This is a genomic window from Burkholderia sp. HI4860 (assembly GCF_002223045.2).
GTDB lineage: Bacteria > Pseudomonadota > Gammaproteobacteria > Burkholderiales > Burkholderiaceae > Burkholderia.
Window position 1 is genome coordinate 3,031,841 of the sequence record NZ_NKFO02000001.1, and the last position, 56,899, is coordinate 3,088,739.

The 56,899-nt window shown below is 66.8% G+C and carries 51 protein-coding genes (2 of these 51 cut by a window edge); 21 read left to right on the plus strand and 30 right to left on the minus strand.

All coding sequences use genetic code 11. The features are described from left to right. From CFB34_RS13460 to tssH, 9 genes are all read right to left on the minus strand, one after another. Nucleotides 1–611: the 5' end (the start) of a T6SS effector BTH_I2691 family protein gene (locus CFB34_RS13460; RefSeq protein ID WP_242808609.1), read on the minus strand. 1,387 nt of this gene lie to the left of the window's left edge; the window shows 611 of its 1,998 coding nt (coding positions 1–611); its start codon is at nt 609–611; its stop codon lies off the left edge, out of view. Then, complete coding sequence (locus tag CFB34_RS13465; RefSeq protein ID WP_089442064.1) at nt 608–1,459, minus strand: DUF4123 domain-containing protein; 852 nt, start codon at nt 1,457–1,459, stop codon at nt 608–610. The genes CFB34_RS13460 and CFB34_RS13465 overlap by 4 nt, the downstream gene beginning before the upstream one ends. A gap of 7 nt (nt 1,460–1,466) precedes the next feature. Beyond that, on the minus strand, nt 1,467–4,004 hold the full coding sequence (tssI, locus tag CFB34_RS13470) for a type VI secretion system Vgr family protein (protein WP_089442063.1): 2,538 nt from the start codon (nt 4,002–4,004) through the stop codon (nt 1,467–1,469). A 181-nt stretch (nt 4,005–4,185) separates the two neighbouring features. Then, the gene (gene tssK, locus CFB34_RS13475; protein WP_089442062.1) at nt 4,186–5,532 is read right to left on the minus strand and encodes a type VI secretion system baseplate subunit TssK; all 1,347 of its coding nucleotides are present in this window, start codon (nt 5,530–5,532) and stop codon (nt 4,186–4,188) included. A gap of 31 nt (nt 5,533–5,563) precedes the next feature. Next, nucleotides 5,564–6,067 carry a type VI secretion system lipoprotein TssJ gene (gene tssJ, locus CFB34_RS13480; protein WP_089442061.1) on the minus strand — a complete coding sequence of 168 codons (504 nt, stop codon included), beginning with the start codon at nt 6,065–6,067 and terminating at the stop codon, nt 5,564–5,566. Nucleotides 6,068–6,146: 79 nt separating this feature from the next. After that, nucleotides 6,147–6,632 carry an Hcp family type VI secretion system effector gene (locus CFB34_RS13485; RefSeq protein ID WP_089442060.1) on the minus strand — a complete coding sequence of 162 codons (486 nt, stop codon included), beginning with the start codon at nt 6,630–6,632 and terminating at the stop codon, nt 6,147–6,149. 92 nt (nt 6,633–6,724) lie between these two features. Then, nucleotides 6,725–8,218: a type VI secretion system contractile sheath large subunit gene (tssC, locus tag CFB34_RS13490; RefSeq protein ID WP_089442059.1), complete on the minus strand. Its 1,494-nt coding sequence runs from the start codon at nt 8,216–8,218 to the stop codon at nt 6,725–6,727. A gap of 27 nt (nt 8,219–8,245) precedes the next feature. Then, complete coding sequence (tssB, locus tag CFB34_RS13495) at nt 8,246–8,785, minus strand: type VI secretion system contractile sheath small subunit (RefSeq protein WP_089442058.1); 540 nt, start codon at nt 8,783–8,785, stop codon at nt 8,246–8,248. A 36-nt stretch (nt 8,786–8,821) separates the two neighbouring features. Next, nucleotides 8,822–11,503: a type VI secretion system ATPase TssH gene (tssH, locus tag CFB34_RS13500; protein WP_089442057.1), complete on the minus strand. Its 2,682-nt coding sequence runs from the start codon at nt 11,501–11,503 to the stop codon at nt 8,822–8,824. Nucleotides 11,504–12,042: 539 nt separating this feature from the next. On the opposite strand from tssH, the gene CFB34_RS13505 reads away from it, so the two are divergent. From CFB34_RS13505 to CFB34_RS13530, 6 genes are read left to right on the plus strand one after another with little or no spacing between them, the layout of a single operon-like run. Further along, nucleotides 12,043–12,693, plus strand: a complete 651-nt coding sequence (locus tag CFB34_RS13505) for a TagK domain-containing protein (protein WP_089442056.1) — start codon at nt 12,043–12,045, stop codon at nt 12,691–12,693. Then, nucleotides 12,690–13,544 carry a type VI secretion system accessory protein TagJ gene (locus CFB34_RS13510; RefSeq protein WP_089442055.1) on the plus strand — a complete coding sequence of 285 codons (855 nt, stop codon included), beginning with the start codon at nt 12,690–12,692 and terminating at the stop codon, nt 13,542–13,544. Before CFB34_RS13505 ends, CFB34_RS13510 begins: the two co-directional genes overlap by 4 nt. Then, nucleotides 13,537–14,103 carry a type VI secretion system baseplate subunit TssE gene (gene tssE / locus CFB34_RS13515; protein WP_089442054.1) on the plus strand — a complete coding sequence of 189 codons (567 nt, stop codon included), beginning with the start codon at nt 13,537–13,539 and terminating at the stop codon, nt 14,101–14,103. The genes CFB34_RS13510 and tssE overlap by 8 nt, the downstream gene beginning before the upstream one ends. A 37-nt stretch (nt 14,104–14,140) precedes the next feature. Continuing rightward, entirely contained in the window at nt 14,141–16,030 is a 1,890-nt protein-coding gene (gene tssF / locus CFB34_RS13520) for a type VI secretion system baseplate subunit TssF (protein ID WP_089442053.1), read from the plus strand. Continuing rightward, nucleotides 16,030–17,085 carry a type VI secretion system baseplate subunit TssG gene (tssG, locus tag CFB34_RS13525; protein ID WP_089442231.1) on the plus strand — a complete coding sequence of 352 codons (1,056 nt, stop codon included), beginning with the start codon at nt 16,030–16,032 and terminating at the stop codon, nt 17,083–17,085. The genes tssF and tssG overlap by 1 nt, the downstream gene beginning before the upstream one ends. Further along, on the plus strand, nt 17,082–18,200 hold the full coding sequence (locus CFB34_RS13530) for a type VI secretion system ImpA family N-terminal domain-containing protein (protein WP_089442052.1): 1,119 nt from the start codon (nt 17,082–17,084) through the stop codon (nt 18,198–18,200). The genes tssG and CFB34_RS13530 overlap by 4 nt, the downstream gene beginning before the upstream one ends. Before the next feature lie 47 nt (nt 18,201–18,247). Here the strand turns inward: CFB34_RS13530 and CFB34_RS13535 are convergent, their stop codons facing one another. From CFB34_RS13535 to CFB34_RS13545, 3 genes are all read right to left on the minus strand, one after another. Then, nucleotides 18,248–19,594 carry a nitrate/sulfonate/bicarbonate ABC transporter ATP-binding protein gene (locus CFB34_RS13535; protein ID WP_089442051.1) on the minus strand — a complete coding sequence of 449 codons (1,347 nt, stop codon included), beginning with the start codon at nt 19,592–19,594 and terminating at the stop codon, nt 18,248–18,250. Between the two features lie 11 nt (nt 19,595–19,605). Continuing rightward, nucleotides 19,606–21,360 carry an ABC transporter permease subunit gene (locus tag CFB34_RS13540; protein WP_089442050.1) on the minus strand — a complete coding sequence of 585 codons (1,755 nt, stop codon included), beginning with the start codon at nt 21,358–21,360 and terminating at the stop codon, nt 19,606–19,608. Between the two features lie 81 nt (nt 21,361–21,441). Next, nucleotides 21,442–23,031, minus strand: coding sequence for an inorganic phosphate transporter (locus CFB34_RS13545; protein ID WP_089442049.1), 1,590 nt, complete (start codon nt 23,029–23,031; stop codon nt 21,442–21,444). A 255-nt stretch (nt 23,032–23,286) separates the two neighbouring features. On the opposite strand from CFB34_RS13545, the gene CFB34_RS13550 reads away from it, so the two are divergent. The 3 genes from CFB34_RS13550 (at nt 23,287) to CFB34_RS13560 (ending at nt 25,886) form a co-directional block, all read left to right on the plus strand. After that, nucleotides 23,287–24,231 (plus strand): metallophosphoesterase, encoded by a 945-nt coding sequence (locus CFB34_RS13550; protein WP_089442048.1) that lies wholly within the window; start codon nt 23,287–23,289, stop codon nt 24,229–24,231. A gap of 25 nt (nt 24,232–24,256) precedes the next feature. Next, complete coding sequence (locus CFB34_RS13555) at nt 24,257–24,589, plus strand: cupredoxin family copper-binding protein (RefSeq protein ID WP_039343940.1); 333 nt, start codon at nt 24,257–24,259, stop codon at nt 24,587–24,589. Nucleotides 24,590–24,746: 157 nt separating this feature from the next. Then, complete coding sequence (locus CFB34_RS13560; RefSeq protein ID WP_089442047.1) at nt 24,747–25,886, plus strand: patatin-like phospholipase family protein; 1,140 nt, start codon at nt 24,747–24,749, stop codon at nt 25,884–25,886. Between the two features lie 278 nt (nt 25,887–26,164). Here the strand turns inward: CFB34_RS13560 and CFB34_RS13565 are convergent, their stop codons facing one another. Further along, nucleotides 26,165–27,331: an alpha/beta fold hydrolase gene (locus CFB34_RS13565; protein ID WP_089442046.1), complete on the minus strand. Its 1,167-nt coding sequence runs from the start codon at nt 27,329–27,331 to the stop codon at nt 26,165–26,167. 247 nt (nt 27,332–27,578) lie between these two features. On the opposite strand from CFB34_RS13565, the gene CFB34_RS13570 reads away from it, so the two are divergent. After that, complete coding sequence (locus tag CFB34_RS13570) at nt 27,579–27,887, plus strand: helix-turn-helix transcriptional regulator (protein ID WP_089427115.1); 309 nt, start codon at nt 27,579–27,581, stop codon at nt 27,885–27,887. A gap of 83 nt (nt 27,888–27,970) precedes the next feature. Continuing rightward, nucleotides 27,971–29,032: an alkene reductase gene (locus tag CFB34_RS13575; protein WP_089427114.1), complete on the plus strand. Its 1,062-nt coding sequence runs from the start codon at nt 27,971–27,973 to the stop codon at nt 29,030–29,032. 18 nt (nt 29,033–29,050) lie between these two features. Here the strand turns inward: CFB34_RS13575 and CFB34_RS13580 are convergent, their stop codons facing one another. Continuing rightward, a complete protein-coding gene (locus CFB34_RS13580) occupies nt 29,051–29,578 on the minus strand; it encodes a GNAT family N-acetyltransferase (protein ID WP_089442045.1) in 528 nt (175 codons plus the stop codon). A gap of 88 nt (nt 29,579–29,666) precedes the next feature. Here CFB34_RS13580 and CFB34_RS13585 point away from each other — a divergent pair, with 88 nt between their 5' ends. Together CFB34_RS13585 and CFB34_RS13590 are read left to right on the plus strand one after the other, a co-directional pair. Beyond that, a complete protein-coding gene (locus CFB34_RS13585; RefSeq protein WP_089442044.1) occupies nt 29,667–30,278 on the plus strand; it encodes a LysE family translocator in 612 nt (203 codons plus the stop codon). A gap of 57 nt (nt 30,279–30,335) precedes the next feature. Next, the gene (locus tag CFB34_RS13590) at nt 30,336–31,292 is read left to right on the plus strand and encodes an alpha/beta hydrolase (protein WP_089442043.1); all 957 of its coding nucleotides are present in this window, start codon (nt 30,336–30,338) and stop codon (nt 31,290–31,292) included. Here CFB34_RS13590 and CFB34_RS13595 read toward each other — a convergent pair. Beyond that, nucleotides 31,289–32,209: a phosphatidylinositol-specific phospholipase C gene (locus CFB34_RS13595; RefSeq protein ID WP_179243745.1), complete on the minus strand. Its 921-nt coding sequence runs from the start codon at nt 32,207–32,209 to the stop codon at nt 31,289–31,291. The genes CFB34_RS13590 and CFB34_RS13595 overlap by 4 nt on opposite strands. Nucleotides 32,210–32,215: 6 nt before the next feature. On the opposite strand from CFB34_RS13595, the gene CFB34_RS13600 reads away from it, so the two are divergent. Beyond that, complete coding sequence (locus tag CFB34_RS13600; protein ID WP_089442041.1) at nt 32,216–33,238, plus strand: LacI family DNA-binding transcriptional regulator; 1,023 nt, start codon at nt 32,216–32,218, stop codon at nt 33,236–33,238. Nucleotides 33,239–33,270: 32 nt separating this feature from the next. Here the strand turns inward: CFB34_RS13600 and CFB34_RS13605 are convergent, their stop codons facing one another. From CFB34_RS13605 to CFB34_RS13655, 11 genes are all read right to left on the minus strand, one after another. Then, the gene (locus CFB34_RS13605) at nt 33,271–34,131 is read right to left on the minus strand and encodes a carbohydrate ABC transporter permease (protein ID WP_089442230.1); all 861 of its coding nucleotides are present in this window, start codon (nt 34,129–34,131) and stop codon (nt 33,271–33,273) included. Further along, nucleotides 34,128–34,997 carry a sugar ABC transporter permease gene (locus CFB34_RS13610; protein WP_089442040.1) on the minus strand — a complete coding sequence of 290 codons (870 nt, stop codon included), beginning with the start codon at nt 34,995–34,997 and terminating at the stop codon, nt 34,128–34,130. Before CFB34_RS13610 ends, CFB34_RS13605 begins: the two co-directional genes overlap by 4 nt. A 34-nt stretch (nt 34,998–35,031) precedes the next feature. Beyond that, nucleotides 35,032–36,270 (minus strand): ABC transporter substrate-binding protein, encoded by a 1,239-nt coding sequence (locus CFB34_RS13615; RefSeq protein WP_046548265.1) that lies wholly within the window; start codon nt 36,268–36,270, stop codon nt 35,032–35,034. A 275-nt stretch (nt 36,271–36,545) separates the two neighbouring features. Beyond that, a complete protein-coding gene (locus CFB34_RS13620; RefSeq protein WP_089442039.1) occupies nt 36,546–37,754 on the minus strand; it encodes a porin in 1,209 nt (402 codons plus the stop codon). A 167-nt stretch (nt 37,755–37,921) separates the two neighbouring features. Beyond that, nucleotides 37,922–38,860, minus strand: a complete 939-nt coding sequence (locus tag CFB34_RS13625) for a helix-turn-helix domain-containing protein (RefSeq protein WP_089442229.1) — start codon at nt 38,858–38,860, stop codon at nt 37,922–37,924. A 61-nt stretch (nt 38,861–38,921) separates the two neighbouring features. Next, nucleotides 38,922–39,482: a DUF3156 family protein gene (locus tag CFB34_RS13630; RefSeq protein ID WP_179243769.1), complete on the minus strand. Its 561-nt coding sequence runs from the start codon at nt 39,480–39,482 to the stop codon at nt 38,922–38,924. Between the two features lie 23 nt (nt 39,483–39,505). Beyond that, nucleotides 39,506–41,008, minus strand: a complete 1,503-nt coding sequence (locus CFB34_RS13635) for an APC family permease (RefSeq protein ID WP_089427102.1) — start codon at nt 41,006–41,008, stop codon at nt 39,506–39,508. A 236-nt stretch (nt 41,009–41,244) separates the two neighbouring features. Then, a complete protein-coding gene (locus tag CFB34_RS13640) occupies nt 41,245–42,585 on the minus strand; it encodes an aspartate aminotransferase family protein (RefSeq protein ID WP_089442037.1) in 1,341 nt (446 codons plus the stop codon). Between the two features lie 42 nt (nt 42,586–42,627). Next, a complete protein-coding gene (locus tag CFB34_RS13645; protein ID WP_089442036.1) occupies nt 42,628–44,130 on the minus strand; it encodes an aldehyde dehydrogenase family protein in 1,503 nt (500 codons plus the stop codon). 197 nt (nt 44,131–44,327) lie between these two features. Further along, nucleotides 44,328–45,068 carry a LuxR C-terminal-related transcriptional regulator gene (locus CFB34_RS13650; protein ID WP_089442035.1) on the minus strand — a complete coding sequence of 247 codons (741 nt, stop codon included), beginning with the start codon at nt 45,066–45,068 and terminating at the stop codon, nt 44,328–44,330. 161 nt (nt 45,069–45,229) lie between these two features. Continuing rightward, nucleotides 45,230–46,111 (minus strand): neutral zinc metallopeptidase, encoded by an 882-nt coding sequence (locus CFB34_RS13655; protein ID WP_089442034.1) that lies wholly within the window; start codon nt 46,109–46,111, stop codon nt 45,230–45,232. A gap of 400 nt (nt 46,112–46,511) precedes the next feature. Between CFB34_RS13655 and CFB34_RS13660 the strand changes: the two genes are divergently transcribed. The 5 genes from CFB34_RS13660 (at nt 46,512) to CFB34_RS13680 (ending at nt 51,466) form a co-directional block, all read left to right on the plus strand. Then, nucleotides 46,512–47,303, plus strand: coding sequence for an SDR family oxidoreductase (locus tag CFB34_RS13660; RefSeq protein WP_089442033.1), 792 nt, complete (start codon nt 46,512–46,514; stop codon nt 47,301–47,303). Between the two features lie 192 nt (nt 47,304–47,495). Then, nucleotides 47,496–48,524: a LysR family transcriptional regulator gene (locus CFB34_RS13665; protein ID WP_089442032.1), complete on the plus strand. Its 1,029-nt coding sequence runs from the start codon at nt 47,496–47,498 to the stop codon at nt 48,522–48,524. Nucleotides 48,525–48,625: 101 nt separating this feature from the next. After that, nucleotides 48,626–49,312 carry a DUF4286 family protein gene (locus CFB34_RS13670; RefSeq protein ID WP_089442031.1) on the plus strand — a complete coding sequence of 229 codons (687 nt, stop codon included), beginning with the start codon at nt 48,626–48,628 and terminating at the stop codon, nt 49,310–49,312. Between the two features lie 79 nt (nt 49,313–49,391). Continuing rightward, complete coding sequence (locus CFB34_RS13675; protein ID WP_089442228.1) at nt 49,392–50,711, plus strand: MFS transporter; 1,320 nt, start codon at nt 49,392–49,394, stop codon at nt 50,709–50,711. 53 nt (nt 50,712–50,764) lie between these two features. Further along, a complete protein-coding gene (locus tag CFB34_RS13680) occupies nt 50,765–51,466 on the plus strand; it encodes a DUF2848 domain-containing protein (RefSeq protein ID WP_089442030.1) in 702 nt (233 codons plus the stop codon). A gap of 347 nt (nt 51,467–51,813) precedes the next feature. On the opposite strand, the gene CFB34_RS13685 is transcribed toward CFB34_RS13680, so the two are convergent. Beyond that, the gene (locus CFB34_RS13685; protein WP_089442029.1) at nt 51,814–52,797 is read right to left on the minus strand and encodes an NAD-dependent epimerase/dehydratase family protein; all 984 of its coding nucleotides are present in this window, start codon (nt 52,795–52,797) and stop codon (nt 51,814–51,816) included. A gap of 98 nt (nt 52,798–52,895) precedes the next feature. Between CFB34_RS13685 and CFB34_RS13690 the strand changes: the two genes are divergently transcribed. Further along, nucleotides 52,896–53,798 (plus strand): LysR family transcriptional regulator, encoded by a 903-nt coding sequence (locus CFB34_RS13690; protein ID WP_089442028.1) that lies wholly within the window; start codon nt 52,896–52,898, stop codon nt 53,796–53,798. 50 nt (nt 53,799–53,848) lie between these two features. On the opposite strand, the gene CFB34_RS13695 is transcribed toward CFB34_RS13690, so the two are convergent. After that, entirely contained in the window at nt 53,849–54,169 is a 321-nt protein-coding gene (locus CFB34_RS13695; protein WP_089442027.1) for a hypothetical protein, read from the minus strand. Nucleotides 54,170–54,226: 57 nt separating this feature from the next. After that, a complete protein-coding gene (locus CFB34_RS13700) occupies nt 54,227–55,099 on the minus strand; it encodes a LysR family transcriptional regulator (protein ID WP_089429065.1) in 873 nt (290 codons plus the stop codon). 170 nt (nt 55,100–55,269) lie between these two features. Here CFB34_RS13700 and CFB34_RS13705 point away from each other — a divergent pair, with 170 nt between their 5' ends. Further along, nucleotides 55,270–56,730: an MFS transporter gene (locus CFB34_RS13705; RefSeq protein ID WP_089442026.1), complete on the plus strand. Its 1,461-nt coding sequence runs from the start codon at nt 55,270–55,272 to the stop codon at nt 56,728–56,730. A gap of 81 nt (nt 56,731–56,811) precedes the next feature. Here the strand turns inward: CFB34_RS13705 and CFB34_RS13710 are convergent, their stop codons facing one another. After that, nucleotides 56,812–56,899, minus strand: the final stretch of a protein-coding gene (locus CFB34_RS13710) for an oxidoreductase-like domain-containing protein (RefSeq protein ID WP_089442227.1). Its footprint extends 110 nt past the window's final position; the window shows 88 of its 198 coding nt (coding positions 111–198); the start codon falls outside the window, past its right edge; the stop codon is at nt 56,812–56,814.

Consider the following 56,899-nt stretch of genomic DNA (forward strand, 5'->3'; position numbering starts at 1 on the left):
GGCGAATACTCCGCCACAACGGATGCCACATCGTTCAGGGTTTCGGCATGAGATGCCTTACGGCCTCCCATCCACTTTTTCACATCGAACACGCGCATGTGGCGACTACGATACCCCTCGTCCTGATGGAGTTGAAGCACGCGCATCGTCCACTCCGCATCGGAATAGCCAACCCAGATTCGCCTCGCGCTAGTCGGGTTTTTTACCGTAATGCAGGCCGCAATTTCCCGATGCCCTGCCTTGTCGCAAGGTTGACGGCCCACGGCATAAGCACCATTCAACGGCACCCCTACCGGCACCTTCATCAGATAGCCATGCTTGGTAATCCAGTACTTCTCCCACACCCCGCGTTCGTCGTACACATATAGGAAGCCACTGCGCAATGTCCGGCCCGTATAGGCGGCCGCTCCTTTCAACGGAATACTCTTTCCCCCACCACTATCGACGGGATGCATATTGTCACGCAGCTTTGGTGCGCCAGAGCCGGGATGCATGACTGCTGCGCGAATCGGGAGAATTGCAAGGCCTGATTTTCGGCAAAACTCGCAGTCATCCAATGCAGTCTCTTTTGCCTTAGCCAATGATGTCGATGAAGAGCTTGCGTTGGTCACGCTTCCTCCTGTTTCTTGTTAAGCCGTTCAATGTCCGAGACTAAGTTGTTCCATTCTTTCTCCGAGAACAATGCCGTGGCTTGCGCGTAGAGTCCGGGCGTTGCGACCGCATCTCGGAGATGAGCCACGAGCTTCGGGTGGTTGCTGAAATCGCCGCCGAGAAGGCATCCGTGCCGTGCAAAAGCCACGCAGTCGTGCCCATTCACCAGACCGAACTCGCTCTGAGCTACGCCCAGCCATTGATTTATCTCCTGACTACGGCGCCACGTTTGCTTTATGTCGAGCGGCTTCGGCATTGTCGCGAGCACGTCATTGACCAGTCCCACGTTGGTCAACGCAATCGATTGGAATTCGTCGAGCTTATCCCACCGGGCTTCCGGTCGGCCCCCGAACTCAAGTTCATACCAGAATCCCTGGAAGGGCACCCACCAGCGACTCACACCGTCGCAAAGCGAGGCAAGATGTGGAAGTGGCAACACCCACAGCAGATGAACGAATACAGCAGGGTCCGCAAAGCGCAGCAGCGCACGCGAGTCATCGTCCAATGTGATGACGACGTGGCGAGCCAATTGACGCACTTGGGCCTCGGTACTCAATTCGCTACAGATCAACATCGCCGCCCCGATCTCTGTAGAGTCACTGATCAGATACTGCTCGACCCGTTCACGCTGGGTATCATCAAGTTCCTTGAGGGGAAGCACTACCGGGAGCAAATGGCGTTCATTTGCAAGCCAGTCAGGCACGACATCATGCCAAGGCAAATCTTCCGCCCAATCCTGAATTAGGAGACGATCAGCGAGCAGATGCGTACTGACCGACATCGCATCGGAAAGTGAGTAGCTTTGCATGCGTCCCTCACGAAAGCGGTACGATCGCCGCATGCTGAGCCGCCGCTTTGACCGTACTCAACTCACAGACCTTTAGTTCGGCGGCCGGCACATCTCCCGGAGAACTTTTCGGCCCCGGCATCTGGTGAGTGGCGGCATAGGACTGCCACTGCCCCGGCGTTCCGTTGGTAATACCAGAATGATTGAGCGTGATGAAGCTCGTCCCGCCACGTAGCGATAGTTCCTCTTCGGCCCAGATTTCAATCCGCGTCGCGGTCTGCCGGATCCTGATTTTCGCCATCAGATTAATGGCGTCCTTGAGGGCTTCGATGTTGATTGAGCCAGCGCCGGCAATAAGCTTGATCCCCGCCTCGTAGACAAATATCCGCAATTTTTCTTTGACGGTTGCAAACAGCGAACGTCCAGTCGCAATGCCAAGATGTTCGCCCGTCGTCAACGCCAAGTGCTCACCGCTTGCGACGTGCGTGCTCCCCGCTGTCGTTGTCTGGATACCGACCGGACTGGCAAGCGTCAGGTGTGGCTCGCCAAACTCCGGAAACGGGGCATCGTCTGACGTTGCCCCACCTCGTATCGCATCGTTCTGGACCCTCAACGCGACCGTGACCTCACTTTGATCGCCGTTTGTGTCCTGCGCCAAGTTTTGCTGAGCCAGTTCGGCTAAACGTTCGTGGGTGTCGCGCGCGTCCGTGAGTCGCTGGACCGTCTCACCCATATCCTTGACATGTCCCTGAGTATCCGGCCGCGCCTCGGTCGTAATCAGCATTCCCATCGCCGAGCGCACCACGCCCCACAGACTCGTGACCAACTCGAAGCCACGACCACGCTCGTCCTGCCGCCCGGCGTTACCCGCAATACGCGTGATATAGCCCAGATTCAACTGCGAACTGCCTTCGTCGCTCGACAGATGCGTCTGAATCTTCCCGTTCGTATCGTCGAAGGCGAGCGTGTTCGCGCGACGATCGCCGATTTCCCTGCTGCGATAGCCCGCCAGCGCCTGGTTCTCCGGCAACGCAAACGGCGGCATGTTGAAAGCGTTGGTCGCACTACCCACGATGATCGGCAAATCCGGATCGCCGTTGACGAAAGCGACTTCGACCTCATGCCCTCGGCGCGGCAGAAAGATTCCACCGAACTGGTCGCCGCGCCACGCACCCGCCACGCGCACCCAGCAACTTGAACGCTCGTCGTTATTTCCCAGCCGATCCCATAGAAACTGCAGCTTCACCCGGCCATAGGCATCGGTCCAGATTTCCTGATTCTCGGGGCACGTCACAACGGCATACTCGACGCCGTTCATCCGCGGCTTCGCGATCGTACGCAACAGCCGGAATGGCTCGTTGGTCGGCTGCAGCGTGAAATCCGCTTCGCAGCGGTAACGCTGCCCGGAACCTGACGCTTCGCCGATATCCTCGATCACCAGCATGCTGCCAATGACGGCGTACTCGCGGTTGGCCGCGCCCTGCGGATAGTGCGACAACACGAACGTCCGACCTGCGACCATGCCGCGTAGGTTGCCTTTGCCGCGAGCCCTCAAGCCTTGGCAGCGCCACGCCTGCATCTGCACCAGCGTCAGATACTCCGCCTCCGTGCGCGGCTCGTTATGGTCGCCTGAGAGGCCGACCGCGCCAGCTTGAGGCTGCGCGTAATCCCCCCACGAGTACTGCTCCTGATGGGCGAGCCCGGTGTCGCGCGGGTCTTCGCGCATCACTTTGAGGTTCGCGCGCGGCAACGTGTAGTCGTAGTCGACACTCGTCACTGCGCCTGTGGTCAACGCATGCGAAACCGATAGCTCGTGAATGTGTTCCTCGTCGATCCGACGACTGGTCGGCGGTTCATAGCGCAGCGCGGCGTAAGCATCACTCAGCGGTTTGAGAGCCCCCATCGAGTCGCAAAGCACGAGCCGATGCTTACCTTCGTCATGCTCGAAGAAATAATAAATACCCCATTCTTCCCACAGGCGCTGCAGGAACGTCCAATCGCTTTCGAGGTGCTGGCGTTGAATATCCCGTTTCGGCCATACCTTGTTCGGCCGCGGAGTCGTGATTCGTTTTTCGACCGGAAACGGGTATACCGAGAGCACCGCATCGGTGATCTCTACGACGGACATATCCTGAAAGATGCGGCAATCGCAATTCTTGGTCGCATGCCACAGCCACGGTCGGAGCGTGAGCTCATAGACAATCGACCGTCCGTCTTCACGCACGATCGTCGCGTGGCTGACAACACCAGTGATCTCGCGCATGCCAGCACCGACGTTCGCCATTCCGGCGGCACCGGCTAGACCCGGAATGAAACGCCCTTTTCCCTCGAGCTGGATCGATACGGTCACTTCCGTGCCAATCAGCGCATCAAGATTGACGTTCGCAGCGATGCTCTGCGAAAACCCGAGCGAATCCGGCGTTTTCAGTTCGAGCGTGTACTCGAACAATTCTCCGATGATTTCGCCGCCGGTCAGCTTCATCGGAGTGAGGATCGACTGTCCGCCGTACATCGGCAGCGCAGCGCCGGAAACCGACAACGTCCGTGGTACATCAAGCAAAGCCATTCCGGTATCTCCGTTGAATCGATCGGATCACTGATCGTCTTTCATGTATTCGAGATGTGACGGATGTCCTACCTTACTTCCAACCATTTACGCGAAAGCAACCCGACAATATCGCCAGGAAAATCAAATAGGTGATCGTTACCGCAGCCTTCTTGAACATATATCCTCACTTAAGTCGCGCTTATGCGCGTACGCCCCACAATTCGAGCTTGAGAGACGGAAACTCCCCCGCGACGTGCAGCGCAACACCGCCATGCCGCACCACCTCCTCCCACAGCGCCCCGCCCTGCATCAACTCGTAATAGATATATCCGGCGTTGAACGGAATCTGCCGCGGCGGCACCGGCAGGAGTTGCATGCCGATACCCGGCAAATGACTGCGCACCAGGCTCGGCAGTTTCTCCGACGGCCCCGCCTTCGCCTGCGCGAGAAACTGCTGACGCAGCGCATCGGGCGGCATCGCCGCATGCACGGCCAGCACCAGCGATGCAAAGCCCTGCATATCCACCGGATCGACCACAGCATTGCGCATGCCATGCCCCTGATCCTCGAGCACGATGCTCTGCGCGCTTCGCACCAGTACGGCGTTGAGCAGCCGATGCGTGTCGTCGACTACCGGCTTCAGACAGAGATGCGGCGTCGTATGCTGATAAGGCGGATGCGTATCGAGCGGGCGACGCGTGTCTGTACGCAGATGGGTCGACAACTCACCGGCCATCGCGATCAGCAACGTGTACACATCGGCAGGCGACGTGGTCGGCACGCGCAGCATGTGCTGCAGCAACGGCTCGTATCGATTCAGGATCTGCAACAACAGATAATCCGTGACCGTCGCCGCACTCGCGGTGGTGTCATCGGTACCCGCCAGCCGTTGCGACAACGCATTCGCGCGCAGGTGGGCGAGATCGTGGATTTTCGTGACCCAGCTCGTCAGCAGATTGCTCACCCCGTAGCCGGACACGGGCGGCACGATCGTGTCGTCCAGTTCGATGCTGCCGTCCGCGCGGATGGTCTTCACACACGTCAGCGCAAGGCCGATCCACGCGTCGCCCAGCTCCTTCTCGGGAACAAGGCGCAGCCGCAGGTTCGACAACTGCACGGATTCGGGTGCCAGCCCGACTGAATTCGAATCGCGCAGCTCGGTATCGAACACCTGATAGCGCGCCATCGAATCCGCCGTGTTGGCGAACGTCGTTTCCTCGCAGTTCGGCAAGCGCACCGGCACCGCCAGATAGATCACCTGGTCGAGGTGTTCGGGACGGATCGTCAACGGCGGCGGCAGCGGCGTATTGCCCGGCGCATCGAACGGCGTGCCGTCGGCGAACACGCCGGCGGCCGACTTGACAATCACCTTCCCGAGCGCGAGCGACTCCAGATCGAGCCCGTAATGCGCGAAGCCGAAGAAAAACGGCGACAGCGGCGCCGCACGCATGTGTGCGTACTTCTCGAAGTAGCGTTCCTGTTGCTGGAACAGTTGCGGTCTGAAGAACAACCCTTCCTGCCAGGCGACCTTGGCATACCAGCTCATACGTATCGTCCGTTGTGTTGCGCGACGTGTATCATTTCTTCTTCACTTCGTCGATCCTGACGGCCTTGGCCTCGAGATCGACAGTCAGTTTCAGCTTCGGTGTCAAGCGGTACCACGCCTTGTCGGGCGCGGCCGGCATCGTGTAGACGGACCGCCACACCGCGTTCGGCAAGTCGCGGTAGGCCGCGATCACACCGATGGCGGTCGTTTCCGGATCGGGCCGCCGGACGACCTTTCGTTGCTCGCCGGGCCGCAGCTGGAACTCGTCGCGCTTGACGACGTCGTCGGCCAGCACCGTCTTCTCCTGTTTCTCAAGCGTGAAGAAATCCGCCGCCTCGAATGCGTTGTCGTTCTTCAGCTCGTAGATGCGCACCACGATCGGCGCTGCGCGTCCGCGATCGTCCGGATTGACGTCGGATGCCGCCTTGACGGCCAGTTCGAGCCGAACCGGCTCCTTCGGCTTCGGTTCACCGCTCGCGCAGGCCGAGAGCAGCACGACACCGGCGAGCGACGCGGCAGTCAGAATCGAACGCATGCAGAATTCACCTCGATGAAGCGCGAAACGCGCCGCGCGCGGCGAGCACGAATGCTCGGCCGCGCGCGGCGCTTCGCACTTACGCTTCCTTGTTGCCCTTGATGTCGAAGCTCGCCGTGACGGCACCGCCGCTGCCGCCCTGTGCGTTCTGCACGACGTACTCCTGCTTGACCTTCGAGAACGACAGCGACACCGTCTCGCGGCTCTTCTCTTCACCGGCCTTGCTGCCGGACGGCTTCACGCGCGTGACGATCACGTCGCTCATCGTGAGCTTCAGGTACTCGAGCGGGTTGCCGCCGGCCTTGCGCATCACCAGCACGGCCTGGTCGATGTGCTTGCCCGTCAGCGCGTACTTCATCAGGTTCGGGCTCGCACGGTCGATGTTGTGTTCGAACGTGAGATCCTTGACCGTTGCCTTCCCGGCACCGCCGCCGCTGCCCGAGTGCATCGACGACTCCTGCTGGATATCCCATTCCCAGTTCAGGATCTCGATTTCGTCCTTGTGCTTGTCGTCGAGCGATTCACCGTTGATGCCGTCGATCTTCAGAAAAATATCCTGCGCCATGTGTAGTACTCCTTTTATTTAACGATTTGAAACTGGCCGGGCGTCGATCGCCAAAGCAAGCCGATGTCCGGCCCTGCGGACCTACCGGGTGGTCAAGCGGCTTCCTTGATCGACGGCAGCTTCGTCACGAGCCGCAGCGAAACGGTCAGCCCTTCGAGCTGGAAGTGCGGGCGCAGGAAGAACTTCGCCTGGTAATAGCCGGGATTGCCTTCCACGTCCTCGACGAGCACCTCGGCCGCCGCGAGCGGCCGGCGCGCCTTCGTGTCCTGCGACGAGTTCGCCGGGTCGGCGTCGACGTAATGCATGATCCATTCGTTGAGCCAGCGCTGCATGTCCTCGCGCTCCTTGAACGCGCCGATCTTGTCGCGCACGATGCACTTCAGGTAATGCGCGAAGCGCGAGCACGCGAACAGATACGGCAGGCGCGCCGACAGGTTCGCATTGGCCGTTGCGTCGGGATCGTGATACTCGGCCGGCTTCTGCAGCGACTGGGCGCCGATGAAGGTCGCGTGATCGGTGTTCTTGCGATGCACGAGCGGGATGAAGCCGTTCTTCGACAGCTCGGCCTCGCGACGATCCGAGATCGCGATCTCGGTCGGGCACTTCATGTCGATCCCGCCGTCGTCCGTCGGGAACGTGTGGCACGGCAGGTTCTCGACCGTGCCGCCGGATTCGACGCCGCGGATCAGCGAGCACCAGCCGTACTGCTTGAACGAGCGGTTGATGTTGACGCCCATCGCGTAGGCCGCGTTGGCCCAGCCGTAGCGGCTGTGGTTCGAGCCGTTGGTGTCTTCCTCGAAATCGAACTGGTCGACCGGATTGGTCTTCGCGCCATACGGCAGGCGCGCCAGGAAGCGCGGCATCGCGAGCCCGACGTAGCGCGCATCCTCGGTATTGCGCAGCGAATTCCACGCCGTGTATTCGAGGTTCTGCGTGAAGATCTTCGTCAGGTCGCGCGGGTTGGCCAGTTCCTGCCAGGACTCCATCTGCAGCACCGACGGAGCCGCACCGGTCACGAACGGCGTGTGCGACGCCGCCGCCACCTTCGCGATCGAGCCCAGCAGGTCGACGTCCGGTGGCGTATGGTCGAAGTAGTAGTCGGCCACGATGCAGCCGTACGGCTCACCGCCGAGCTGACCGTATTCCTGCTCGTAGATCTGCTTGAAGAGCGGGCTCTGGTCCCATGCCAGTCCCTTGTAGCGACGCATCGAGCGATGCAGCTCGGCTTTCGAGACGTCCATCACGCGGATCTTCAGGTGTTCGTCCGTCTCGGTGTTCGACACGAGGTGGTTCAGGCCGCGCCACGCGGATTCGAGCGCCTGGTAGTCGTCGTGATGCAGGATCAGGTTGATCTGCTCGGAAAGCTTGTGATCGATCTGCGCGATGATGGCCGCGATGCTCTTGTAGGCATCGTCGCTGATCGTGATCGATTGCGTGAGCGCCTGCTCCGCGAGCGTCTGCACCGCATGTTCGACCGCCGCGCGGGCCTGGTCCGTCTTCGGCCGGAATTCCCGCTCGAGCAACTGCGTAAAGTCGGACTGGGTGGTCGCCTGAGCCTCGACGGCCTGTGCTTGTTGTTTTGCCATGATGGTCATCCTCGATCGGTTGGTCGGTCAGCTCGCGTCGCCCGAATCGGCCGCGCCTGCTTCGTGCCGCTCGGGCCGCGGTGCCGCGGCCAGCGACTTCAGCAGGGCCGGATCCTGCAGCAACTGGGTGACGAGCGCCTCCGCCCCCGACTTGCCGTCCATGTACGTCTGCAGGTTCGCGAGTTGCGTACGCGCCTGAAGCAGGCGGCGCAGCGGCTCGACCTTGTCGGCGATCGCGGCCGGCGAGAAGTCCTCCATGCTTTCGAAGGTCATGTCGACCATCATCTGGCCTTCGCCCGTCAGCGTATTCGGCACGGCGAACGCAACGCGCGGACGGATCGCCTTCATGCGCTCGTCGAAGTTGTCGATATCGATTTCCAGGAACTGACGATCCGACACCGCGGGCAGCGGTTCGACCGGATGCTTGCCGGACAGGTCGGCGAGCACGCCCATCACGAACGGAAGCTCGATTTTCTTCTCCGAGCCATACACTTCGACGTCGTATTCGATCTGCACGCGCGGCGCACGATTGCGCGCGATGAATTTCTGCGAACTGCTAGCGGACATGAACAGTCTCCTGACAGTGGTTGACGGATGTCGAGCTCAACGGCACGGCTCGACAAGATGAGAAGGGGTCGCCTCGAACGTCAGCGCCCGGGCTGGCGGTGCGGAGGCATCGGTCATGCCGATCGCGATGTGTGTGAGCGGCGCGCGTGATGCGAACGCGTCGAGCCAGAGCGCGGAAAGGCGCGGCAGCACGTGTTGTTCGATGAAGCCGATGAGCACGCGCGCGCCGGTTTCCTGAACCAGGCAACGGCCGACGATGTAGTTCACGACCGAGTCGTCGTAGACAAGCGCGATGTCGTGACCGTCCGCCATGCGTTTCACGACGCGGTCCAGATGCAGGCGCACGATGCTGGCAAGCGCGTCGTCGGCAAGCGGCCGATACGGCACGACCGTCACACGCCCGATGAACGCCGCCGGAAATGCCTTCAGCAATTCCGGGGCAAGCGCGGCCCGCAGGCCGTCGAGATCGGGTGACAGTGCCGGATCCGCGCAAAGGCTCGCGCTCAGGTCGGCGCCGACGTTGCTCGTCAGCAGGATGGTGGTATTACGGAAATCGATATGACGGCCGTCGCCGTCTTCCATGTATCCCTTGTCGAACACCTGGAAGAACATTTCGTGCACGTCGGGATGCGCCTTCTCGATCTCGTCGAGCAGCACGACCGCGTAGGGGCGACGGCGCACCGCTTCGGTCAGCACACCGCCCTCGCCGTAGCCGACATAACCGGGCGGCGCGCCTTTCAGGCCCGACACGGTGTGCGACTCCTGATACTCGCTCATGTTGATCGTGATCAGGTTTTGTTCGCCCCCGTACAGCGCTTCGGCAAGCGCCAGCGCGGTTTCTGTCTTGCCGACACCGGACGGGCCGGCCAGCAGAAACACGCCCAGCGGCTTCTTCGGGTCGGTCAGGCCCGAGCGCGCGGTCTGCACGCGCTCGCCGATCAGGTGCAGCGCGTCGCGCTGCCCGATCACGCGGGTGCCCAGCGTTTCCGGCAAGCGGCGAACGGCGGCGATCTCGTCGGTGACCATGCGGCCGACCGGAATGCCCGTCCAGTCCGAGACGATTTCGGCGACGATGGATTCGTCGACCTCGGGGAAAACGAGCGGCACGTCGCCCTGAAGCGCGGCCAGCGTTCGTTCGAGTTCGCGCAGCCGGTCGACCGATACCGGCGAATCTTCTGCGTTCGCGATCGCGGCTTCCCGTCCGGCGAGCAACGCCTGAGCGGCCGATACCTGTTCGCGCCAGCGATCCGCGATCACCGCCTCCTCCGTCGCCAGCACGTCAATGCGCATACGCACGCGATTCAACGCCTTTTCCGCGTCGAGACCGATACGGGCCTCCTGCACCAGCAGCGTTTCTTCGGCACGCGCGGCCGCCAGGCGTTGGCGCACGTCGTCGAGTTCGCGAGGCGTCGCGTGCTGCGACAGTGCGACGCGCGCACACGCAGTGTCGAGCAGGCTGATCGCCTTGTCGGGCAACTGACGGGACGGAATATAGCGATGCGACAGCGTCACTGCGGCACGGATCGATTCGTCCCGTACGACGACGCCGTGATGCGACGAGAATGTCGGCACGAGCCCGCGCACCATGTCGGTCGCGGCCGCCTCGGACGGCTCCGCGACCTGCAATACCTGGAAGCGCCGGGTCAGCGCCGGATCCTTCTCGATATGCCGCTTGTATTCGGCCCAGGTCGTCGCACCGATCGTACGGATCGTGCCGCGTGCAAGGGCCGGCTTCAGGAGGTTGGCCGCATCGCCGGTGCCGGCCTGCCCGCCCGCGCCGATCAGCGTATGGATCTCGTCGACGAACAGGATGACGGGCGCCACCGATCGTGCCGCAGCCTCGAGCACGCCCTTCAGGCGAGCCTCGAACTCCCCCTTCATGCTCGCTCCGGCCAGCAACGCGCCGACATCGAGGCTCAGCAACCGTACGTCCGCAAGATTCGGCGGCACGTTGCCCGATGCGATCGCACGCGCCAGTCCCTCCACCACGGCCGTCTTGCCGACCCCGGCCTCGCCGGTGACCAGCGGATTGTTCTGTCGCCGACGCAGCAGCACGTCGATCATGGTGCGGATTTCAAGCTCGCGGCCGATAACGGGATCGATTTCGCCGGCGCGGGCCCGCGCGGTGAGGTCCAGGCAATACTGCTCGAGGGAGTTGCCCTTCGACGCGACCGAAAGCGCACCGGAGGTCTCACCCGGCAGCGCCGGCGCGAGTTCACTGTGATCGTACGGCCCGTCGGCGGCTTCCGGTGATCCGTCGATCCAGGCCGGAAGCACGTCGCCCAGACCTTCGACCGGAATCTTGCCGAACCCCGGTGAGATCGCGAGGAGCACGCGCCGCAGCTCGGGTGTCGAGACAAGCGCCGCAATCAGCCACGCACCGCGCACGCGGCGGTCACCATGACCGAGCGTTGCCAGCACCCAGCCGCGCTCGATGGCCGCTTCGATATGCCAGGAAAAATCGCTGATCGAACTCGCGCCGGCCGGCAACGCAGCCAGCGCCCGCGCAAGATCACGTTCGAGCGCGTCGCGATCGATCTCCGCATGGCGCACGATCCGCTGCAGGTCGCCGTCCGGCTGCTGGAGCAGCTGGTGCAGCCAATGGACGAGCTCGACGAACGGGTTCCCACGCAGTTTGCAGAAACTCGTTGCCGACTCGATTCCCCGGTAAAGCTCGACCCCGAGCTTACCGAACAAGGTCTGGCGTGAAATGTTCATGGTGGTCTTGTTTTGTTTGTTAGCGTGTCGCGAACGAATCCGTCTGCACAATAAGGAATCCTCTATTGATTCCATGCCAGACGAGACATCAAACGCTCGATACACACTTCTCTCTCCGGTTCGAAAAAGACGGCCACTCGAATCAGGAGCCGCATTATCGACACGAAACAACAATTACGTCAACGCATTAATTTCAGCATCGATATCGAATAAAGAATTAGGACAAGTCTTATATTTATTCACGTCGAAATTCGCGCAAACACGCCCGACACCCCGCACAAAATCCGCGAACACCCCATCAAGCACCCACACGCAAGCCATTGTTATTTCGAGATAAATACAGGCATACCATGACCATCAATGCAAACAAACAACCCTATCTTTTTGATTGAAATGAGATTTCAATTTAACCGTTGCAATTTTTGACAATCAATTCCCAAACTCATCTCCCTACATTTATTGTCCGAGCGCTTTTTTGAGATGAAAGATTCATCGATACTCGCGTTTCATTTCCGGATCTTTCGCTATCGACCCTGTTCATGCGCCTCCTTCGCCTGCCCTGGCCTCGTCGGTCGGACACGTCGCTCGCCGTGCCCGCACCGGCGATCGCACGCTCGCAGCCCGTTGCCGACACATCGCCGCTGCACAACGCTCTCGGCCCCGCTCGCATCGATGACGACTTGCTCGGCCTCCTCGGTATCGGCACCCGTGACGGTGCTGCAGCCTATCCGCATACCGCAGCGGACACGGCGCGCGTCGACGCCGATCACACCGACGCACTGATCGATACGCTTCATGCGCAGTACTGGCGCGCGCTGACGGACCCAGGCGCGCCGATCGCGCCAGCATGGGCCCCGTCGGTAGACGACACGCTCCAGCACGCGATCACGCCGGATCACCCGCACGACGCGCATACCGACGATGACGCCGGGCACCCGGATTCGATCGAGACGCTGCTGTCCGGCAATCGCACGATCGAGGATGCCTTCGGTCATCTGGACGGGCACATGGAACCGGTGACCGACGGCGAATCCGTTCCGGAGATCCTGCAACTGTTTGCGCCGCCCGAATTTCACGCCGCGTCCGCGCGCCGCGCCCCCGTACCGCCTCCGCCGCTTACCCGGCGCGAGCACCATGCGCTGTCCGTGGACAGTCCGCTGACCGCGCCCATGCGCAAGGACCAACCATGACCAGGCTCAACACCACCGATACACCCTCCGCGCAGCGCGCGGACGACCTCCCGCTCGTCGACCAGATCGCTCGCATCGAAGCACGCATCCGCTCGCAACCGACGACCGCCCCCCATCGCTGGGCGCTGTTCCAGCTGCTGTGCATCGTCGGCGAGTGGTCACGCGCGATCCAGCAACTGCAGGTCTGGGCAAAGCTCGAGCCGAGTCAGGCCCGAACCGCGCAGATGTATCGCGACCTGATCCGTGCCGAACGGTGGCGGGCAAAGGTGGTCGCGGGCCGGGAACACCCGGGTTTCGTCCTTGCCTCACCGCCCTGGATCGATGCGCTGCTGGACGCGATCCGCCACGCGGCCGACGGGCAGGTCGAACAGGCCGACACCCTCCGCGAGGCGGCCTTCCAGGCTGCGTCGGACGTTCCGCTCGTCGCAGCAGCGCAGGGCCATGCCGCATGGATCGCGGACAGCGACACCCGTTTCGGCCCGGTCTGTGAAGTCATCACGGCCGGACACTATCGCTGGGTGCCGTTCGCCGACCTGGCGGCATGGCGCGTGTCGCAGCCGGCGCAACCGGTGGATCTGATCTGGGCGCCCTGCACCCTCACCCTCGTCGACGGCAGCCTCGTCCACGGCTTCATGCCGGCCCGTTATCCCGGTTCGGAAACCGGCAGCGACGCCGTGCGCCTTGGACGCGAAACCGTCTGGCGCGACATCGGCCGCACGGGTGTCGTCGCGCTCGGACAGAAAACCTGGACAACGGACCTAGGCGACTTCAGCCTGTTCGAGCTGGCTCACGCCGAGTTCGGCTCGCGCGCCGCACCTGACGCGATCGACGCGGATCAAGCCCATGACTGAGCGCCGGAAACCGCAGTCGGGCGCCGACGCGCCGACCACACGGACGCCGCGACGCGCCAGCTCGCATCTGCTGCCGACGCTGCTCGATCGCCTGCGCGACGATGCACCGCATCGGCAGACCGAGGCCCCGGAGGAATACACGGTCACGCGCAAACAGATGCGCGACATCGTGCAGCGCGATCTCGCCTATCTGCTCAACACGACGAGTATGGAAGACCGGATCGATCGCGATCGCCATCCGCGAGCGGCTGCGTCGACCGTGAATTTCGGCGTACCGCCGCTCGCCGGCACGTTTATCGCCTCGCGTCAGTGGAACGACGTCGAAAAGATGATCAGCCGGGCCATCGGCGATTTCGAGCCGCGCCTGATTCCGAATTCGCTGGTGGTCGCGCCCCGTACCCACGCCGATGCCGATTCCGCGGGCGAACATCACAATGTGCTCGCCTTCGAAGTGCGCGGCCTGATTCACATGGATCCGTATCCGCTCGAATTCATGGTGCAAAGCTCGCTGGATCTCGAAACGAGCGAAATCCGGATCACGGGCATGCGCGCCGGCTGAGCGCGGCGCACACAACGACCACAACGAGGCCTCTCCGATGGACCCGCGATTGCTCGACTACTACAACCAGGAACTCATCTACATGCGCGAGCTCGCCGCCGAGTTCGCCCATGCACATCCGAAGATCGCGCGCCGGCTCGGCATGCAGGCCGGCGAAGTGGCGGATCCTTACGTCGAGCGGCTGATCGAATCGTTCAGCTTCATGGCTGCGCGTACGCAGATCAAGCTCGACGCGGAGTTTCCGCGCTTCACGGAACGGTTGCTCGAGGTCATCTACCCGAACTACGTCGCGCCGACCCCGTCGATCTCGATCGCCCGCCTGTATCCCGGGAAGTCCGAAGGCAGTCTGGCCGGCGGCTATTGCCTTGAGCGCGGGACCGCGTTCACCGCGAAGGTTCCCGATGGAGAGCGCACGGCATGCCAGTTCACGAGCGGGCAGGACGTCACGCTGTGGCCGCTCACGATCACCGATGCGCGGCTGACCGGCATTCCACCGGACATCCCGGCGCTGGAGCGTTATGGCCCGCCCGACAGGCAAGTGCGCGGCGCGCTGCGGATCCGGCTCGCGACCACGGGGAACATGCGGATCGCCGACCTGAAAGGACTCGAGCGGCTTCCGGTGTATCTGGCAGGCGACGAGCAGGTCGCCTCGCACCTGTTCGAATTGCTGCATGCGGGCGGCATGGCCTCCGTTATCGGCGCGCCCGGGGAATTCGGCACGCCGGGCCGCCCGCCCGCGGCCGTCATCGAAAACGCGGTCGAACACGAAGGATTGGGCATCGATCAAAGCCTGTTGCCGCTCAACTGGGCCAAATTCCACGGGCACAACCTGCTGCATGAGTACTTCGCGTGCCCCGCGCGGTTCTGGTTTTTTGCGTTGAACGGCCTTGCCGAGGGTTTTTCGCGGGTCAATGGCCGCGAGGTCGAGATCGTCGTGCTGCTCGACCGGGCGCCCGGCCCCCTCGCCAATCTCGTCGATGCATCGCGCTTCGCACTTTTCTGCACGCCCGTCATCAATCTGTTCGGCAAACATACGGACCGGGTCGAGATCTCGCCGCGCGACACCGAATTCCATCTGGTGCCGGCGAGACTCACACCGCTCGACTACGAGGTGTTCTCGGTCCGCACCGTCTACGGGCAAGTCGCCACGACGTCTTCCGAACTCGAGTTCCGGCCGCTCTATCAGACGCTGAACAATGACGAAGGCAATCACGGTCGTTACTTTTCGGTGCGGCGCGAGCGGCGCCTGCTGTCCGATTCGGCACGCCGCTACGGCACGCGCACGCCTTACGTCGGGACGGAGGTGTTTCTCTCGCTCGTCGACCAGGCAGAGGCGCCGTACGGCGAAAACATTCGCTTCCTGTCGGTCGAGGCACTGTTGACGAACCGCGATCTCGCCTCGCTCGTGCCGCGCAACGGCGTGCATGACCTGGAAACGACGCAGTCCGCGCCGGTCGACAGCATCGGCCTGATTCGGCCGCCGAGCGCACCGCTGCCGCCCTATGCCGAGCGGGAAATGGCGTGGCGCCTGATCCGCCAGCTGAACTTCAACTATCTGCCGCTCGAAGCACTCGATCACCGGGAGGGCGGTCAAGGCCTGCGCGACCTGCTACGCCTGTACCTCGTGGATGGCGACTCCGGGCAAGGCCGTCAGGTCGAGAGCCTCGTGGGTGCAAAAACGCGCCCCGTCACGCGCAAGCTGCCGGGAACCGGCCCGATGACCTTCGGCCGCGGCATCGAATGTGCGCTGACGGTCGACGAGACAGGCTTCTCGGGCGTCAGCCCCTATCTCTTCGGGGTAATCCTCGAGCATTGGCTCGCGCGACACGTCTCGATCAACAGCTTCACGCAGACGGAGTTGCACTCGATGCAACGCGGCCGGATCGCGCGATGGCCAGCTCGCACGGGCACGCGCGGAGCACTGTGATGAAGCGCGCCACACACCCCACGCTGTCACCCGAACTGCTCGAATCGCTGCAGGCCGAACCCTGGCGCTTCGGATTCCTGTCGTTGCTGCGGCGGATCGGTGCAAACCCGGCGGTCGATCCGATCGGCACCGCTCGCCGGCCACGGGCCGAACCGTTCAGACTCGGCCAACAGCCGAGCCTGGCCTTCCCGCCGCGCGAAATCGCGAGCGCGCACGAGACGGCCGGGCAACTCAAGGTGCGTCTGTTCGGTCTCGGCATGCTGGGGCCCAACGGTCCACTGCCGATCCACGTGACCGAGATCGCGAAGGACCGAGAAAGCAGCCGCCGCGACACGACCACGGTCGACTTCTTCGACATCTTCCATCATCGGTTCTTCACCCTGTTCTATCGAGCGTGGGCTTCCGCGCAGGCGGCTGCGGGCCTCGACCGAAAACACGACGAGCACTTCTCGTTCTATATCGCAAGCCTCGCCGGGCAAGCGGTCGGCGAAATCGACCGACGCCCGCTTCCGTCGCATGCGCGCCTCGCCGCGTCGGCCCATCTCGTTCGCGAATCGCGCAATCCGGACGGGCTGCGCAGCACGCTCGAACACTACTTCGGCGTTCCGGTCTCCGTCGAGGAAAACGTCTTTCACTGGATCGAAATCGATCCGGCCGACTGCGGGCGCATCGGGTACCCGGGCGCTGCCGCCACGATGGGCCGGGGCGCGGTGCTCGGGCGTGTCGCCCCGGATCGCCAGCACCGGTTCCGCATCGTGATCGGCCCCGTCGATCTGGACGCCTACCTGCGCTTCACGCCGCAAGGCGAAGACCTGCCGCGACTCGTCGAGTGGGTTCGGGCCTTCGTCGGCCACGAGCTCGAGTGGGAACTGGAGCTTCGCATCAAGCCCGAGAGCGCGCCGCCAGCCGTCATGGGTGGCCGGCAGCGCATGGGCTGGTCCGGATGGCTGGGGCGCCCTGCATCCGACAAGCCGATCACCGGCATGCGCTTCGAGCCAGAACGCCATGCACGCCATTTCAATCATCGCGCCCCTGCCTCCGAACCTCGACCATGAACAAGCAATCCTCTCCCGCCTCGAACAAGCGCGGCCGTGCGCCCGTCGCCGATACGCCGCATGACGACTGGCTGGCGCCGTTGAACGGGTCGGAACCGTGCGGCCCGGATCTCGAATACGACCATGATTTCGTGGTGCTGTTTGCCGGCACCGCACCCAGACAGGATGTGCAGTACGGCACATTCGTCGGTTCGCCCGAACCGCTGAACTGGAGCGAAACCGAGCGAGACTGCCGGCGGCTAATGACGCGCACGAAGGACATACGCGTTGCCGTGCTGCATACGCGCTGCCGCACGCGCCTGGGCGGCGTGGCAGGCCTGTCGGAAGGCATGCGGTTACTGGCGGCGTGGTTACAGGCGTTTCCGGAGCAGGTCCATCCGCAGGCCGATGCCGACAACGATCGCCATGCCGCGCTCGAGATGCGCATGAACGCGCTGCAGGCGCTGTCGGATCCGGAAGGCTTGCTGGCCGATGTGCGGGAAATCGTATTGACACGATCGACTGCCACCCGGTTGCAGGTTCGTGACGTCGAGCGCGCGTTCGCGCATCCGCGTCCCGCCGATGCGCTCGCGCCCGATTCGGTCACCCTGCAATTGCAGAACCTGCGGGAACAGCAGCCGTCGACGATGAAGGCCTTCGACGATGCGATCTCGAGCCTCTCCGCTATCGATTCGTGGTGCTCGACGCACCTCGAGACGTATCTGCCGGATTTTTCCCCGCTGTTCCGCCTGCTCAAGCTCTTTCAGGCAAGCGAACCGCAGGTCGACAGCCGACCCGGCTCCTTGTGCGCGGTCGAACAGGAGGCACGCGATACGCCGGTGTCGGCGGCACTCGACGAAACGGCTACCACGCCGGCAGGTCCGGATGGCGAGGAGACTGCTGCGCCAACCCCGACGACCGTTGCCTCGCCCGCGCCTCTTGCGCCAACGGACCGGCAGGCCGCGTTGGCGCTGATCCGCACGGCACGCAAGTGGTTCGAAACCAACGAACCGAGCAGCCCCATCCCTGTGCTGCTCGGGCGCGCGGAACAATTCGTCGGCAAGCGCTATGTCGATGTCGTCAGGGCCATTCCGCCGGAGCTTCTCGCTCAGTGGGAAGAGGCAGACGGCTCATGACGGCATCCCGTCACGGTCGTGCATGACGGGATGCCTTTGCTCGACGATCAGCTCTCGACATCCTCGAGGCTGAACACCTCGGTCTTGTCGTTGTACGAGAACACTTCCCCGTAACGCCCCCAGTCGATCACCGCATCGAGCGTTTCCTCAGCCGCTTCGTCGGACAGGAAATCCTCCAGCTCCTGCTCGAAGCGCACGCGCGGCGCCCGATGGCCCGGGCGCTCGTTCAACACCTTCCGAATCCGCGCAGCAAGCGGCACGTGCTTCAGCAGATGATCCGCGAACATCAGCTTGCGCTCCTGCGTGCCGAATTCCGCGAACACGCGGGCAGGCGGCGTGAGGAACACGTCCCCTTCGCGCACGTCCGCGAAGCCGAGGTGCTGCAGCACTTCGGCGATCGGGAACAGTTCGTCGACTTCCAGATGCAGCGTACGCGCGATTTCCGGCATGTCCGCGCGGCCGTGGTACGGCGCCATCGCGAGCGTCTCGATCAGGCCGGCCATCAGGTTGGTCGACACGCGCGGCATCCAGCTGCCGAGCTCCAGCCCCTTCTTCGTCGCCTCGCCGGTCTGGCGGGCCGTCATCTTCGCGTAGATGTCGTCGACGAGCTTGCGGAAATCGGTGTCGAGCCGGTTGCGCGGATGCTTGAAGGGCACCTTGATCTCGGCGATCACACGGCCCGGGTTCGACGACAGCACGAGGATCCGGTCGCACATGAACACGGCTTCCTCGATGTTGTGCGTGACGATCAGCACCGACTTGATCGGCATGCGGCCTTGCGTCCACAGATCGAGCAGGTCGGTACGCAGCGTCTCGGCCGTCAGCACGTCGAGCGCGGAGAACGGCTCGTCCATCAGCAGGATCGTCGGATCGACGACGAGCGCGCGCGCAAAGCCCACGCGCTGGCGCATGCCGCCCGACAGCTCGCGCGGGTATGCGTTCTCGAAGCCGTCGAGACCGATCAGGTCGATCGCGGCCAGCGCGCGCTCGCGCCGCTCGCGTGCGCCGACGCCGAGCGCCTCGAGGCCGGCTTCCACGTTCTGCAGCACGGTGAGCCACGGGAACAGCGCGAAGGTCTGGAACACCATCGCGACGCCTTCGGCCGGCCCGCGCAGCGGCTGGCCGAGATAGGTCACTTCGCCGCCGGTCGGCTCGATCAGGCCGGCGATGATGCGCAGCAGCGTCGACTTGCCCGAGCCGGAACGGCCGAGCAGCCCGACGATCTCGCCTTCGCGCAGCGACAGGTTCGCATCGTCGAGCACGAGCAATTCGCCCTGCGACTTGTTGAAGCCGCGGTTCACGTGCTCGACGCGCAGGATTTCGTCACCGAGGCGCGGCGGCTGCAGCGGCTGGGACGTCTTGGCGGGGGCGTTGATAACGGTCGAATTTTGCATCGCGCTTACTCTCAATCGAGACGGAGCCGGGATTCCGCATAGGCGTACATCGGACGCCACAGCAGACGGTTGAACAAGGTAACGAACAGGGACATCACGGCGATGCCCAGGATGATCTTCGGGAAATCGCCGGCGGCGGTGGTCTGCGCGATGTACGCGCCGAGGCCGTGCGCGACGACCTTCGTGTCGCCCCACTGCACGAACTCGGACACGATGCTCGCGTTCCACGCGCCGCCCGATGCGGTGATGGCGCCGGTCACGTAGTACGGGAAGATGCCGGGCAGGATGGCCTGCCGCCACCACTGCCAGCCACGGATGCGGAAATTCTTCGTCGCTTCCTTGTAGTCGTTCGGATAGGACATCGCGCCGGCGATCACGTTGAAGAGGATGTACCACTGCGTGCCGAGCACGATCAGCGGCGACAGCCAGATGTCCGCGTTCAGGTGGAAGTGGACGATCACGATAACGAACACCGGGAACAGCAGGTTCGCCGGGAACGCCGCGAGGAACTGCGCGAGCGGCTGGATCTTCTCCGCCAGCGCGGGGCGCAGGCCGATCAGCACGCCAAGCGGCACCCAGATCACCGACGCGATCGCGATCAGCACCAGCACGCGCAGCAGCGTGATGAGACCGAGCACGACCACGTGCCCGACTTCGCTCATCGTCACGCCGGTCGCGACGAACGTGACGACGCGCCACACGACGTACGCCGTCAGCAGGATCACGAACGCGCCCCACACGATGTCGCCGATGCGCGACGCGCCGCGCGACGATGCACCGCGTGCACGCGTGCTTTTCAGCGCCGGAAAGCGCAGCGGAATCCGCGCGGCCTGCGACAGCAGCCAGCCGGCCGGCACGAGCAGCTGATGGATCAGGTGCGTACGGCGCATCATGTCGAGCAGCCAGGATTGCGGCGCATCGCCCGACGCGGTGTTTTCCATCCGGAACTTGTCGGCCCACGCGACCAGCGGGCGGAACAGGAACTGGTCATAGGCGAGGATCACGACCGACATCGCGACGATCACCCAGCCCACCGCGCCGAGATTCTTGTCGGAGATCGCCTGCGCGAGATAGGCGCCGATGCCCGGCAGCGTGATGGTCTGGTTGCCGACGGTGATCGCCTCCGATGCGACGACGAAGAACCAGCCGCCCGACATCGACATCATCATGTTCCAGATCAGCCCCGGCATCGAGAACGGCACCTCGAGCTTCCAGAAGCGTTGCCACGGCGTCAGGTGAAAGCCGCGCGACACTTCGCTCAAGTCGCGCGGCACCGTGCGCAGCGACTGGTAGAAGCTGAACGTCATGTTCCACGCCTGGCTCGTGAAGATCGCGAAGATCGCGGCCAGCTCCGCACCGAGCACGCGGCCCGGAAACAGCGCGAGGAAGAACGTGACGGTAAACGAGATGTAGCCGAGCACCGGCACCGACTGCAGGATGTCGAGGATCGGGATCAGCACCATGCCCGCGCGGCGGCTTTTCGCGGCGAGCGTGCCGTAGACGAGCGTGAACACGAGCGATGCAACCATCGCGGCAAGCATCCGCAGCGTGGTGCGCAACGCGTATTCGGGCAGGTTCGACGGGTCGAGCGAGATCTTCTGCGTCTGCAGCACGCCGATCGGCGCCATCGTCTGGTGGAAGCCGACGATCGCCATCGCGAGTATGCCGATGATCAGCGGAAACGCGACCACGTCCCAGCGGTTGGGCAGCACGCGCCACGCGGACGCGTTGGCGGTGCGATTCGGATCGAAGAAACTGATATCCATCGGTAGCGTCTTGTGTTGAATTGAAAATCGATGGGACCGGCCACGCACCGCGCGGCCGGACGTCGCGCCCCCCGGCGCGGGTCAGAACAATCCGTGCAGCAGCCAGTAAAGGGCGGCGGACAGCGCGATCGACGCGGGCAGCGTCAGCACCCACGCGAGCACGAGGTTGCGCACCGTATCCCAGCGCAGGCCCGCGCCGCTGGCCGTCATCGTGCCGGCCACGCCCGACGCGAGCACGTGCGTCGTCGATACCGGCAGCCCGTACGCGTCGGCCATCCCGATCGTCAGCATCGCGACGGCTTCGGCCGATGCGCCCTGCCCGTAGGTGAGATGCGACTTGCCGATCTTCTCGCCGACCGTCACGACGATCCGCTTCCACCCGACCATCGTGCCGAGGCCGAGCGCGATCGCGACCGCGACCTTCACCCACGTCGGGATGAATTTCGTCGCGCGGTCCATCTGCTTCTTGAACGCCTCGAGCGCGCTCGCGTCCTCGACCGAGAACGCCGGCGCCTTCGCCTTCTCCATCAACCGGATCGCCTCCGACGCGACGTACATGTTGTTGCGCACGTTGTCGACGAGGTTCTGCGGCACGCTCGAGATGCCGCCGGCCTGCGCGACCTGGTCGGCGATGGTGTCGGTGAGCTTGCCCAGTGCGGGAATCGTCGCCGGCGTCAGCTTGTGCGTGCGCACGTAGGCCTCGACATCGGCGCGCGGGTCGGCCGTCCGGGCAGCCGGGTCCGCATACTTGACGAGCGTCGTCGACGCGTGGCGCGCCACCGCGACGAACGTGCTCGTCTGGTCGGGCGTCACGGCCTTGTTCAGCGCATACGCGGTCGGCATCACGCCGATCAGGATCAGCATGATCAGCCCCATGCCCTTCTGCCCGTCGTTCGAGCCGTGCGCGAACGACACGCCCGTGCAGGTGAGAATCAGCAGCAGGCGGATCCAGAACGGCGGCGGCTTGTTGCCCTTCGGCTCCTGGTACAGCGCCGGCACGCGCACGAGCGCCTTCAGGAGCAGCAGCACGAGCGCGGACAGCACGAAGCCGATCAGCGGCGAGAACAGCAAAGCCTTGCCGACGCCGAGCGCCTGGTTCCAGTCGACGCCGCTCGTGCCCGACGGGCCGCTGACGATCTGGTTCATCAGGCCCACGCCGATGATCGAACCGACGAGCGTGTGCGAACTCGACGACGGCAACCCGAAATACCAGGTCGCGAGGTTCCACGTGACGGCCGCGATCAGCAGCGAGAACACCATCGCGAAGCCCGAGCCGCTGCCCACCTGCAGGATCAGCTCGACCGGCAGCAACTGCAGGATCCCGAACGCGACGGCGCCGCTCGACACGAGCACGCCGAACAGGTTCCAGAGGCCGGACCACACGACGGCCAGGTGCGGGTCGAGCGAGTGCGTGTAGATGACGGTCGCGACCGCGTTGGCGGTGTCGTGGAAGCCGTTGACGAATTCGAAGCCGAGCGCGATCAGCAGCGCGACGATCAGCAGCAGGAACGGGAGAGCCGAGCTTTCCTTCACGGGACTGAGGTCCGCGCTCAGATGGATACCGACGTAGACGATGCCGCAGGCAATGATCAGAAAAAACAGCGCGAGGCTGATGGTGCGCGTGCGGGTGCTGACCGCACCGCTGGTTTCCGTTGCCGCGAGATTCGGCATGAAGGGGCTCCGGAGAGGTGACTCGGAGTGGCAGGCTATCGATCGGTCGTGACGTAAATGTGACGTGTCACTTACAGGACATTGACAAGCCATCTGCCAGGAATCGCGTCGCGCCGCGCAAGCCGCAAGCACGGGCGGTCGACCTTGTAACCGGCGGGAATAAATTCGCCGCTGCGCCGGTATGGCACGCGAAGGCGCCGGCTTATTCCAGGACGATCCGGCCGTCCGGTTTCGTCACACGAATGCGAGGCTCACATGTCTTCATCGACCCCCACCAACCCGTCGCGCCGCCATGCACTGCAGTGCATGGCCTTCGGCGGCCTCGGCACGCTGTTTACGCTGTCGGGCGGCGTCCTGACGCCGTTCGACCTCGCGCTCGCGCAGACCGGCGACGTGCTCCCGGCCAACGCGGGCCGCCCGCTGTTCGTGCAGATCAGCGACACGCACATCGGCTTCAACAAGGACGCGAATCCCGACGTATCGGCCACGCTGAAGCAGACGATCGACCTCGTCAACGGCATGCCGGCGATGCCCGCGCTGGCGATCCATACCGGCGACATCACGCACCTGTCCAAGCCCGAGGAGTTCGACCACGCGTCGCAACTGCTCGCCGCGCTGCGCGTGCCGGAACTGCATACGGTGCCCGGGGAGCACGACGTCACCGACGGTTCGGGCGCCGAATATTTCGGCCGGTTCGGCAAGGCGTCGGACAATCGCGGCTATTACAGCTTCGATCACGCGGGCGTGCACTTCATCGGCCTCGTCAACGTGATGCACTTCAAGCCGAACGGGCTCGGCAGCTTCGGCGACGACCAGCTCGCGTGGCTCGCGCAGGATCTCAAGGGCCGCTCGTCGAGCACGCCGATCGTCGTGTTCTCGCACATGCCGATGTGGACCATCTACGAGCCGTGGGGCTGGGGCACCGGCGACGCGCCGCAGACGATGGCGCTGCTGCGCCGCTTCGGCTCGGTCACCGTATTGAACGGGCACATCCACCAGATCGTGTCGAAGGTCGAGGGCAACGTGACGTTCCACACCGCGCGCTCCACCGCGTTCCCGCAACCGACGGCCGGCAACGGCCCGGGCCCCGTGCCGCTCACCGTGCCGCGCGACCGGCTGCCGTCGATGCTCGGCGTGACGACGGTCGAATTCGCGGGCCATCCGGTCGCGTCGTCGCTGCACGATGCGACGCTGGCCTGATCCACAGAACCCCAGGGAGACCGACATGACCCGCTTCAAGCCATCCAGCCTCATCGCGGCGCTGCTCCTGTGCGCCACCGCCCCGCTCACCGCGTTCGCGCAGGGCCCCGACGGCACGCTCGTGACGATCCGCAACTTCATGTTTTCGCCGATGTCGACGACGATCAAGGCCGGCACGACGATCACGTGGAAGAACCTCGACGCGGAGCCGCACACCGTCGTCAACGACGCCGGCATCTTTCATTCGAAGGCGCTCGACCAGGACGAAACGTACGCGTTCCGCTTCGACAAGCCGGGCGTCTACAAGGTGTTCTGCGGGATTCACCCGTACATGAAGGAGACCATCACGGTCGAATGACGCGGCGCGTCACGCCACGCGCTCGAGGGTCGGAAGCGACTGACGTCGAATCGAACGCGGCCGCCCGTTGCACGGCGGGCGGCCCTGCGCCGCCGATCGCCTAAACTGGATCGAATCGTTCGAACCCGACCCACCCTCACACGCAGCGAGGCCAGCCATGACCGCGAGCCAGCCGGCACGCATGGATCTTCCCGGGCAAGTGGTGCTCGTGCTCCAGGGCGGCGGCGCACTGGGCGCATTCCAGCTCGGCGTCTTTCAGGCGATGGACGAAGCCGGTATCCGGCCCGACTGGGTGGTCGGCACGTCGATCGGCGCGATCAACGCGGCGCTGATCGCCGGGAACCCGCCGGCGCAGCGTTACGAGAAGCTGTCGGCATTCTGGCGCCGCGTGACCGAACGGACCCGTTTCGACACTGCGCCGCTGCTGCCCGGCTGGAACCGGACGCTGGCCGAGCTGATGATCATCGGCGGCGGCATCGCGGGATTCTTCCAGCCCAATCCGGCCTCGTGGCTCGGGCCGATGGTCCGACTCGGCGTCGATCGCGCGTCGTATTACCGGATCGCGCCGCTGCGCGACACCCTGGCGTCGCTGGTCGATCCCGAGCTGCTGAACGCGGGCCACCCGCGCCTGACCGTCAGCGCGGTCAATGCATGCTCGGGCACGATGCGCTATTTCGATTCGCGCGATACGCGGCTCGGGATCGAGCACATCATGAGCTCCGGCGCGCTGCCGCCCGCATTCCCGGCGATCAGGATCGACGGCGAGCCCTACTGGGACGGTGGCGTGTATTCGAACACGCCGGTCGAGGTCGTGCTCGACGACAATCCGCGCCGCAGCTCGATCATCTTCTCGGTCCAGATGTGGAACCCGGCCGGCCCCGAGCCCCAGAGCATCTGGCAGGTGTCGGAGCGGCAGAAGGACATCCAGTACGCGAGCCGCACCGACAGCCACATCGCGCGCCAGCAGCAAATTCACCGGCTGCGCCACGTGATCCGCGAACTGGCGCGGCACGTGCCGGAAGCCGAACGCGCGTCGCCGGCCGTGCGCCGGCTCGCCGCGTGGGGATGCGAAACCACGATGCATCTGATCAAGCTCGCGGCACCGCGACTCGCCGACGACAATCAGTTCAAGGACATCGATTTCACGCCGGCCGGCATCGAGGCCCGCCGGCAGGCCGGCTACGAGGCCGCGCAACGGGCCATCGCGGCGCGTCCGTGGGAGATACCGACGGACCCGACGGAAGGCCTGACGGTATTCGACGCCAGCGGGCCGCCGATCACGGAAGATCCGGCATGACACGCGGCGCCGCGATCGCGCGCCGGGCGCTTCGGCTCGATCACGCGCGCCCGGCCTGAAGCCGGGCACGGCCGGCTGCGTTCACCTCGACCATCGCCACGCCGCTCCGCGCAGCGTGTCGAAATAATCGTCGAGGATCGTGATGCTCATGGGGAGCGCTCCTGGCAACGCCGTCATCCTGAACCGGGCGCGCGTCGCGGGGAAGTGAATTCTTCCTGCCGATTCCTGCATGGTTCTGATCGATCGATGTTCGCCGTGCGCGGACCTCGCACGCCCACTCACTGCCCCGCCGCGCGCATCTCCGGCGCCGTGCCGGCAACGACCGGACACGATTGCGGCAACGCCTGCCCGAACAGCACGGCCAGCCCGCAAGCGGACGTGAACATGCCGAGGCCGTCATGCCCGACGCCCGGCACTTCGACGACCTGCTGCGCGAGATCGTCAGGATGCCGTTTCTTCAGGTAATCGAAATATGCGAGCCCGCGCGCGAGCCGGTACGGGCCTTGCGCCATGGCCGCGCATGAGCGGTCGATGAAGTGGGTGTACGGGTTCGTGTCGGCCTGGCCGAGCAGGTACACGACATGACGCGCGACATAGCGCGTTTCGAGATCGCGCACGTCCTGCGACGCCACATAAGGCGGGGCCGACTTCAGCCCGTATTTCCACTCGGTCGCGCTCGGGCAGGTTCCGCCTGCGATCGCCTGACCGTTCGGACGTTCGTCGTCGAAATACAGGTAGCTCGACGGGTTCGCGACCACATAGCGCACCGCGATGCCGGCCCGCGCGAGCGCATCGCCTTCGTGCCCGGCCACCGCGTAACGCTGCAGCAACTGCGCGCCGGCGGAGTGGCCGATCACGACGACCGTCGACAACGCGGGATACAGGCTGCGGTCGGCGAAATGCGCGAGCAATGCGTCGAGCGCGCTGAACGAACTGATCGGGGCGGGCTGGCGGGCCGGTTCGCCGCCCTTCCATCCTTCCTGGGTCCAGGCCAGGATCGGCGCGGCTAGCGAAAACGCACGCGTATCGGCGCGTGTCAGGAATTGCGGCGCGACGACCATCGTGCCCCGGCCCGCCGCACCAGCCTTCTCGACGACCTGGAGCCCCGATGCGTAATAAGCGTCGGCGTTGCGCAGCGTGCCGTGAATCACGATGAACACACGCGTGACGTCGGGTGCCGCTTGGTCGACGGGATGGTCGGCATAGACGGGCAACATCGCGCTGCCCTGCGGCGTGTCGACGGTCAAGCGCTGGTCGGCGACTGCCTTCACCGGTGCTTCGAGGCGTTCGCGCTGGGTGGGCATGGCGGCTTCGGCCGGCCGCGCACCGCCCAGGACGCCGATGGCTGCCGCAACCGAAATCGCGAACGCCAGGGTTCGGGTGGCCGGCAACACGCGTGAGCGCCGGATGCTTGCAAAGGCACAGGCAACGGAAATGAGTGACATGGCGGCGGATCGAGTGGCGGACATGACTTCAACGGCGATGGTCGCAGAATCCGTCGCGCGCTGCCGGGCGGTTCCGGGAAGCGCACACCCGCCCTGCACCCTCGAGGGTCACCACGATCCATCCCCGTTATCGCATTTCACTATCAACCCCATTGCCAGCAATGCTTTCAAACATATCGTCAAGTTCCGATATAAGATTCGCCTATCGACGATACCTGTTTGCCTGACTGAAACGCCCGCCCGATCCATGCCGACCGAACTCGACATCGAAGCCATCCTGAAAGCGCTCTCGAACCCCGTGCGCCGGGAAATCCTCCTCTGGCTGAAAACGCCGGGCGAGCATTTCCCGAACCAGACGCTGCCGTACGAACACGGCGTCTGCGCGGGCCAGATCGACGCGCGCTGCGGGCTGTCGCAGTCGACCGTCTCCGCGCACCTCGCGACGCTCCAGCGCGCGGGGCTCGTGACGTCGACACGGATCGGCCAGTGGGCGTTCTTTCAACGCAACGAGGCCGTCATCGACGCATTTCACGACGCCCTGCGCCGCGAACTCTAGTCAACACGGCCGAACCCGGCCATGCGGAGCGCTGTCGCCCATGACGCGACGGTTTCCCGCCTTTCGTGAAGAGGTTATTTGCCATGCCCACCCTGTTCGATCCCGTCACCCTCGGCGACCTGACCCTGCCGAACCGCATCGTGATGGCGCCGCTCACCCGCTCCCGTGCGGGCGCGACGCGCGTGCCGAATGCGCTGATGGCCCGTTACTACGCCGAGCGCGCAACGGCCGGCCTGATCATTACCGAGGCAACCTCGGTCACGCCGCAGGGCGTCGGCTACGCGGATACCCCCGGCATCTGGTCCGACGAGCAGGTCGAGGGCTGGAAACAGGTGACGCAGGCCGTGCATGCGGCCGGTGGGCGCATCGTGCTGCAACTGTGGCACGTCGGCCGGATCTCCGACCCGGTGTTCCTGAACGGCGACCTGCCGGTCGCGCCGAGCGCGATCGCCGCCGGCGGCCACGTGAGCCTCGTGCGTCCGCAGCGCCCGTACGTGACGCCGCGCGCACTCGAGCTCGACGAAATCCCGGGCATCGTCGCCGCGTACCGCAAGGGGGCGGAAAACGCGAAGGCCGCCGGCTTCGACGGCGTCGAGATCCACGGCGCGAACGGCTACCTGCTCGACCAGTTCCTGCAGGACAGCACCAACCACCGCACCGATGCGTATGGCGGCCCGATCGAGAACCGCGCACGCCTGCTGCTCGAAGTGGTCGATGCGGCGATCGACGTGTGGGGCGCCGGCCGCGTCGGCGTGCACCTTGCCCCGCGCGGCGACGCGCACACGATGGGCGATTCCGATCCGGCGGCAACGTTCGGCTATGTCGCGCGCGAACTCGGCCGTCGCAAGATCGCGTTCATCTTCACGCGTGAGTCGTATTCGGGCGACCATCTGAGCCCGCGCCTGAAGGAAGCGTTCGGCGGCCCGCTGATCGCGAACGAGCAGTTCACGCTCGACACCGCGCAGGCTGCGCTCGAGGACGGCAGCGCCGACGCGATCGCATGGGGCAAGCTGTTCATCGCGAACCCCGACCTGCCGCGCCGCCTCGAACTCGGCGCACCGCTCAACAAGCCGGTGCCGGAAACGTTCTACGCGGAAGGCGAAACGGGTTATACCGATTACCCGGCGCTGAGCGACGCGGCCTGACGGCCCGGCAGCGCGTGTTCAGCGGCGCACGTCCGCCCGCATGAACACGCGCTGCGTCTCGTCGAGCCCGAGCGCGACGTGGTGCGCGCGGATCGCGCGCAGCGTGTCGTCGAGCGCGGCGGCGTCGACGATGCTGAAACCGAGGCGCGCGTAGTAGGGCGCATTCCACGGCGCGTCGCGAAACGTCGACAGCACGACCTCCGCGATCCCCTCCTGCGCCGCGCGCGCGCTCACCTGTTCGATCAGGCGCGCGCCGATCCGCTGTCCGGCATGCGACGGCGCGACATCCAGCTCTTCCAGATAAAGCCGCTGCGCATCGAGCCGCCGGTAGAACGCAAATCCGACGCACGCCCCCTGCGCATCGACCGCCACATACGCGCGACCGTCGTCGATGCGCTCGAGCACGGCCGTCGCATCGGTCGGCTCGCCCTCGGCGATGTGGGTCATGCCGATTGCGCGGAACCGCTGCGCGGCGGCGACTTCGACGGCGGCCATCGCGGCCGCGTCTTCCCGCGTGGCGGGACGGATCAGGATCGATGCAGTCATCACGGCAATTCAGGCAGGCAGTCTGGAACGGCCGTCACTATAATCGAAACCTCATACGTTTCGAACGCCCCCACCCACGAGGTTTGTCATGACGTTGTCCGCGCTCGCCGTCTTCGCCGTCACCCTGCTCGTCACCGCCGGCACGCCCGGGCCGAGTGTCGCCGCGCTGGTCGCGCGCGTGCTGACGAACGGCGTGCGCGACGTGCTGCCGTTCCTCGCGGCCATGTGGGTCGGTGAAGCGCTGTGGCTCACGCTCGCGGTCGCGGGGCTGTCCGCGTTCGCGCGCACGTTCGCGACCGGGCTGATCGTGCTGAAGCTGCTCGGCGTCGCGTACCTGCTGTTCCTTGCATGGAAGATGTGGACCGCGCCGACCGCGACCGGCGCCGACGACCTGCCGCGCGGCCAGTCGCCGTGGCGCATGTTCGTCGCGGGCATGCTCGTTACGCTCGGCAACCCGAAGATCATGGTGTTCTATCTCGCGCTGCTGCCGACGATCGTCGATCTCTCGCACGTGGGTGTGACCGCATGGGCCGAGCTGGTCGGCACGATGCTCGCGGTCCTGATCCTCGCCGACTGCGTCTGGTCGCTGCTGGCGTCACGCGCACGGGCGTTCCTGACGTCGGCACGCGCGAAGCGGTTCGCCAACCGCACGAGCGCGACCGCGATGGCCGGTGCGGCGGTGGCGATCGCGACGCGCTGAGCGCCACTGTCCGGCGCCCGTCGCGCCGCGGGTCCCTCCACCGCCCGGGGAATCGACATGAAAACCTGGCTTTCGGCTGCCCTGCTCTGCCTGTCCGCCACGCTCGCGCACGCGGCCGGCATCAAGTTCGTCACCATCCCGGCCGACGCGGCCGGCCCCGAACTGCGCGCCGTCATCTGGACGCCCTGCGCAACCCCCGCGCAGTCGCTCACGATCGGCCCGTTCGTGCTGAAAGGGCAACGCAACTGCCCGACCGTCGGCGACAAGCTGCCGCTCGTCGTGATTTCGCACGGCCACGCCGGCACGTACTTCGGGCATCACGACCTCGCCGAAACGCTCGCCGACGCAGGCTACGTCGTCGCGGCGATCAACCATCCCGGCGACACGCATACCGACATGAGCCGCGCGGCCGACCTGCGGGAGCTGGTCGAGCGGCCGGACGACATCAAGCGCCTGGTCGACTACATGCTGGCCGACGGGCCCGACGCCACGCATATCGATCCCGCGCGGATCGGCTTCTTCGGCTTTTCGCGCGGCGGCTATACGGGCCTCGTGCTGGCCGGCGCCAATCCGGATTTCGTCCACGCGCACGTGGCCTGCCCGGACCCGACCTGGCTGATCTGCAAGCAGATCCGCGACCATGACCTGCCGCGCCGGCCACTGACGCACGACCCGCGGATCAAGGCCTACGTGATCGCCGACCCGATGAACGAATTCCCGAGCGCCGATACGCTGAAGGACGTGCACGCGCCGATCCAGCTGTGGGGGTCCGAAGCGGGCGGCGACGGCGTGGAGCCGGAAACGATCCCCGCGCTGGCCGGCATGCTGCCGCAACGGCCGGAATTCCACGTCGTGCCGAATTCCGCGCATTTCGCGTTTCTCGCGCCGTGCTCCGACCAACTGGCGCAGGTCTCGCCTGACGTCTGTACCGATGCGAAGGGATTCGATCGCGCGGCCTTCCACGAAACGCTCGATGCAAAGGCGCTCGCGTTCTTCAGCGCCAATCTGCGCTAACAGCGAAACGTCTTGCGCCAGACGCCCGGCGCCGGCACATGGTCGTTGCACGCGATCAGCGCGCGCACCAGCGCCCAGTCGTCGTCATCGCAGAAGTCGAGCAGCATCGCGCCATACGGGCCGGGCTGCTCATGCAGTCGTTCAGTCAGCCGGGCATGAATGCCCCGCACCCTGCCGTCGCCGTGCGCGACCACCGACGGATTCGCGCCCATTCCCGTCCCGCTGCAGAAGTTGATCGCCCAGCGGCCGCTGTCCGGCGACGGCAGGTCCGTCAGCAGCGCGTCGATCGCCCGCCACTTCCAGCCGATCGACGCGGCCACCGGCACGCGGTATTCGTCCTGGATTACGAACGCGCCGTCGGGGTGGTCGATCGTGAACGTCGCGTTGTCGGGCCACGCGGTCAAATCGATGCCGAGCGGCCGGCTGCTGCGAAACCGCCGCAGCAGCACGATCGCGCCGCGCACGTCGCCGAGCGCGGGCAGCGTGCCGCCGGCATGCCAGCGCAGCCGCGGATGCCGTTCGCGATGCGCGTCGAACGTCGCATCGAAACTGCGCGTGCACGCGTGCGCCGGCCATTCGTCCTTCACCGACATGACGATGCATTCGCGCGGATGCGCGTCGAGAAAACGCGCACAGGTGGCCAGCACGTCGTCGAACGTCATGCCGAGCGCGATGCCGCCGTGATGGATGTCGAACGCATCGCGCACGTGCCGGCAGCGGATGTCGAGCAGCCGCACGCCATGCGCGAGCTGGGCATCGAGCGGCGCATGCTGGGTGCGCACGAGCCGATCGTCGACGGTATACGCACAGGTGTCATGGCTGCCCGGTAGGGTCAGCGTATGCAGCAGCCGCGCATCGTCGAGCGCCGACATCCAGTCGGCGGGCGGCATGCGCGTATCGTGGCTCGAAGGGATCATGAATCGATGAATGACAAGGAAAGAAAGCCGTGGGTCACGGCATCGGATGTCGCGGCGCGCGCCGGCGTGTCGCGCTCCGCGGTGTCGCGTGCATTCTCGCCGACGGCGAGCATCGCCCCGCAGACACGTGAGCGCGTGATGGTCGCCGCGCGCGCGCTCGGCTACCAGGTCAACCTGATCGCCCGCGACATGATCACGCAGCGCAGCAGCATGATCGGCGTCGTGACGGCCGGGTTCGAGAATCCGTTTCGCGCACGGCTGCTGTCGGACCTGATGGCCGCGCTCGGGCAGCGCGCGCTCACGCCGCTCGTGACCAATGCGGAAGATCCGCGCCAGGTCCGGCAATCGCTCGAACAGCTGCTCAGCTACCGGATCGCGGGCCTCGTGATGACGTCCGCGTCGCCGCCGCTGTCGGTCGCGCAGCAGTATCTCGAACACCGGATTCCGGTCGTGATGATCAACCGCGAGGCGAACCTGCCGGGCGCGGACATCGTCGTCAGCGACAACGCGGCGGGCGCCGTCCACGCAGCGCAGCGGCTCGTGCGGGCCGGCGCGCGCCGGCTCGCGTTCGTCGGGCCGCGCGGCGCGAGCTACAGCGCGCAGTCGCGCGCCACCGCGTTCGAGCAGGCGATCGGGCGCGGCGACGCGTTCGATGCGACACTCGCGCACGTGCTCGACACGCCGTCCGATACGCATGCAAGCGGCGTCGACGCCGCGCGGCAACTGTTCGCGAACGGCAAGCGGCCCGACGGCGTGTTCTGCTCGTCCGACCTGCTCGCGCTCGGCGTGATCGACGTCGCGCGCAGCGAATTCGGGTTGCGCGTGCCGGACGACGTGCGCGTGATCGGCTTCGACGACATCCCGGCCGCCGATTACGATGCGTACCGGCTCACGACGCTGCGCCAGGACACGCGCGGCCTCGCGCAAGCGGCGGTCGACCTGCTCGCCGACCGGATGCAGGCGTTCGACGGCCCGTCGCGCACGCGCATCGTGCCGGTCACGCAGGTGGTGCGGGCCAGCTGCGCATAACCAGGGAGAATCGGGCGCGGCGACGCCGCGCGTCACTTCAGCCCGCCCGCGAACCCGCGCAACAGGTAGCGCTGCACATAGCCGGCCACGGCCAGCGTGGGCAGCGACGCCATCAGCCCCGCGCTCATCAGGTCGCCCCAGTCGATGCCGTTCTCCGTCACGTAGCCGGCAATCGCGAGCGGCAGCGTGAAGCGGCTCGGCGTCGACACGAACAGCAGCGCGATCAGGAATTCGTTCCACGCGGCGATGAACACGAAGATCGCGGTTGCGATCAGCCCCGGCGCGCACAGCGGCAGCACGATCTGCACGAGGCGGCGCGCGAGCCCCGCGCCGTCGATGCAGGCGGCTTCCTCGTATTCGATCGGCACGTCGCGCACGAACGCGAGCAGCATCCAGATCGCCATCGGCAGCGCATAGATCTGGTACGCGAGCATCAGGCCGAGCGTCGAATCGAGCAGGTGCAGCCGCTTCGCGAGCGCGAACAGCGGCACCGCGATCGTGATCGGCGGCATCAGCTTCAACGCGAGCACGAGCACCAGGAACAGCAGGTCGAGCCGCGCCGGAAATCGCAGCCGCACGAGCGCATACGCGGCCGGAAACGCGAGCGCCAGCGCGAGCAGCGTCGTGCCGAAGCCGACCAGCAACGAATTGAACAGCGGCGCGCCGATGCCGTTCGACCAGACCGACGCGAAATGCTCGAAGGTCGGCGCAGCCGGCCAGATCCGCAACGGGTGATCGAGGCGTTCGAGCGTCGGCATGAAGGCCGCGCCGGCCATCCACAGGCACGGCAGCAGCAACAGCGCGAGCGCGGCGATGCGCAGTGCCCACGGCATCGCGCGACCGAATGCGGCGCCCGTTCGCGCGCCCGTGATGCGAGCGGATTGCGCCGTCATGCGCGCCGCTTGCGAACCGTCTGCCATACGTACCCCGAAACCAGCAGCGCGGACGCCGCGAGCATCAGCACCGACGCGGCGCTCGCCGGCCCGACGTTGAAGAAGCGGAAGCCCGTGTCGTAGATATAGGTCGACAGCGTCTGCGTCGCGTTGCCGGGGCCGCCGCCCGTCAGCGCATAGACCTTGTCGAACAGCTTGAACGTGTCGATCGAGCGCAGCAGCAGCGCGAGGCCGATCTGCGGCGCCGCGAGCGGCAGCGTGATGTCGCGCAGGCACTGCCACTCGCTCGCGCCGTCGGTGCGCGCCGCTTCGTACAGCTCCTGCGGGATCGACTGCAGCCCGGCGAGCACGATCAGGAACGCCATCGGCGTCCACTGCCACACGTCGACGAGCGCGAGCGACCACAGCGCGAGATGCGGATCGGACAGCCAGCGCACGCCTTCGATGCCGAACGCCGCGAGCAGCGCGTTCAGGAAGCCGTCGAAGTTGAGCCAGTTGCGCCAGATCGCCGAGCACACGAGCGTGGACAGCATCATTGGCAGGATCGCGAGCGGCAGCGCGATGCGCCGGCCCGGAAACGCGCGCACGAACAGCAGCGCGAGGCCGAAGCCCAGCGCGACTTCGGCGAGCGACGCGACGATCGTGAAGCGCAGCGTGTTGCCGAAGCCGGCCGTGAACGCGTCGTCGCCGAGCACCGCGCGATAGTTCGCGAGCCCGGCGAACGCGCGGCGGCCGGCCGAGTAGTCGACCCGGCAGAACGAATCGATCAGCACCTGCGCGACCGGATACAGCGCGAGCGCGGCGAGCACCAGCAGCGCGGGTCCGAGCAGCGCGACGAACGGCAGGCTGCGGCCGAAGGCTTTCATGCGCGATCTCCGGCCGGCGAGTCGAGGCGTGCCGTCACTTGCCGGCCGCGGCCGTCGCCTGCGCGATCTTCTGCTGCGCCTGGCGCAACGCGGCGTCGGGGGCGGCCTGCCCGGTCAGCGCGAGCTGCAGCTGGTCGCCGAGAATGCTCTCGACCTGCTGCCAGTCGTTCACGCGCGGCCGCGCACGGCCGGCTTCGAGCGCCTTCAGCTGATCCGGATACCAGCGGTACTGGCGCACCAGCGCCGGATCGTTGAACACGCTGCGGCGGGTCGGCGGAATGCCGATGCCGGCGAGGCGCGTCTGCGTGTCGCGGGCGGTCAGGTACGCGAGGAAATCCTGCGCGAGCTTCGCGTGCGGCGCGTCCTTCGGGATGCCCATCTGCCAGATGCCGAGCATCGGCGCCGGGCCGGCGGTCTGCCCGGGCGGCGGCTGCAGCGCGATCTGGCCGACCACGCGCGACTGCTTCGGATCGTCGAGCGCCGGCACCCACGCCGGCCATACCTCGATCGACTGCGCGGCCGTGCCGCGCTGCAGCGCATCGCGCACTTCTGCTGCGCCATATACGTCGACGTCCTTCGGCGCGGACGCCTTCAGCGCGAGGAAGGTCTTCAGCGCGGCCTGTGCCTCACGCGAATCGATCGTCACGTTGCCGGCACGGTCGAACACGTCGCCGCCGTAGGCCCACAGGATCGGCAGGAAGCCCGTCACGACCGGGTTGCCCTTCGTGCCGCGGAACACGACGCCCGACACGCTCTTGTCCGCGCCGCCGACGGTCTGCGCGATCTTCAGCACGTCGTCCCAGTTGCGCGGCGGCTGCAGCTTGTACTTCGCGAGCAGGTCCTTGCGGTACGCGAACATCTCGACGTTGCCGACGATCGGCAGCGCGTACAGCGCCCCGGCCGCGTTGCGGCCGAGCGCGACGGTGGACGGCACGAGATCGGCATCCGCGAGCGACGCGGGCAGCGGCTTGAGCCAGCCGTTGCCGATGAATTCGGGCGCCCACGTGTCGTCCATCATCACGAGGTCGTACGCGCCGGTGCCTTCGCGCATCGACAGCTTGAGCTTCTGGTACAGGTTCGCGTTCGGCAGCTTGAGCAGCTCGATCTCGGTGCCCGGGTGCAGCTTGTTGAAGCCGGCGACGGCGTCGGCCAGCCCCTTGCCGTAGATGTCGTCGCGGCCTGCGATGACGAGATCCGCGGCAACGGCGTGCGTGGCGGCGAAGGACAGCGCAAGGGCGGCGGACAGCGCGCGCAGGCGGCTCAGCAAGGTCATGAGGTCTCTCTCGTTCGGCGTGGTGGCGGGACGGCCGGGCGTTGCACACGTGTGCAACGCGGGGGATGCTTCCGGCCGCCTGTAGCGAACGCCATTGTTCACGCCGATCGTTAAGAATTTATGGCACATGGCGATCGCCGGTGCGCGGCGCCTGCCGAGCGCTTGCCACGGCGAATCGGGCGGCAACCCGGCCGCCCGCCAACCGCCTGCTGCTCGCCGCCCGTTGCCCGTCGCCGGCCGCCCGCGTTCCGCGCGCCGTGTCGCATGCCCTGCGCTTAAAAGTTCACACGAATGCCCGCCATCACCGCCAGTTGCCGGCTCGAGTTGCTGTTCGCGAGCACCGGGATCTGCGCGTAGTTCACCGCGTTGCCGTCCGCGTCGGTGCCGAGCCCCTTGCCGCTCGCGATCTGGCCGATCGCGACCGCATACAGCGCCGTGCGCTTCGACAGGCTGTAGTTCGTGCCGACGTTCACCTGGTGGAACCGCGTCGTGCCGCGCCCGTCGGTATGCGCGGCGTTGAAGATGTAGGCGACGCCGCCCTGCAGCGCGGGCGTAAACATGTACGTGGCGTTCACCTCGCCGATATCGAATGTGAACGCCTGCGTACGCGGCTGCGCGGTGGTCGAGAAATAGCGGCTGTCGCCGAGGCGCGTATGCGTATAGGTGAGCGCGATCGTCGCGTCGCCGAACGTGACCGAGCCGCCCGCGCCGAACGCGCGCATCAAGCCCGCATCCTGCAGCAGGCAGTACATCGCCCCTGGGTTGCTGCATGCGAAGTCGCCGATATAGCCATTCGCGCCGCCGAGCGCAGCGTCCAGCGGCTGGTGCAGGTCGAGGTAGCCGACCGAGAATGCGACCGGCGCACGCGTGTACGTCGCGGCCACCGCGTAACCGCGCTTCGCGGAGAAATCGCCGGCCTGCCCGCCGAAGCTGAACGTGCCGCCGAACGTGAGGCCGTTGAAATCGGCGCTGGTGAACTTCACCGCGTTGTTGAAGTTGAACGCGGCGTTCAGGTTGTCGACGTCGCCGAGATGCGAGCCGTACGGCGTCGCCCAGTTGTTGCTCGACACGTATGCGCCGAGCATGTCGGTGTACGAGTCGTACTGGCGGCCAAGGCCGAGCGTGCCGATCCCGTCCTGGCGCAGCCCGACCCATGCCTGCCGGCTGAAGGCCGTGCCGCCCTGCAGCGCCTGCCCGTTCGCGGACAGGAACTGCTGCTCGAGCGTGAACACCGCACTGAGCCCGCCGCCGAGCGGCTCGGCGCCCTGGAAGCCGAACCGCGACGGCACGAGGTTGCCGCCGCCCATCTGCCATGCATGGCCGCCGCCCGTGCTGCCGTCGGCGCGCGTGAACTGCTGGTTCGTCGAGTAGATGATGCCTGTATCCACGGTGCCGTACAGGGTCACGCTGCCCGAGGTCTGCGCCTGTGCGTGCATGCAACCCAGCGTCGCCGCCGCCGCGGCCAGTCGTCGTCCGATCTTCATGTCCCGCCCCTCTGTTGTCATCGATTCGCAGTGCAGATCGATGGGGTTATCGATATGGGTGACAGGACTCTATCCAGCGAAAATTCAGGACCTCTATCGCAAATCGGCAAACGGTCGCACGCGTTGCTCGCGACGGTGCTCGGCGGCGCCGGCTCGGCGCGCGTGCGTCATTCGGGGCGCGTCGTCTGCGACGGCAACTCGCCGAATAGATCGCGATACTCGCGCGCGAAATAGCCGAGGTGCGTGAACCCCCAGCTCGCGGCGGCCTCGCCGACGCCGAGCTGCTGCACGGGCGTCGTGCGCAGCATGCGGCGCACCGCGTTCAGCCGGATCGTGCGCAGATAGCCCACCGGCGTAACGTCGGCCACGCGTTGAAAACTCGTTTGCAGCGTGCGGCGGCTGCAGCGCAGCGCGCGACACAGTTCGAGCACGGTGACGGGTTCCTCGGGCCGGTCGCGCAGATGCTTCTCGCAACGGCTCACGATGTCGCTGTAGGTGGCGTGCGTGATGTCGCGACGCTCGACGCCGATGCCCTGCTCGAGCGCATCGAGGAACATGCCGAGCATCGCGTCGCGGAACATCTTGCGGGTAGCCGCGTATTCGAGGTGGCCCGGGTTGCGCTGCGCATCGTCGATCAGCGACGACAGCCGCGCGCCGAGCGCGACGCCCTGCTCGTCGGACAGCCGCGTCACGTGGCGTAGCTTGCGCGCGCCGGACGCGCCGAATTCGGCTTCGCACAGCTCGTCGACCATGTCGGACGCCGCGCTGATCCCGACGAGCCCCATCCCTTCCGGCGTGTGGAATTCGAAATCCTCGCCGGCGCGCAGCGCGAGCAGCGCATAGCCGTCGACGGGCTGGCCCTGAAACGTGCCCGCGAGCGGCACGGACAGCGGCACCGCGAGCGACGTGCGCCCGGCCGGCGCGAGCCCGGTTTGCGCGACGCGCCGGTTGGTCGTTTCGCGGAAGAAGTGAAAATCGTCGTACAGCACCTGCGTGACGGTGCCCTTGAAGCGGCCCGGCGTCATCTGGCGGTACACCTGATGCCAGCCCGCGATCGCGAGCCCGTGATCGTGCACGTCTTCGTGTGAGCGTGACTGGAACAGCATCGGCATCTCCGGTAAAACCCTTAAACGCGGCCGCCGGTTCCCCGGCGCGCAACGCCACAGCTTACCCGTGCAAAATCCTGCGTAGTGCGGTTTCGAACGCAAGACAGGCCGCCGACAGCGCGGCGGCCTGCTCGCCCGTCAGGCGGACGTAGCGGCGAAACGACGGCATCCGGTTCACGACCTCGCTGCCGCCGAACGGCACGATCGCGAGCGTCCAGCGGCCGTCGCGCGCGTCGATCGTGCAGTCGGTCAGGTGCAGCGGCCGCAGCGCGTCGGCCAGCGACGGCTCGGCGACCAGTGCGGCCAGCGTGTCGGCGAATCCGGGGTCGCATCCTGGAGCGGCCAGCCCGTCGATACCCGTGCAGCGCAGCCAGCCGGTCTGCCGCACGCGCGCACTGCCCTGCACGGCCGGGCCGCACGCGGTGGCCGCCACCTTCACGCTGACCGTGTGCATCAGGAACTGGCGGTCGATCCGCTCGTCGATGCTCACGCGCACGCCGTTCGGCAGCCTCGCCGTCCGACTGCCGACGTGATCGGCATCGCGCTCGGCGCCCAAATCCGCCAGCACGCGCGCGGCGATCGCGCCGGGCCGGTGGCCGGGCGGCGGCGCATCGGGCGCCATGCGCAAGCGGGCGAGCACGGCCTTCACGATGCGACGTGCTCGTTGCGCAGCACTTCCTCGACCGGCACCGGCTTGAACGGATGCCGGCGCTGCACGACGAGCGTCCAGAACAGCGCGTACAGCGCGGTGAGCCCGAGCATCGCGCCGAACGGCACGTAGATGTCGCGCGCGTTCATGCCCGGCGGCGTGATGTACCAGATCGCCAGGATGATGCCGACGCTCGACACGATCTGCGGCAGCGGGAACAGCGGCGAACGGTACGGGCGAGGCAGGTCCGGGCGGCGAATCCGCAGCATCACGACCGACGCGGTGACGAGCAGGTACGCGGTGCCCCACGCGCAGGTCGCGGCGAGCACGAGGTGCAGGATGCTGTCGAGATTGCCGTTGATCAGCCATGCGTGGAAGATCGGCACGATCGCCGCCGCCACGATGCCGACCACCGGCGTCTTGAAGCGCGGATGCAGGTACGCGAAGCAGCGCGGCAGCGCGCCGTCGATCGCCATCCCGTACAGGATGCGCGGCAGCCCGGCCATCAGCGTGTTGATCGTCGCGGCGCCCGCACAGAGGAACGCGATGCCGAACCAGATGCGGCCGAACGGCCCGAGCACCTGCAGCGCGAACGCAGGAATCGCGCCCGGCGTGTCGAGCAGGTGCGTGAGGCCGTCGGCGCTCACCGGCACGTTCGCGACCTGGCGGCGAATCGCCGCGCCGTACAGGAACATGCAGATCGCGACGCCGACGAGGCCCAGCGCCATCGCACGCGGAATCGTCTTGCCCGGCGCCTTCATTTCCGGCGCGAGCGGCGTGACGAACTCGCAGCCGACGAACATGAACATCGCCATCCCGACCAGCGACAGCACGGCCGGCACCGACGTGCCGACTTCCGAGCCGCCGAACCAGCCGTCGAGATGCACGGCCGGCGCGGCCGCGAGCCCGAGGATCCCGAAGATCATCAGCGACAGCCACATGCCGGCCGTCAGCACGATCTCGAGCTTGCTGAACACCTTGATGCCGATGATGTTGGTGATCGCGAACGTGACGACGAGGCCGACGCCGACGAGCCACGAACTGTTGTGCTTCTCGAACGCGGCATTCAGCGATTCGAAATTGACGAGCGCCATGATGCCGCTCAGGATCGTTTCCGCCGTGCCGGCGAACACGTGCACGAGGAAATACGCGGAGATCGTGCCGGTGATCGCCCAGAAGCGGCCGAGCCCGCACGACAGGTAATCGTAAACCGAGCCGGCCGTCGGCAGCATCGCGGCGGCTTCGGAGAAGGTGGTCGCCTGCGCCTGCATCATCACGAACGCGATGATCATCGCGACCGCGAACGCCCAGCCGCCCATCCCGAAGCCCGACGTCGCGGTGAGAATCACCGGGCTGGCCATGATGAGGCCGACGGCGCTCGCCAGCGCGGTCGGAAAGCCGACCGCACCCGCCTTCAGCGCCGTGCCGCCCCCCGCTTCAGCCGGCGTGCCGGCGGGCGTGTCGCCCGCTGCGCCGGTAACTCCAGACCATCCCGACATCCCTGTCTCCTTCCTGTGTCGACCCCGGCCGCCGCTTCGTCGGCGGCCGGGGTTCCATGGCTATGCGGTCGGCCCAGGCGGCGCTTCAGCGCTTCGATTCCCGGGCCCCTAGTCGATCACACCTCGATCCGATGTCGAAAAAATACGCAGGCAAAATAATCCGGTCATAGCGCAAATCGGCAAACCGGCGGCGGCTACGCTGCGCGCCGCCGGCGCGCCGTCACGCGGTCACACCGTCACGCGAACGGCACGGCCTCGAAGCCCGCCGCGAGCGCGTCGACGATCCGGTCGAGCTGCTCGCGCTGGATCACGAGCGGCGGCGACAGGATGATCTTCGTGCCGACCGGGCGCACCAGCACGCCGTTTTCGCGCGCGACTTCCGCGACCGCGTTCGCATAGCCCGAGAGCGGGTCGATCGGCTCGCGCGTGTCCTTGTTCGCGACCAGGTCGAGCGCGAGCATCAGCCCCTTGCCGCGCACTTCTCCGACCGCCGCGAAGCGTTCCGCGAACGGCTTCAACGCTTCGAGCAGATACGCGCCCTGCTTCGCTGCGTTGGCCGGGAGGTCCTCCTTCACGACGATGTCGAGGCTCGCGATCGCGGCCGCGCACGCGACCGGATGGCCCGCATACGTGTAGCCGTGCATGATCGCGCCGCCGAAATCGGCGTTCGCGGCGAACGCGTCCTCGATCCGCGCGTTCACGACCGTCGCGCCGAGCGGCACGTAGCCCGACGAGATGCCCTTCGCGAGACACATGATGTCCGGGCGCACGCCCCAGCCGCGGCTGCCGAACATACTGCCGCTGCGGCCGAAGCCCGTCACGACTTCGTCGGCGATCAGCAGGACGCCGTAACGGTCGCACACCTCGCGCACCAGCGGCCAGTAGTTGGCCGGCGGCACGATCACGCCGCCCGCGCCCTGGATCGGCTCCGCGATGAACGCGGCCACCGTGTCGGGGCTCTGGAACTGGATCTCGCGTTCCAGCATCTCCGCGCAGATCCGGCCGAGTGCTTCGGGATCCTGCGTGAACGGGTTGCGGTACAGCCACGGCGTCTCGACGTGGAAGCAGCCCGGCAGGTTCGGCTCGTAGTTGCGGCGGAACACCGTGTTGCCGTTCACCGACGCACCGCCGAAGTGCGTGCCGTGATAGCCCTGCTTCAGCGAGATGAACTTCGTGCGGTCGGCCTGGCCGCGCACCTTCCAGTACTGGCGCGCGATCTTCAGTGCGGTCTCGATCGAATCGGATCCGCCCGAGCTGTACAGCACGCGGCGCATGCCCTCCGGTTCGAGCAGGTCGATCACCTTCTTCGACAGCTCCTCCGCGCGCGGATGCGAAATGCCGTCGAACAGCTGGAAGTATTCGAGCTCGTCGAGCTGGCGCACGATCGCGTCCTTCACTTCCTGGCGGTTGTGGCCGACGTTCACGTTCCACAGGCCCGCGACGCCGTCGACGAGCTTGCGGCCCTGTTCGTCGAATACGTAGCAGCCGTCGCCGCGCACGATGCGGATCGGCTTGCGCTGTTTCATCTCGTTCGGGTGCAGCATCGGGTGCCAGAATTTCGCTTCGTTGTAGCTCATTGCAGTCTCCACTGTCGGATCGGTTGAGGTTGAGGCCGCGCGTCAGTGCGCGATGCAGACGGATTTGGTTTCGGTGAAGCCTTCGATCGCGTACTGGCCGAATTCGCGGCCGATCCCCGATTGCTTGTAGCCGCCGAACGGCATCGACGGGTCGAGCGGGATATGGCAGTTCACCCACACGGTGCCGGCCTCGATCTGCGGCACGAGGTTCATCACGCGCGTCAGGTCGTTGCTCCAGACGCTCGCCGCGAGGCCGTACGGCGACGCGTTCGCGAGACGCACCGCATCGGCCGCGTCGTCGAACGGCACGACGACGATTACCGGGCCGAACACTTCGTCGCGCACGATCGCGCTGTCCGGATGCGGATCGGCGATCACCGCCGGCTTCACGTAGTAGCCGGGCAGGTCGTCGGCTGCCGTGCCGCCCGCGAGGAACGTGAGGCCCGCGCGGCGCGCGCCTTCGATGTGCTGGACGACCTTGTCGCGATGGTGCGCGGACACCAGCGGGTTGATCTGCGCGGTCGTGTCGAGGCCCGCACCGAGCTTCATCGACTGCGCGATGCCCGCGAGGCCGTCCGCGAGCTGCGCGAACTTGCTGCGGTGCACATAGATGCGCGAGGCGGCCGCGCACACCTGCCCCTGGTTGAAGAACGCGCCGGCGGCGACGCCGTCGAGCGCCCGCGCGACGTCGATGTCGTCGAGCATCACGATCGGGTTCTTGCCGCCGAGCTCGAGCGAGAAGCGCGTCATGTTCTGCACGGCCGCCGCGCCGACCAGCTTGCCGGTCGCGGTCGAGCCCGTGAACGAGATCTTCGCGATCGACGGGTGGCTCGCGAGCGCGGCGCCGCACACGCGGCCGCCGGTGACGACGTTGAACACGCCGGGAGGCACGCCGGCTTCGCGGGCGAGCTCGGCCAGGCGCAGCGCGGTGAGCGGCGTTTCCGGCGACGGCTTCAGCACGATCGTGCAGCCGGCCGCGAGCGCGGGAATCAGCTTCCACACCGCGATCATCAACGGGAAATTCCACGGCACGATCGCGGCGACCACGCCGACCGGCTCCTTGCGCGTATAGGCCGTATAGCGCGCGCCGGGCGGGAACGGGATCGACACGTCGAGGGTCTGGCCGGTGATCTTGGTCGCCCAGCCGGCCATGTAGCGCACGTATTCGACGCTCGCGCCGACCTCGATCGCACGCGACACGTGGATCGACTTGCCCTGGTTCAGCGTTTCGAGCTGCGCGAGCGTTTCGGCGTCGGCTTCGATCAGGTCGGCGAGTTTCAGCAGGATGCGTTCGCGGTCGGCCGGGCGCAGGCCGCTCCACACGCGGGTGTCGAATGCGCGCTTCGCGCTGGCGACCGCTCGGTCGACGTCGTGTGCGTCGGCGTCCGCGACGGTCGCAAGCCGCTCGCCCGTCGCGGGGTCGTACACGTCGAGCCGCGCGGCCGCGTGGGCGGGCTGCATTTCACCGTCGATGAAGAGGCCGAAGTCGCGCGCAACGAAGGTGCGCACGGTGTCGCTGACGGCGACGAAATTCGTGGTGCTCATGGGCGTCTCGAGGATTGTCGTGGCTGGACCGCGTGCGCACGGGCACGCGGGCGTCGTTCCACTGTATCGACGAGGGTTCGCGCCCGGTGAGCGCAAATTGGCAGCGCGTGGGCGGTGGGGAGGGGGCGGGTTTGAACCGCGCGGGGTGGCTGGCGATCGCGAAAGGTTCGAAGTCCGGATCGCAATTATCCGATGAATTACAGGAACAACGCCCCGACCAGTTCCGTGCGGTTCGACACGCCGAGCTTGCGGTACATGCGCATCAGGTGCGTCTTGACGGTCGGCTGGCCGAGCGCGAGATCGCGCGCGATCTCCTTGTTCGAGCGGCCGTCGCGCACGAGGCGCGCAATCTGCTCCTCGCGGTAGGTCAGCCGCTCCTCGCAGCCGATCCGGTGAATTCCGCGCCGCGCGCGCAGCAGCGGGCTCAGCGCGGATTGGGCCACGGGCTGCAGCCGCACGAGCGCTTCGATCTCGCCGGGCGCGAACCGCGCGGCCGTGCTGTTGCCAGCCACGCCGCCGCGCGTGTCGCCCGCCCCGAAGCGCAGCAGCGAGAACGCAGCGACCGTGCGGCCCGCGTCGCGCAGCCAGATCTCGACGACGTCGGCCACGTCGTGTCGCCGCAGGAAGCGGGTCCAGTACGCGGACGCGTCGCGCCTTTCGTCAGGCAATTGGGACGCAAGCGTGACGACCGCGCGCTCGCCTGCTGCGCAGCGCGACGGATGCAGCGGATCGAGCATCCGGTAGCGCGCGACATAGGTGCGATGCATCGATTCCGGCATCCCGAACAGCTCGAAATCGGCCGGTTCGCCGCTCTGGTCGAGCCGGTAGAACACGATCGCGGACGGGCTCGCGAACGCGTCGAACGCGTCCACGCACGCGCGCAGCGCGCGTGGCCAGTCGGCGGCGGCCGGGTCGGCGGGAACGAATGAGGTCGGCATGGTGGAATCGGCTGGCGGGCGAACGTCCCGAAGATCGAAGTTCGGGCCAGCCTACCGGCGCCGAAAAGCGCCGGTGAGCACAAATCGGCAAATCGTCCCGGCCCGGCCGGCATCGCGGGTTCGGCCGGGACGATATAAGCGCAATGGGGCGCGCCCGCTAGTCAGCGTGCGTTCGCGGCGAACGTGTCGCAGGCGCTCAGTTCGCCCGATTGCATCCCGCGCCGCAGCCAGTACACGCGCTGGTCGCTGGTGCCGTGCGTGAAGCTCTCCGGCACGACATAGCCCTGCCCTTGCTGCTGCAGCCGGTCGTCGCCGATCGCGGCGGCCGCCTTCAGCCCCTGCTCGAAATCGCCGGGCTCGATCAGCCGCTGGTTCGCGCGCTGCGCGTTGTTCGCCCACACGCCGGCAAAGCAGTCGGCCTGCAGTTCCATCCGCACCGACAGCGCGTTCGAGTGCGCCTGGCTTGCCCGCCGGCGCGCCGCGTCGACCTTGTCGGAAATACCAAGCAGGTTCTGCACATGGTGGCCGACTTCGTGCGCGATCACGTAAGCCTGCGCGAAATCGCCGCCCGCGCCGAAACGCTTGCGCAATTCGTCGTAGAAGCCGAGATCGATATACACCTTGCGGTCGCCCGGGCAATAGAACGGCCCCATCGCGGTCTGGCCCGTGCCGCATGCGGTCGGCGTCGAGTTCGTGAACATCACGAGCGTCGGCGGCTGGTACTGCGCGTGCAGCTGGGTATTGAACACGCCCGTCCACGTGCGCTCGATATTGCCGAGCACCTTGCGCGTGAACACAACGTTCGGTTCGTTCGCCGCCGCGCCCTGCCGCTGCGCGGGCGCGGGCTGCGCCTGCTGCTGGCGGCCCTGCAGCGCCGACGCGCCTTCGAGTATCACGCGCGGGTCGATCCCGAAGAAATACGACGCGGCGAACGCAACCACGATCGTGCCGATGCCGATCGTCGCACCACGCCCGCCGCCGAACCCGCCGGTGCCGCGCCGATCCTCGACGTTCGTGCTTTCCGTTTCGTCGTCCAGCCTCATAGCCGGCCCTCCCTGTTCTTGTCGATGGTCCGGCACGCGAGCGCGCACCGGGCGATAGGTTGTCGTGACACGATCCCCTGCCGATGCAAGAGCTGCGCACGGGGGTGCGTACTCCTGCCGGGATCGCCGGCCTGCCGCTCCGCTCGCACGACGGAATCGGCCGGCCGATGCGCCGCGCGTCGATGCGCGGCCCGCCCGCGCTATTCTGCCGGGCTTTCGTGACTTATCGCAAAAATGTGGAGGATAGAGCGATTCGGCGCCGCACATCGTCAGCCTTTGCAAAATGGCCCGCGGCCGCGCCAATCGCCCGGACGCCGCCCGCGTTCATCCTTTCGGCTGATACCGGCGTGCGCCGGCGCCGCCTAAAGTGACCGGAAACGACACCTTTCCGGAGCACGACATGACCCACCCGCCACCCCGCACGATCGCGATCACCGGCGCAGGCACCGGTATCGGCGCCGCGTGTGCGCGCTGCTTCGCCCGCCGGGGCGACCGCGTCGTGCTGATCGGTCGGCGCCAGGCGCCGCTCGACGCGCTGGCCGCCGAAACGGGCGGCCTCGCGCTGGCCGGCGACGCCGCGAGCACCGCCGACTGGGCCCGCTTTCTGCCGCAGGTCGCCGAACGCTTCGGCCGCGTCGACGCGCTCGTCACATGCGCGGGCGGCCACGGCCTCGGCCGCGCGGACGAAACCGACGACGCGCAATGGCGCGACGCGATGCACGCGAACCTCGACACCGCGTTCGTCAGCGCGCGTGCGTGCCTGCCCGACCTGATCGCGCAGCGCGGCAGCATCGTGCTGGTCGCATCGATCGCCGCGCTCGCGGCCGGGCCCGGCGTGTGCGGCTACACGGTCGGCAAGCACGCGCTGCTCGGGCTCGCCCGGTCGCTCGCACGCGACTACGGGCCGCACGGCGTGCGGGCGAATGCGGTGTGCCCCGGCTGGGTCCGCACGCCGATGGCCGACGCGGAGATGGAACCGCTGATGTCGGCGCACGGTGACACGCTCGACGGCGCGTATGCACGCGTCAGCGCCGACGTGCCGCTGCGGCGCGCGGCCGATCCGGACGAGATCGCGGCCGTGTGCGCGTTCCTCGCGTCACCGGACGCGTCGTTCGTGACCGGCGCGACGCTCGTCGCCGACGGCGGCTCGATGGTCGTCGACGTGCCGACGCTCGCGTTCGACAAGCTTTGATGCGCGCGGGTGCGCCGCTCGCGTGACGTACGCGTCGCGGGCGGCGTTGCGCACACGTCCTCTCGTCCTCCCGCTCCAGCGCCTGCCCACGCACGCGCGCCGCGCCGCCCGCTTGTTTCCCGTCCCCGAAAATCCGCTACCATCGACCGATCCCGCCGCCCCGCCCGGCCCCGCCTCACGGTTCGAACGTCGATGAACATCCGGTTTCTTGAAACCTTCGTCTGGCTCGCGAAGCTGGAAAATTTCCGGCTCACCGCCGAAAAACTGCACACCACGCAGGCCGCCGTATCGAGCCGCATCGCGTCGCTCGAGGAGGCATTCGACGTGCGCCTGTTCGACCGCAATACGCGCTCGGCCACGCTCACGCCCGCCGGGCGCCGCATGCTCGCGTACGCGGAGCGGATCGTGCGGCTCGACGGCGAAATGCGCCGCGACATCGATGCGGCGAGCGATGCGGGCCTGATCCGGATCGGCGTGATCGAATCGATCGTGCACAGCTGGTTCCCCGCGCTGATGGCGCAACTGCGCGAGCGCTATCCGCGTCTCGACGTCGAGATCACGAGCGACACGACGCTGCACCTGATCCGCCTGCTCAGCACCGACGGCGTCGACCTGATCCTGCAGACCGACCCGGTGCCGGGCCCCGATTTCACGAACCTGCCGCTGTGCGAATTCCCGGTGCGCTGGGCGGCCAGCCCGCGCCTCGGGCTCGGCGGCCAATCGCTCGACGCCGCGCGCCTCGCGGCATTCCCGATCATCAGCTTCTCGCGCCACTCGGGCCCGCACGCAACGATCGAGCGGCTGTTCGCGGCCGTCGAGCGGCCGGCCAGCATCAACTGCATCACGTCGGTCGCCGCGATGATCCGCCTCGTCGCCGACGGCTTCGGCGTGGCCGCGCTGCCGCCCGCGATCATCGGGCGCGAGCTGCACGAAGGCACGCTCGAACTGCTCGACGTCGAACCCGAATTCCCCGCGCTGCCGCTCGTCGCGACATACCGCAGCCAGGGCCTGCCGGTGGCCGCGCGAATCGCGGAGCTGGCCAGCGAAGTCGCGCGTGCGGTGTCGGCCGCCGCGCATCACGCGAAGACGGCCGCGCCCGACAGCGCGGACAAAACAGCCGCCCGTCCCGCGACAAAAGCCAAAGCGAAAGCGCCGACAAAAGCGAAGCGCACGACACCATCCGCCCCGCCCGCCGCAAAACGCCGCCCGCGCCGCTCATAAGAAAACCTGTTCACCGCGAATTTGTTTTCTTGTTGGACGGGCGCGGCCCGTCTTCGGGAAACTGAGGTTCCTGACACACCCCCGTCATGAGGAACCCCGCGATGACCCGCCTTTCCCTTCCGCACGGCCAGCTTTGCGTCTGGACGGATATCGACCCCGCGCACGAAGCCGATTTCAACGCGTGGTACGACCGCGAGCACATGCAGGAACGTGTCGCGATTCCCGGCTTCACGCATGCACGGCGCTTTCGCGCGACCGATCGCGGCCCGCGCCAGTACCTCGCGCTGTACGTGACGGACGCGCTCGACGTGTTCCAAGGCGACGCGTACCGGCGCGCATTCACGCAGCAGACCGCATGGTCGCTCGCGAACTTCGAGCGCATGACGGGCACGCAGCGACGCGTCGGAGAACTGACGATCGAGGCCGGTGACGGTGAAGGCGCCCATCTCGCGCTGTTCGTGCTGCCGCCGGATCGCATCGACGTGCCGCAGCTGCGCGAGCGTTTCGACGACGTGCTGCACGAACCGGGCATCCACGCGGCACGACTGTTTTGCACCGCGCCGGAGCTGTCCGCGCCGATCGGCGCCGCTGCGGCCGCGCGCCCGGCCGCCGATGCACTCGTGCTGATCGAAGGCAGCGATGCGGCCGCGACCCGCCGCGTGGCCGCCACGCTCGCCGGGCACGACGACGTGCGCACCTTCGCGCTGCTGTGGCGCGCTGCCGCGCCGCCGCACGTCACGCACGGCGACGTCGAAACCGCACCCGCTGCCGCGGCATGTTCGGCCTGATCGCCCACGCCGGCCGCACCGCAGGCGCGATGCACACCCACGCATCGGCCCGGCGCCTCATCCCGTTCACCATCACGACCTGCCCGACACCATGAACACGCTCGCCCAGCCCGCCGCCCACGCGCCCCGCCGCGTCCGCACCAGCCGACTCGCGACCGCGAGCATGATCGGCACGTCGCTCGAGTGGTACGACTTCACGATCTACAACACGCTCGCCGCACTCGTCTTCAACCACCTGTTCTTTCCGTCGGTCGATCCGCTGGCCGGCACGATCCTCGCGTTTTCGACCTATGCGGTCGGCTACGTATCGCGCCCGCTCGGCGGCTTCGTGTTCGGCAATCTCGGCGACCGCATCGGCCGCCGCGCCGTGCTGATGCTCACGCTCGTGCTGATGGGCGTGACGACCGCATTAATGGGCGCGCTGCCGACCTACGCGCAGGCCGGCATCCTGAGCCCGATCCTGCTCGTCGCGCTGCGCTTCGTGCAGGGCGTCGCGCTCGGCGGCGAATGGGCCGGCGCGGTGCTGCTGTCGGTCGAGCACGGCGACCAGAAGCGGCGCGGGCTGTCCGCATCGTGGACGCAGCTCGGCCCGTCGTTCGGCACGCTGCTCGGCACCGGCTGCATCGCGCTCGTGACGCTGTCGACCACGTCCGGCGACTTCCTGTCGTGGGGCTGGCGCGTACCGTTCGCGGCCAGCGCGCTGCTCGTCGTGTTCGGCTTCTGGCTGCGGCGCGGCGTCGACGAAACGCCGCAGTTCGAGCAGCTCGCCGAATCGCGCGCGACCGTCGAGGTGCCCGTCGCCGACGTGCTGAAGTATCACTGGAGGCGCCTGCTGATCGCGGGCGGCTCGCGGATCGGCTCGGACGTGCTGTATGCGCTGATCGTCGTGTTCACGCTCACCTACGTGACGACCGTGCTGCACCTGTCGCGCCCTGTCGCCTTGACAGCCGTGATGATCGGCACGGCGTGCAACGCGCTCGCGGTGCCGTTCTTCGGCGCGCTGTCCGACCGCTTCGGCCGCCGGCCCGTATATCTCGCCGGCGCGCTCGCCGGCATCGTGTGGGCGTTCGTGTTCTTCACGCTGCTCGATTCGGCGCGCCCCGGCGCGATCGTCGCGGCCGTCGCGATCGGCCTGGTGATCCACGCGGTGATGTACGGCCCGCAGGGCGCGTTCGTGACCGAACAGTTCCCGACCCGCGTGCGCTACGCGGGCTCGTCGCTCGCGTACACGCTCGCCGGCATCGTCGGCGGCGGCTTCGCGCCGCTCGTGATCGCCGCGCTGTTCCGGCAGACGGGCACGACGACGGCCGTGTCGCTGTATGTCGCCGCCGCGCTCGTCGTCACGTCGATCGCGCTCCTCCTCGCACGCGAAACCGCGCACAAGCCGCTCGCGGATTGAACGTCGCCGCCGGCAAGCCGCTTCATTCCTTCGCACTTCAAACTGATACGCATATGCCAACCCTGTCGTTCAATGTCATTCCCCGGAAAGGGGCGCCGGCCACCGTCGACGTCGAGATCGCGCGCGTCGTGATCGCCGGCTGGGCCGGCCGCGATCCGGCCGCGATCCAGGCGCATATCGACGAACTCGCCGCGCTCGGCGTCGCGCCGCCGTCGACCACGCCGTGCTTCTATCGCGTGTCGGCCGCATTGCTCACGCAAGCGCCCGCGATCGGCGTGCTCGGCGCACGCTCGGGCGGCGAGATCGAATGCGTGCTGGTCGACAGCCCGGCCGGCACGCTCGTGACCGTCGGCTCCGATCATACGGATCGTGAGGTCGAAGCGTACGGCGTCGCGGTGTCGAAGCAGGTGTGCGCGAAACCGCTCGGCCGCGACGCGTGGCTTTATGCGGAAGTAGCGGATCACTGGGATGCGATCGAGATGCGTTCGTGGCTGATTTCGCGCGATGGCGGGCGGACGGCGTACCAGCACGGCGCGGTGAGTGGCCTGCTTGCGCCCGAAGTGCTGTGGCAACGCTTCGACGACCGCGGCGCGATGCCTGCGCGCGGCGCGATGTATGGCGGCACGGTTGCCGTGCATGGCCCGATCGCGGCAATGGGTGACGGCGACGCGTTCGAGATGGAACTGCACGATCCGGTGCTCGGGCGCAGCCTTCGGCACCGCTACGCCGTGGAAGTGTTACCGGTCGTGGCATAACGGGCAACGAGGCGCGGCAGATGGGCACGACACCGTTCTGTCGCCGCGCCGGCTCCCGCGAACACGCCTAAAAGCAGTGATAGTCGGGAAAGTTGAGCTGCGAGTTGCCGCAATACAGCACACCAGCCAGGTTCGTACACCCGCTCAATGCAAGCATCATTGCGCCCGCAACCGACACTTTCCATCCGAAATGCAACATTGCGCCCCCGTTTCCGCCTGATCGACATGAGCCGACATGATGCGCATCGGACGTGCCCGGGTATGTGGAGAATTGTTGTGCCGCGGGTGCTGCGGTTCGCCATCGTGTCCGCCCGTGCCGGAGCATGGACCCAGGCACGAGCCGTTGCTCACTTGAGACACCCGAGCCCCGCCAGCGTCGCCTCGACTGCCGTGTCGAGTGGCGTCACCGGCTCGCGGCCGAGCACCGCGGTCACCCGCGTGTTGTCGAGCCGGATCGGCTCGCGCCACAGGTAGCGCATCTCGAGCAATTCGCGCAGCGTCGTGACGAACGGCGCCGCCGCCCACACGAACCACCACGGGAACTTGCGCACCGTCGGCCGCAGCCCGTGCCGCTGCGCGACGCGGCGCACGGCCTCCGCCATCTGCGTGCCGTCCGCATCCCAGTGCCCGCCGAGATGAAAGCGCGCGAACGGTTCCAGCGTGTCGCGCCGCTCGATCAGCTCGACCATCGCGCGCGCCGCGTCCGGCACATACGACCATTGGTGCCCGATGCCATCCCGCCCCGGCACGCTGATGGACGCAACCGGCTGCCCGGCCTTGACGAGCCCCGCCGCAAACCAGCTGTTGCCGGTCAGCTTCGGCCCGAAGAAATCGCCAGCGCGAACGATGATCGTGCGAACGCCCTGCCCGGCCGCCTCCTGCAGCCGGCGCTCCAGCTCGACGCGAATCGCGCCCTTGCGCGTCGACGGATGCTGCGGCGCGTCTTCGACCAGCACCGGAAACGCATCGGCGCCATAGTTGTAGACGGTGCCCGGCAGCACGACGGTGGCCCGCTCCGCCTTGGCCGCCGCGATCGTGTTGTCGATCATCGGCAGCACCTGCCCGGCCCAGTTCCGGTAGCCCGGCGGATTCACCGCATGGACGATCACGCTGCAGCCGCGCGCGGCGCGGACGACCGTGTCACGATCCATCGCGTCGCCGCGCATCCACGTGATGCCGTCGCGCTCCACGACTTCGGCGTCGAGCCCGCGCTTCAACCCGCGCACCTGCCAGCCCGCATCACGCAACTGCCGCGCGACTTCCCCGCCAATTCCGCCGCTCGCGCCGAGCACGAGTACCTGTCGTTGCGTCCCGCCTGCGTGAGTCGTCATTGCCGCTCTCCTTGAATGAACCGTGATGACACGCATTCTGGCGCGGCTTCGGCTATCAAGGAATTGCCTAACCTGATGGATCGGCTATACATTTATGTATGACCATCGATCTGAACTGGGAACGCTACCGCACCTTCCTCGCCGTGCTGACGGAAGGCTCGCTGTCGGGCGCGGCGCGCGCGCTCGGCATCACGCAGCCGACGGCCGGCCGCCACGTCGCGGCGCTGGAGGCCGCGTTCGGCCAGACGCTGTTCACGCGCTCGCCGTCCGGCCTGTTGCCGACCGAGGCGGCGCTCGCGCTGCGCGGCCATGCGGAGGCGCTGCGCAGCGCGGCCGCGGCGTTCGAGCGCGCGGCCGCGAGCCACGGCGCCGGCGTGCGCGGCATCGTGCGGATCTCGGCCAGCGACGTGATCGCCGTCGAAGTGCTGCCGCCGATGCTCGCGCAATTGCGGCGCAATCATCCGGGGCTCGTCATCGAACTCGTGCCGACCGACCGCCTCCAGGACGTGCTCAAGCGCGAGGCCGACATCGCGGTACGGATGGCGCCGCCCACGCAGGAGGCGCTCGTCGCGCGGCGTATCGGCGCGGTCGATGTCGGGCTGTATGCGCGCGACGACTACCTGGCGCACAACGGGGTGCCCGAGACGACCGACGAACTCGCGCATCACGCGCTGATCGGCTTCGATACGGTCACGCCGTTCATCCGCTCGATGAGCCGCAGCATGCCGCTGTGGAAGCGCGATGCATTCTCGCTGCGCACCGACAGCAACCTCGCCCAGCTCGCGATGATTCGCGCCGGCTACGGGTTAGGCTTCTGCCAGAGCGGGCTCGCGAAACGCGACGCACGGCTCGTGCGCGTGCTGCCGGACACGCTCGCGATGCAGCTGGAAACCTGGGTCGTGATGCATGAGGACCTGCGGTCGAGCCCGCGCTGCCGCGCGGTGTTCGATGCGTTGGCCGACGGGCTGCGTGCGTATGTGAGCGGCGAAACCGTCGAATAAACCGGGCGCGGCGACGGCACGAACGCAGGGAACGAAGCGCCCGCGCCGCGCTATTCGTAGATCTTCCCGGCGAACAGGATGTCCGCCATGCGCCGCCACGGATTGTCGGGCACGTCGTAGAAACGCAGCCCTTCCTCCGACGCCTCGGCCCAGTCGACCATCGCGTCGAGATACTCGCCGATCGAGCGGTTTTCCCAGCCGAGCGCGGCGCGGGCGTACGGCGACGGCGGCACGTCGGCCTCGAGCTGGCGCTCCGTGTTCCAGTCGTGGCCGAGCACGCGCAGGAAGTGGATCAGCGAGCGTTCGTCGACCACGCGCTCCAGCGCATCCTGCAGCTTCGCGGCCATCTGGCGTTGCAGTTCGTCATTCATTTTTTGTCCCCTGGCGCGCCTCTCACCACGCGCCGCCGCCAATCGTGCGGCCCGGTTTTACATCAGCAATTGCCGCGACAGCACCTCGCGCGCCTGCGTGACGGCTTCGCGTTCGCCGGGCATCGGCGGCGTCAGCGAAAACACCGCGTCGGGCAGCGGCGGCAGCCGGTATTTCGCGCCGAGCCGCATCATGCCGTCGCCGATCGCCGACGCGCACAGGCAGCCCACCCCGAGCCCCGCCGCCAACATCGACTGCAGCCCCGCCACCCCGGACGCGCTGTGCACGAGCCGGTACGGCATGTGCTGCTCGTCGAGCGAGCGCACCGCGACCTGATGCATCATGCAGTCGTCCGGCAGCAGCACGAGCGGCAGCGGCTCGGGCAACTGCTCGGCGAGCGCGGGCGATGCGACCCACGACAGCGGCTCGCGCCGCAGCACCCAGCGCGTATCGGCCGACGCCGGCCGGAACGGCCCGCTCGACAGGTTCATCACCACGCCGAGATCGACCTGCCCGCGCGCATGCGCGGCCTCGATATCGGCGCTCTTCATCGCGCTGACGTGCAGGCTCAGTTGCGGGTAGCACTCCCGCAGCCGCGCGAGCAGCCCCGCGACTTCGTTGGTCCGGTAGTAATCGGTGATCGCAACGCGCAGCTCGCCCTTGATCGCCTGCCCGCGCACTTCGTCGAACGCGGCCTCGTTCAGCGCGACGATGCGCCGCGCGTGCTGCAGCAGCCGCGAGCCGGCCGGCGTCGGCTCGACTCCGCGCTTGCTGCGCACGAACAGCGGCACGCCGGCGCGCGATTCGAGCTTGCGCACCTGCTCGCTGACCGTCGACTGCGACAGGTGCAGCAGCGGCGCGGCGGCCGTCAGGCTGCCGGCGTCCGCGACCGCCGCGAAAGTACGCAACTGATCCAGGTCGAAACCGCGCATCGCCATTCTCCACCCGTCGATTAACCCGATGGATGCTACCACCAATTCCCGCTTTTCCGATTCATCGCCACCACCGAGAATGGGGGTCAATCGCCCGCCCACGGCCGAACCGGCGCTTCTGTCGTCGTATCCGGCGTGAATGTGGCACTCATTCTTTCGGACCTGCTTCCATGACGAACGACACCCTTGCCCCCTGCGTGCCGGCCGGCACGGCCGCCGCGGCGACGCCGCGCAGCCACCACGGCTGGGCGCTGGTGGTCCTGCTGGTTGGCGCGATTCTGCCGCCGCTCGACTACTTCATTGTGAATCTCGCGCTACCGGCCATCCGCGACGGCATCGGCGCGCGTCCGGCCGAGTTGCAGCTGGTCGTGTCGGCGTACGCTTGCGCGAACGCGGTCGTGCAGATCACCGGCGGCCGGCTCGGCGACCTGTACGGCCGCAAGCGGATGTTCATGATCGGGATGGCCGGCTTCGTCGTCGCGTCGACGCTGTGCGGGCTCGCCGGCAGCGGCGCCGTGCTGGTCGGCGGCCGCGTGCTGCAGGGCCTGTTCGCCGCGATCCTCGCGCCGCAGGTGCTCGCGACGATCCGCAGCGTGTTCAGCCCGCAGGAGCAGGTGCGCGTGATGGGCTTCTACGGTTTCGTGTTCGGCCTCGCGGCCGTGATCGGCCAGCTCGGCGGGGGCGCGTTGATCAGCCTGCATCCGTTCGGGCTCGGCTGGCGCGCGATCTTCCTCGTCAACCTGCCGATCGGCATCCTCGCGCTGATCGGCAGCTGGCGCTTCATCCCGGAGAGCCGGCCGCCGAAAGGCCAGCGCATCGACGTGCCGGGCATGGTGTTGTTGTCGCTGCTCCTGCTGATGCTCGTCTACCCGCTCACGCACGGGCGCGAGGCCGGCTGGCCGCTGTGGATGGTCGCGTGCCTCGTCGGCGCGTTGCCGATGCTCGGCGCGCTGCTGGCGGTCGAGGCGCGCCGTCTCGCGGGCGGGCACGATCCGCTGCTCGACGTGCGCCTGTTCCGCAATCCCGTCGTCGCGCTCGGGCTCGTGCTGGCGTTCCTGTTCTATACGCTGAGCGCGTTCTTCCTGAGCTACGGCATCTACCTGCAGGGCTGCCTGAACTGGTCGCCGCTCGCGTCGGGGCTCGCGATCCTGCCGCTCGGGCTCGGCTTCCTGTCGAGCCCGCTGCTGATGCCGCGACTCGTCGGCCGGTTCGGCGGCTATCGCGTGCTCACGCTCGGTTTCGCGATGCTCGCGGCCGGCGTCGCGACGGCCGCCGCGCTGGCGGGTGCCGCCACGCCGGGCGTCGGCTTTTACGTCGGGATCGCGGCGATCGGGATCGGCCAGGGCCTCGTGCTGCCGTCGGTCGTGCGGATCGTGCTCGCGGAAGTCGACACGGCGCGCGCCGGTGTCGCCTCCGGCATGGTTACCGCGATGCTGCAGATCGGCGCGGCCGTCGGCGCGGCGACGCTCGGTGGCGTGTTCTTCGCCCGGCTCGGCGCGCATCCGGCCGCACTTGATTACGTGCAGGGCTTCAGGACGTCGATGTTCGCGCTGACGGCCGTGCTGCTCGTGTGCATCGCGCTGTCGGCGATGCTCGGGCCGCTGCATCGGCGGCTGCATGCAGCGACGTAAGCGGGACGGGAAGCGTTGCGGCGGCAGGGTCGGACGCGGAAGGAGTGCCGATGCCGATGCAGCCGCTCGCCGGCATCCGGCTCACGCGTGAGGCTGGCGTTGCGCCTGGCGCGCTTCCCATTCGGCCAGCTCGACGCGATAGCGCGCGAGTGCTTCGTCATAGAGATCG

Excerpts from the sequence above, each read along its gene's own strand:
- CFB34_RS13485 (WP_089442060.1), bottom strand. The coding sequence starts at position 6,632 with ATGGCGCAGGATATTTTTCTGAAGATCGACGGCATCAACGGTGAATCG.
- CFB34_RS13685 (WP_089442029.1), bottom strand. The coding sequence starts at position 52,797 with ATGACGACTCACGCAGGCGGGACGCAACGACAGGTACTCGTGCTCGGC.
- CFB34_RS13545 (WP_089442049.1), bottom strand. The coding sequence starts at position 23,031 with ATGCCGAATCTCGCGGCAACGGAAACCAGCGGTGCGGTCAGCACCCGC.
- CFB34_RS13655 (WP_089442034.1), bottom strand. The coding sequence starts at position 46,111 with ATGAGGCTGGACGACGAAACGGAAAGCACGAACGTCGAGGATCGGCGC.
- CFB34_RS13670 (WP_089442031.1), top strand. The coding sequence starts at position 48,626 with ATGACCCGCCTTTCCCTTCCGCACGGCCAGCTTTGCGTCTGGACGGAT.
- tssI (WP_089442063.1), bottom strand. The coding sequence starts at position 4,004 with ATGGCTTTGCTTGATGTACCACGGACGTTGTCGGTTTCCGGCGCTGCG.
- CFB34_RS13690 (WP_089442028.1), top strand. The coding sequence starts at position 52,896 with ATGACCATCGATCTGAACTGGGAACGCTACCGCACCTTCCTCGCCGTG.
- tssG (WP_089442231.1), top strand. The coding sequence starts at position 16,030 with ATGAAGCGCGCCACACACCCCACGCTGTCACCCGAACTGCTCGAATCG.
- tssE (WP_089442054.1), top strand. The coding sequence starts at position 13,537 with ATGACTGAGCGCCGGAAACCGCAGTCGGGCGCCGACGCGCCGACCACA.
- tssC (WP_089442059.1), bottom strand. The coding sequence starts at position 8,218 with ATGGCAAAACAACAAGCACAGGCCGTCGAGGCTCAGGCGACCACCCAG.
- tssH (WP_089442057.1), bottom strand. The coding sequence starts at position 11,503 with ATGAACATTTCACGCCAGACCTTGTTCGGTAAGCTCGGGGTCGAGCTT.
- tssF (WP_089442053.1), top strand. The coding sequence starts at position 14,141 with ATGGACCCGCGATTGCTCGACTACTACAACCAGGAACTCATCTACATG.
- CFB34_RS13585 (WP_089442044.1), top strand. The coding sequence starts at position 29,667 with ATGACGTTGTCCGCGCTCGCCGTCTTCGCCGTCACCCTGCTCGTCACC.
- CFB34_RS13620 (WP_089442039.1), bottom strand. The coding sequence starts at position 37,754 with ATGAAGATCGGACGACGACTGGCCGCGGCGGCGGCGACGCTGGGTTGC.
- CFB34_RS13530 (WP_089442052.1), top strand. The coding sequence starts at position 17,082 with ATGAACAAGCAATCCTCTCCCGCCTCGAACAAGCGCGGCCGTGCGCCC.
- CFB34_RS13550 (WP_089442048.1), top strand. The coding sequence starts at position 23,287 with ATGTCTTCATCGACCCCCACCAACCCGTCGCGCCGCCATGCACTGCAG.
- CFB34_RS13565 (WP_089442046.1), bottom strand. The coding sequence starts at position 27,331 with ATGTCACTCATTTCCGTTGCCTGTGCCTTTGCAAGCATCCGGCGCTCA.
- CFB34_RS13570 (WP_089427115.1), top strand. The coding sequence starts at position 27,579 with ATGCCGACCGAACTCGACATCGAAGCCATCCTGAAAGCGCTCTCGAAC.
- CFB34_RS13610 (WP_089442040.1), bottom strand. The coding sequence starts at position 34,997 with ATGAAAGCCTTCGGCCGCAGCCTGCCGTTCGTCGCGCTGCTCGGACCC.
- CFB34_RS13560 (WP_089442047.1), top strand. The coding sequence starts at position 24,747 with ATGACCGCGAGCCAGCCGGCACGCATGGATCTTCCCGGGCAAGTGGTG.
- CFB34_RS13630 (WP_179243769.1), bottom strand. The coding sequence starts at position 39,482 with ATGGCGCCCGATGCGCCGCCGCCCGGCCACCGGCCCGGCGCGATCGCC.
- CFB34_RS13665 (WP_089442032.1), top strand. The coding sequence starts at position 47,496 with ATGAACATCCGGTTTCTTGAAACCTTCGTCTGGCTCGCGAAGCTGGAA.
- CFB34_RS13505 (WP_089442056.1), top strand. The coding sequence starts at position 12,043 with ATGCGCCTCCTTCGCCTGCCCTGGCCTCGTCGGTCGGACACGTCGCTC.
- CFB34_RS13625 (WP_089442229.1), bottom strand. The coding sequence starts at position 38,860 with ATGCTGTTCCAGTCACGCTCACACGAAGACGTGCACGATCACGGGCTC.
- CFB34_RS13580 (WP_089442045.1), bottom strand. The coding sequence starts at position 29,578 with ATGACTGCATCGATCCTGATCCGTCCCGCCACGCGGGAAGACGCGGCC.
- CFB34_RS13680 (WP_089442030.1), top strand. The coding sequence starts at position 50,765 with ATGCCAACCCTGTCGTTCAATGTCATTCCCCGGAAAGGGGCGCCGGCC.
- CFB34_RS13540 (WP_089442050.1), bottom strand. The coding sequence starts at position 21,360 with ATGGATATCAGTTTCTTCGATCCGAATCGCACCGCCAACGCGTCCGCG.
- CFB34_RS13645 (WP_089442036.1), bottom strand. The coding sequence starts at position 44,130 with ATGAGCACCACGAATTTCGTCGCCGTCAGCGACACCGTGCGCACCTTC.
- CFB34_RS13605 (WP_089442230.1), bottom strand. The coding sequence starts at position 34,131 with ATGACGGCGCAATCCGCTCGCATCACGGGCGCGCGAACGGGCGCCGCA.
- CFB34_RS13575 (WP_089427114.1), top strand. The coding sequence starts at position 27,971 with ATGCCCACCCTGTTCGATCCCGTCACCCTCGGCGACCTGACCCTGCCG.
- CFB34_RS13705 (WP_089442026.1), top strand. The coding sequence starts at position 55,270 with ATGACGAACGACACCCTTGCCCCCTGCGTGCCGGCCGGCACGGCCGCC.
- tssB (WP_089442058.1), bottom strand. The coding sequence starts at position 8,785 with ATGTCCGCTAGCAGTTCGCAGAAATTCATCGCGCGCAATCGTGCGCCG.
- CFB34_RS13660 (WP_089442033.1), top strand. The coding sequence starts at position 46,512 with ATGACCCACCCGCCACCCCGCACGATCGCGATCACCGGCGCAGGCACC.
- CFB34_RS13695 (WP_089442027.1), bottom strand. The coding sequence starts at position 54,169 with ATGAATGACGAACTGCAACGCCAGATGGCCGCGAAGCTGCAGGATGCG.
- CFB34_RS13595 (WP_179243745.1), bottom strand. The coding sequence starts at position 32,209 with ATGATCCCTTCGAGCCACGATACGCGCATGCCGCCCGCCGACTGGATG.
- CFB34_RS13555 (WP_039343940.1), top strand. The coding sequence starts at position 24,257 with ATGACCCGCTTCAAGCCATCCAGCCTCATCGCGGCGCTGCTCCTGTGC.
- CFB34_RS13615 (WP_046548265.1), bottom strand. The coding sequence starts at position 36,270 with ATGACCTTGCTGAGCCGCCTGCGCGCGCTGTCCGCCGCCCTTGCGCTG.
- CFB34_RS13600 (WP_089442041.1), top strand. The coding sequence starts at position 32,216 with ATGAATGACAAGGAAAGAAAGCCGTGGGTCACGGCATCGGATGTCGCG.
- CFB34_RS13700 (WP_089429065.1), bottom strand. The coding sequence starts at position 55,099 with ATGCGCGGTTTCGACCTGGATCAGTTGCGTACTTTCGCGGCGGTCGCG.
- CFB34_RS13465 (WP_089442064.1), bottom strand. The coding sequence starts at position 1,459 with ATGCAAAGCTACTCACTTTCCGATGCGATGTCGGTCAGTACGCATCTG.
- CFB34_RS13590 (WP_089442043.1), top strand. The coding sequence starts at position 30,336 with ATGAAAACCTGGCTTTCGGCTGCCCTGCTCTGCCTGTCCGCCACGCTC.
- CFB34_RS13635 (WP_089427102.1), bottom strand. The coding sequence starts at position 41,008 with ATGTCGGGATGGTCTGGAGTTACCGGCGCAGCGGGCGACACGCCCGCC.
- tssK (WP_089442062.1), bottom strand. The coding sequence starts at position 5,532 with ATGAGCTGGTATGCCAAGGTCGCCTGGCAGGAAGGGTTGTTCTTCAGA.
- tssJ (WP_089442061.1), bottom strand. The coding sequence starts at position 6,067 with ATGCGTTCGATTCTGACTGCCGCGTCGCTCGCCGGTGTCGTGCTGCTC.
- CFB34_RS13640 (WP_089442037.1), bottom strand. The coding sequence starts at position 42,585 with ATGAGCTACAACGAAGCGAAATTCTGGCACCCGATGCTGCACCCGAAC.
- CFB34_RS13510 (WP_089442055.1), top strand. The coding sequence starts at position 12,690 with ATGACCAGGCTCAACACCACCGATACACCCTCCGCGCAGCGCGCGGAC.
- CFB34_RS13650 (WP_089442035.1), bottom strand. The coding sequence starts at position 45,068 with ATGCCGACCTCATTCGTTCCCGCCGACCCGGCCGCCGCCGACTGGCCA.
- CFB34_RS13535 (WP_089442051.1), bottom strand. The coding sequence starts at position 19,594 with ATGCAAAATTCGACCGTTATCAACGCCCCCGCCAAGACGTCCCAGCCG.